Raw genomic sequence first — 43,655 nt, forward strand, 5'->3', positions numbered from 1 at the left:
CCGGGCCTCCGTACGCCGGCGCAGCCGGAAGAAGACGATGACCGCGAGCAGTACAGCCACATTGATCGTCAGCAACCGCCGGACCTCCCACCAGTCCACGACCGTCCTTACAAGAGGGCAGCGGATGCCCACCCCAGCCCTCTTGTGTAGCCCGGACTCAGTGACGCTGTGGCCGAGTTGCCGGTGAATGGCAGTAAAGCGATCTGTCTGGCCGGATTCTGCAGGCGAACGGCGCGCGGCACGGCGCCAATGCTCCCCGAAGTCCGTCTCCGGGAGGAAAGGACATACCTACTGGGCCCGGTGGACGTACAAGAAACCGGCGCACGGAACGAAGACCAGCGCGTGGAAGCGCTCCTCCTGGACTGGCGACAACGGACGGGCGCGCGGCGTCGCGGTGGAAACACTGTGGGGGCATCGTGGCCAGTCCGGTGGACCGAAGCTGCCCAAGGGGACTGTGGTCTGTACTCAGTTCAAGGGATCGAATCAGAAAGCCTGCTACCGCCTCGGCTGACCGGCCTGGACTCCGCGCTCCGCCTTGGCGCGAGCAGCGGCACCCGGCGGCCCGCCTGGGCACCTGGGCACCTGGGCCGGCGGACTCCGCCTCCTGCGCGTGGTCCTTGTACAGGTGGTAGCCGTAGCTTCACGCCACGCGTGGCCGTACACGGTCCGCCGCCGGTGCGTGTACCGCTTCACACACGACGCGTTCTCGGTCCCCAACTGCCCCCTGGCCGAAGCCGCCGGTGATGGGGATCTCTGGAATCGGCCAGGGCTGCTCGTCGCCCCCCTTGCTCCCTTCCTGAACCGAGTGGGGAGCGGAAGTGAGCGCCTCTCAGGTTGGCATGCCGGGGTCGCCACCTTGGGCGAGCCGTTGTCTGCGCATGTGGACCGGCCACGCCAAGCTCAGCGAGCGCGATGTCAGTCGGTGGCCTGGTAGAGCGTGGTCCAGAAGTCGTGGATGAGGCGCGCCGAGTCCGGGGTGGACATCCCGACCTGGGTGAGCAGGATTCCGGTGAGTTGGTTGCCCGGGTCGGCGTAGGCGGTGGTGCCGGTACCGCCGTCCCAGCCGAACTGGCCGATGGGCGCGTAGTCGCCGCGCCTGGTGCGCGCTGCCATCCCGAAGCCCCAGCCGCCCTGCTGGCCTTGGCCGACCGTGATGTGGGCGATGTTCCTGTACATGGTGTCCCGGGCGGCTTGTTGCGCGGGTGTGAGGCGGTTGGTGGTCATCAGCTCGACGGCGGGCCGGGACAGGATTCGTTCGCTGCCGTGCATGCCGTGGTTCAGTAGCATCTGGAAGTAGGCGTGGTAGTCGTCGGCGGTGGAGACCAGCCCGCCGCCGGCGCCCTGGAACGCCGGAGGCCGACTAGTCCTTCCGCCTTCGGCCTCGTCCCACACGAGGAACTCTCCGGTCTGCGGGTCGGGCCCGTAGAGGGGCGGCAGCCGGTCGATCTTGTCGGCGGGCACGTGGAAGGCGGTGTCCTTCATCCCCAGCGGATCGAGGATGCGTTCGCGCAGGAACGTCTCCAACGGCCGACCCGTGACCCTGGCGACCAGCACGCCGAGTACTTCGTTGCTGAGGTCGTACTGCCACCGCTCTCCGGGCTGGTACGACAGCGGCAGCTCGCTGAGGCGGCGCATCCACTCGTCCGGGTCGGGCGCCGGGCCGGATGCCACGCTGTAGTCGAGACGCTCGAACGTCGCGGCCCTGATCGGGGAGTCCAGCAGATCGAAATCCACTCCGAGCCCGAACGTGGAGGTCAGCAGGTCCCGTACGGTGATCGGCCGCCGCGCCGGCACGGTCTCCTCCAGCGGGCCGTCGGGCCGCTTCAGTACCCGCCGGTCGGCGAGTTCGGGCAGCCATGGGTCCACCGGCTCGTCCAGCCGCAGCCTGCACTCGTCGAGCAGGACCATCGCCGCCGCCATCGTGACCGGCTTGGAGCTGGATGCCATCCGGAAGATCGTGTCCCGGCGCATCGGCGCGCCACCGTCATGACGCATCGTCCCGATCGCTTCGACGTGCGTCCGACCGCCGCGGCTGACCAGGGCGACGAGTCCGGGAATCTTCTTGGACTCGACATGCCGTGCCAGCACGTCGCGCAGTCTTGCTTCGGAGAAGCCGCTGTTGTTCGTTCCCATGATGAATCTCCTTGTCCACAGTGTTGGACCTCGCGGCGGCCCTGGTGGCTACCTGGCCACTTCGGGCGGCCATGCGAAGAGCCTGCACCCTTGACCCAAGGTCAAGGTCAACCTGTATCGAGATGACGGGGTGACCGGCACCGATCGCAAGCACCCCGGTCTGGACCAGGCGTTGGCCGCGGTCCGCGCCGGCCGGCACGCCGAGATCGCCATCGATGCCCATGTAATCCACGCCGCCCCCGGCCCGGTCCTCGACACGTTGACCGTCCCGGTGCGGTATGTGGTCGCCTCAGCTGCCGGCCCCGGCAGCAGGGGGATGGGCCGGAACAGACGCGCGCTATCCTCGCCCGTGTGATCGTCCGCAACCCCTGCCTCAAGGAGAGCGCGAAGGTCGCCGGCGCCCGCGGCTCGATCCTGCGCAAGGACTCCGACCGTCGCCGACGCGGCTCGCGAGACCGCAGCCGCCCACGATCTGGAGGTGCCCCGAACCGATGACAGACGGGCTCACCATCGGTCAGGCAGCCGCGTTCGTCGGCGTCACGATCAAGACCGTGCGGCACTATCACCGGCTCGGCCTGGTCGCCGAGCCGGAACGCGACGGTTCCGGCTACCGGCGTTACCGATCGGCCGGCCTGTTCCGGCTGGTCCAGGTCCGGACCCTGGCCGGGGCAGGCGTGCCGCTGGCCGAGATCGGTGACCTGCTCGACGCCGATCCCGAACGGTTCGCCGCCACCCTGGACGACGTCCATCGTCAGCTCACCGAACAGATCGAGGACCTGACCGCGCGCCGCGACAGGCTGCACCGTCTCGACCATGGTGACCGGGCCCTGCTGCCCGACCGGGCCTGCGCGGTCCTGGACCGACTCCCCGATCTCGGCTTCAGTCCCGACTACGTGGCTGGTCAACGGGAGGCTCTGGTGCTGGCACGGGCGCTGGTTCCGGAGATCTTCGACAGCTTCCTGACCCGGCTCGAACATTCGCTGGACGATCCCGAGTCCGTCGAGCTGACCAAGCGCGGCTTGGATGCGAGGTACTGGGATCCGGACGACCCGCGGATCGAGGAGCTGGCGCACACGCTGGCCGACAAGCTGCTGGCCAACCGCGCGCTGCTGGCGATGCCGACCGGGTTTGAGAACCAGTCCGACGCCGCCTCCCGGTACGGACTGGTCAACCACCACCGGGAAGACCAGTCACCGTCCATCGCCCGATTGAACACGCTGGTCGAGGCGAACCTGCGCGCAGCCGGCATCGACATCCCGCATCAGTGACGGCCACCCAGCAGAACCGGTGTTGCGGCGGGACGCCCGCCCGGTCCCGCCGCGTCCGGACCGGGCCGTCTGTCGGGCGGCCCCTTCGCTGCGGCATCCGACCGCAAGTCAGCGCGCCGTCGATGGGGAGGCAAGGTGAGCAGGTCCGGGGAGACCCTGAGTACGAGGTGGGGAGATTCAAGGAGCCCCATCACGTGCGGGAGTTCGGCGAGCCGGTGCCGGCGGTGCGCGGAAACAAGCAGCGCGCACGCATGACGCCCTGCTCGCCGCTTGGACCGAGCTGACCGCGATACACCCGCCGGCCCGCCCGCTCGCCGACTTCCTCAGTGCCGTTCGTAAAACTGCCAGCCGCCGTCGGCGTTACGACGATGCTCGTGTACGTAGGGATCCGGCTGCAAGGACAGCTCATCCCAGTCGACCTTCTCGACTTCTGCCCAGCTGATCGAGGTTGCGCTGTGCCCCTCGTGGTCCTCGTACAGATCACGGACGCGTTTCGACACATCGTGTGGAAGGCCGCGGGCGGCTGCGAGCGGTTCGAAGGCTTCATCGTTGAGGATCCCGAAATCGTTGCGGACCCCGAAGAGGCATGCGAAGGCGTCGTAGTCCCGCACATCGTTCAGGTGATCCAGGTTGATGGCGGCGTGCCAGTACGAGTCGTTCTCGTAGTCGCGATAGCTGCGGCGGCATTCGATGAAGCCGTGTATGTCACACCCCATGCAGACCATCTTCGTGATCCAGGACAGGCGCCCGCCACCCAAAATTGAGCGGACGGCAGCCGGTCGCCACGATGGCGGGATCGCCCGCTGTTTTCGACAGGGTGAACGGGAGCCACTTGGGCAACGGGAATGGGAGCCACGTTGCTCTGTTCGTGGCGGAGTTGGACCGCAACACAGGTCCGTGATCGGCAACGAGATTGGGAGCCACCCTATCGGGTGACACACGACGCTGCCGGGATGGGTGCCGGAGTGTCTGTGAGAGCGGTCCACGCGCGGACCGATGGCTGGGGTCCCGACTTCTCCCAGCCCGCACATCCGATGGGAAGGACGCCGACCCCTCCGTCGTTTCCCGGCAGTCAACTGTGTTGAGGATCAGCCATGCCGTAGCCGTGCCGCGGCTACCTCTTGGTGTACCTCGTCGACTGTCGGCTGGAGAGGTTCACGACGTGGGAGGTCCCAAGGACTTTGCCCTGCGCATTCAGCGCCTTTACCTGGAAGTACGGTCCGGGGGCGTTCGTGGTGACGGCTGTCTCGAATCCGGACCGTGGGGCGTGTCTGACAACGACCGACAGGGCGTGGGGGTCGGACCCGGCGAGTACCCGCCATGCTCTGGTCTGTGTCGAGCCGTTCCAGGAGGCGTAGACGACGCTGTGCCCGCCGTCGGACCGTGCCGCGGCACTCGGTGGGTAGTACGGTGTGCCGATCCATTCGTTCCGGAACGCTCGGTACGAGATGTTGGAGCCCGGCAGCTTCGCGTCGTAGAGCAGGTTCTGCGAGCCGTTGCCCTGGGTGTTCCCCGCGCCCGCGTACTCCGAGTAGTACGGGGACTGGCCCCATCCGATGAATTCGTTGCCGTTGGAAAGGGCCTGGGTGTTTCCCTGGGTCGGCGACTCCAGCGCTGGCTGGTGGTAGTAGGTCCTGTCCACGGTCGCCTTCCGGCTGCGGAAGTCGAGGTTGAGGATCAGGCCGTGCGACACCTGTTCAGGGGCGCCGTCGGGCAGGTCGCAGCAGCCGTCGTCGAACATGCTGATCCGGTTTCCCGGCCGGAATCGGGCATCGTGCTGCCAGAAGAAGTCCGCGTTCGGGCCGAAGGTGAAGTCGGTTTTCTTCCCTCCGAGTTGCCAGCGGACCTTCCCGGATCTCTTGGCGACGTCGTAAACCGCCCACATGTTCCGGGCCGAGATCAGCAGCCGGCCGTCAGGACCCTCGTCGACCGAGTTGATGTGAAAGGCGTCCCACACCCCGTCGGACGACGACGCACTGGAGACTGGCTCCTCGGAATCGGCGGGGTCGAGGTGGTCCAGCGCGTTCCACGAGAAGAGGAGTCTGCCCGAAGCGAGGTCTACCTCCTGGATCTCGCTGTTCTCGATCGCTCCGTTCTTCGGGCCTCCGTAGGGCGTGAGATCCACGGGCACGGGTTTGGAGGCGATGAACAGCGCGGTGCCCCTGCGCGTCAGGGTGAATTCGTGCTCGTCCGGGTAGTAGCCGTGATGCGCGAAGACCGTCTTGAGCAGGCGGTAGTGGGTGTCGTAGATGTAGTAGCACCCGCCCGGTTCGGGCGCACCGGCCGGGAGGTTCGTATAGGCCGGGGGGAGCGCGAGGGTGCCCTGCCACCAGGTCAGCACCGGTTGTCCCCAGCCTCTGCGGCCGTCGTAATAAGTCTGGACCTTGAAGTCGGCATTCTGGAGGTTCGTGGAGGGCAGTGGGCGGAACCAGACCGGATCACCGGAGTTGTCGTTGATCAGTGCCCCGGTCTGGCCGACCATCTGGTCCGCGCTGAACGGCGCGACAAAGATGTCCCCGCGAGCCGTCCCCGGTTTGTTCGCCGTCACGGTCACCCGCATGGGGTGAAGGCCCGGCTCGGAGACGAAACTCCACACGTCGCTGCCCGACAGGATTGGTGGCGGAGTACTTTCCGACGGAGGGAAGGGCGTCGTCGCGCACAGGCGGGGCGCGCCCTCTTGCGAACTCGCCGCGGCCGAGGGCACGCAGCTTGCGACGACACACCCCGCAGCGAGCACACAGGCACCGACCGTGCGACGCGTCCTTCCTCGTGTCCGGCGAGCCCATGGCTCTCGCGTCGCCATTGCCGACCTCCTTGGCACCCGGAACCCTTCTCCGATGGTGGTGCCGCTCGTCTTCGAACGTCTTGTTCGGTTCGCCCCTCCGACCCGGAATGGTCAAGACCGGGAGGAGTTGTTCCCCGGGTAACGGTAAGCAGCAAGGACCGCCTGCGACTGCTCAAAGCCACGCCGGTAGGCCATTCGGCAGGCGTGGTCTCACCCGGACACACGACAGAGCCATCGCAGGATGAGGGGGTGGCCTGTCAATCCCCTTCGATCGTGGAGTCCTTCCTATGCAGCCAACCCCACGGTGAGGCCGGCCCAGTACTCGCGTTCGTAGTCGATCGGACTCTTGAAGTCGCACACGCTGTGTAGTCGGCGGGTGTTGTAGAAGCTGGTGATCCAGGTGGCGATTCGGATCCTGGCCTCGGCGCGGGTGCGGAATGTGTGCCGGTGGACGTACTCGACCTTGAGGGCGCTGTTGAACGCCTCGCTGACGGCGTTGTCGAAGCACGACCCCACTCGCCCCATAGACCTCGTGATTGCCAGCCTGCGGCAGGCGCGGGTGAACTTTCGCGAGCCGTACTCCGACCCGCGATCCGAACGGAAGATCACGCCGCGGACGTCGCCGCCTCGGGCTGCCGCGGCCATGTGCAGTGCCGCGATGACCAGGTCGGCATCGTGACGCTCGCCCATCGCGTATCCGAGCAGGCGCCGGGAGAACAGGTCGATGACCGTGGCGAGGTAGAGCTTGCCCTTAGCGACGGTGTTCACCGAGACGCGCCAACCCCGTCGGATCAGCAGGACGAAGATCTTCGGAGATCCGTAGGCGCCACCGGACTCGCTGAAGATCTCCGTGATCTCGTTGGCCAGCCGCTGCCTGCGCAGCTCACGAGCGGTGGGCCGCCTCTCACGCCACTTGTAGAACCACGACTCGCTCACGCCCAGGGCGCGGCACGAGACGGTGTGCGAGATGCCGTGCTCGGTCCTGTTGTCGCTGATCACCCGGCCACAGCGGCCGGGTCCGCCACGGCTACTTCACCCACAGGACCATGCAGCGTTTGAGGACATCACGCTCCATCCCAGTTCCTTGTTCTCCTTCTTCAACGCCGCGTTCTCCGCCGTCAGCCACGCGATCAACGCGTCCCTGTCCTCGACAGTCGCCTTCCCGGCCCGCTTCGCCCGCGAGACCCAGCTCGCCAGCGTCGTCTCGTTTATCCCCAGGTCCTCCGCGACCTCGGGGACTCTGCGCTACGGCGGATACGCCGGCACTTGGGGTTTCGCCCTCTGCCTCGCCAGGACCGACAAGTACGAGGGCACCATCCTGCCCACCGGCAGCTTCGTCGGCACCCCCGAGGACGCTCTGGACTGCGCCTGCGGCCTCTACCTCGCCACCCCGGACATCTGACCAACGCCACACGGCACCGGCTCCGGAGCCGCCCCCTAAGGACTTCCAAAGCCGACCAGTCAGTTTTCCAGGCGGACAGGCATCAGTATCGAAAACGTGTCCTCGGCGTCGGTCCGGCGGATCGCCAGGGGCGCCGTTGGGGCTCCGACCTCCAGAATCAGTTGGTCCCGGGCCCCAGCGGTGAGGGCATGCAGCAAGAACTCGCGATTGACGGCGATGTTGCCCTGGCCGTCGTCGCCGTCTTCGCAGACACGCACCGTGCCGTCGCCCGCCACCTTGAGCACGCTGAGGTCACAGGACACACCGTCCTGCTCGCGCACCTCGCTGACGCGGACCGGGCCGGATTCCACCGCCACCCGGAAAGCCGGGACATCGACGAGGGCACGGTGCCCTGCCGGCAGGCGGATGAGGCGACGGTAATCAGGGAAGTCGTGATCGAGACACTGGCCGGCCGCCTGACGGTCCCCTGCCTCCAAGTCCACGCGGTCACCGTCCACAGTGAGCTGGGCGGATGCGTCGTCACTCAGCAGGGCTCGCATCGCGTCGGCGAGCGGGGACGGCACGATGACCTGCATACGGGGCCCGCCATGCCCGGTGGTACCGGCTTGTGCGACTGCCATCCGGTACCGGTCGGTGGCCACGATATGGAGCGTCTCACCCTCGATGTCGAACAGGACACCGCCGAGCATCGGCAGCTCCGGGTCGGTACTGGCGGCGAAGCGGACCGCGTCCAACGCCGCGGCCAACTCAGGCGCGGAGACAGCCAACCGGACGGTGCTGGCGGAGCGGAGCAAAGTCATGGGATTCTCCCTGCATTCGAGTAGCGCTCGGACTGCGGAGAACTCAATGCGGGCATCGGACAGCCCCAGTTCAAGACGACGCAGATGCGCCTGAAGCAGCTGCCGCACCAGGTCGGTGTCCTCACTGGACCAGCCGGCCAGCACCAGCCGAATGTCCGCCAACGGCATACCGGCCCGGCGCAGCCGGGCCAGCAACCGGGCCTCTTCAAGCTGCTCGGGGCCGTACCCGCGGTAGCCGCTCACAGGATCCACCCAAGTCGGGACCAGCACGCCGGCACCGTCGTAGAACCGCAGGGCGCTCACGCTCAGTCCACTGTCCCGGGCCATCTCACCAATACTGCGCATCTCGCTCTCCACACCCAGAACCCTGAGCGCTCCACCAAGTCGAGGGTCAACCCCAGCCGACCGACTCGAATATGAACAGCATCCGGGTACAGAGGCAAGGCCGGCCGATGGAGGCCGAGGAGGACGAACGACCCGTACTGAACGTGGGCAGGCCGACAGCAGCGTGCCGCCGATGTCAACGGCCATTGGGACACCCACGTGGGCGGGGTTCTCCCGATCCGTTTGCCATCAGGGGGCTGCGCCTGCAGCCTCTACCTCGCCAGACATGACACCGGCTGCGGAGTCAACCCCCGAAGGACTTCCGGAGCCGGCCACTAAGCGTCCACCTGAGCCCCGAGGACCTCCGCGTCGCCTCGGGCCACCTCACTTCTCTACTCGGTTTCAGTGAGGGCGAAGCAGCCTGATGATCAAGACGTCTAGAGATTGCGAGATATCCGCCCTCAGCGAACAGCCAAAACAGCCTCTGACCTGGGACTTTTAGTGGATCAATAGGATCACGCCCCCACCATAACCTTCTGTACGTCCTGTACATTTTTTACAGGTGCTTGCGCAGACCCCGCGCACGCGAATCTCGTACAGATCCCGGAAGAGAGGCATCGTTCATGCTGTTCCGTCCTGCCGCCCGCTACGTGCTGCCCGAGTTCACCGAGCGCACGACCAACGGGACCCGCACCCTCGACCCGTACTCCAAGCTGCTAGCCGAACGCATCGTCTTCCTCGGCACCCCGGTCGACGACACCGCGGCCAATGATCTGGTCGCCCAGTTCATGTATCTGGAACACGCCGCCCCGGACCGGCCCATCTCCCTCTACATCAACTCCCCCGGCGGCTCGTTCGGGGCCATGTCGGCGATCTACGACACGATGGAGTACCTCACCTGCGAGGTGGAGACCTACTGCCTCGGCCAGGCAGGTTCCTGCGCGTCGGTACTGCTCGCGGCGGGCGCTCCCGGCAGGCGGCACGCACTGCCCGGGGCGCGGGTCGTCGTACAGCAGCCCGAGCTCACCGAGCCGGTGCAGGGCCAGCCGTCCGATCTGGAGATCGAGGCGAGGGAGTTGGAGCGGGTCCGCGAGATGCTCACCAGACTGCTGGCCCGTCATACCGGCCGCGGCGCCGAACAGATCGCCACCGACATCGAGCGCGATCTGATCCTCGACGCCCCGGGCGCCAAGGCGTACGGCCTGGTGGACCACATCATGGAGAACCGGAAGTCATCGCTCCCGCCGCACGGCGCGCGGTGAACGCCCGATGCGGCCACCGGAGTTGCCACCACTGCCCGCACTGACGTGCGCCGAGGGCGAGTTCATCGACCGCTATCTCGAAGTCCTCGACCAACTGGGCCGGATCAACCCGGCCCGCGGCAGCGACACCTACGGCGCGCTGCGGGCCGCACAGGCGCTGGCCTCACGGGCGGGCGCGCTGCGGGACGCCCTCGCCTTGATGCACGAGCGCGGCGAAGCACAGATCCACGCCGCCACCCTGGCCCGGGCGCTGCGGGTGCTGGACGGGGAACGGCGGGCCGGACGCGTCACCGTACCCCCTGCTCCGGCGAGTTGATCAACCGTTTCGTCGCCGGGCCGGCCGGGACCAGCCGGCTTCCCTGCGCCCCCCGACAGGAGGCAGCCAACTCCCCTTCGCGACACGCCCGGTGGTCACATCAAAATTCCTCGCTCTTTCGGCGTAGAAAGTCCCTCTCGCGAGAGATTTCTCCACTTGCGTTCTTCGGGTGGACAATGAGCGGAATCCGTGATTCCACCCCTGGTGCGGGACCGGTTCGAATGACCGTCGGCGCTCCCGAAAACGTCGGCTCCACCCGAACGGGTCAGCCGTGAGGAGCCTCACAATTCGTCGTTTCTCATCGGAAATCCGACAGTCGGTGAGTCAAGATCCCTGGGACGACAAGCCCCCGCCACAGCGACGGGGCGGTCCGGGCGGACGCCGAGTCCTGCCGCCGTCCGGATGTCTGGTCGACAGAAGTGGATCGGCAGGAGTGGAGGACCCGAGCACAACGGGTCGACCGGATCACCGGTCGACCCTCGGGGTGAAGCCGCCGAGCGCGGCCGGGCAACTTCGCCAGCCCGAACCCGACAGGTCATCCTTCACAGGCGGCTGACGAAGGGTTGCGCATGACTGCGCAGGTTCATGTCCCGTCTCTGCTCGCCCGGGCCGGTACGGCCTCGGTTCTGACTCTGGCCGCCGTCGGCGGCACCATGCTCGCCCCGGGCGCCGCAACGGAGGCCCAGGCGGCGACTCTCTCCATGAAGGCGCTCAAGATCGCCGCGTCCAAGAAAGGATCGCCGTACAGGTGGGGGGCCACCGGCCCCAACCGCTTCGACTGCTCGGGTCTGACGGCCTATTCGTTCAAGAAGGCGGGCAAGAAGCTCCCCCGCACGGCCCAGCAGCAGTACAACAAGACCCGCCACATCCCGGCCTCGCACAGGCAACGCGGCGATCTGGTCTTCTTCCATTTCGGTCGCAGCATCTACCACGTGGGGATCTACGCCGGTCACGGCAAGATCTGGCATTCGCCGAGGACCGGTGCGGTGGTCCGGCTGGAGAAGATCTGGACGAAGCGCGTCTATTACGGTCGGATCCGCTGACGCGGTCCCAGCGCAGCTGAGAACCTCAGTGCAGCAGGGGGCCGGACACCAGCACCAGCCCCAACGCCGTAAGCGCCGCGCCACTGCCGCCCTCGATGGCGCGGGCGGTACGCGGTCGGCGCAGCCACCGGCCCATCCGGTCCACCAGGAGCGCCACGGCGGGGAACCAGACCAGCGCGAGCAGCGCGACGATCGTCGCTAGCAGCAAGGTCCTCGGGAGCGGCGGCTGCCCGTCGGGAACGAACTGCGGCAACAGGCTCAGGAAGAGCACCGGCGCCTTGGGTTTCAGGGCATTGGTGCGGAAGCCCTGGCGCAGCGCGCGTACGGTTCCCCGCCCTGCGGGTTCGCCCGCCGTCCCGTCCGCCCCGTCCGTGGTGCGGCGCCGTGCCGCGTACAGGGCGCTGATGCCGAGGTGGAGGACGTAGGCCCCACCGAGCAGTTGGACGGTGCGGAACAGCACGGGCACCGTCACCAGCACGGCGGCGAGCCCGGCGACGGCCAGCGCGGTGTGCACGAGGAGTCCCCCGGCAACGCCCAGCGCGGTCGCCACGCCCGCCCACCGGGAGGCGAGCGCATTGCGTACGACGACGGTGAAGTCCGCGCCCGGCAGCGCGACCATGCCCGCGGCGACCCCGGTGAAGGCGATGAGTTGTGCGTCCAGGAGGCGGGCGCCGCGCTGCTTATCCGCCACCACCGAGGGGCCCGCCTCACAGCCGCGGGCGAGCTGCTGGTCGGACATGCACGGCGGATCCTCGACGAGATGGACCAGGCCCGCCATGAGCTGGCCCGCCTGTCCGGACTCTCCGGCGGACGCCTGCGCGTCGGTACGTTCACCACCGCGGGCATCCATCTGCTTCCGCCGGTCCTGAGCGCCTTCCGTCGCGCCCACCCGGAGGTGGAACTGGCGGTCACCGAGTACGAGCCGCCGGACGGTGTCGCGGCGGTGGCCGCGGGCGAGGTCGACCTCGCGCTGACCCATGTGTACGAGCCGGCCGCCGCGGCGGCCCGGCCCTCCGGAGTGTTCGCCGAGCCGCTGCTGGTCGAGGAACTGGTCCTGGTCACGGCAGTGGGGCAGATGCTGGCCGACGGCACCGGGAGGCTGCCGGTGACGGAGCTCGCCGGGCGGCCGCTGATCAGCAGCGCGCCGACGCATCCGCCGCGTCGCGGCGTGGAGCAGGCGTTGGCCGAGGCGGGGGCGACACCCGCCGTGGTCTGCGAGTCGCCCGGCTACGCGCTGGTGTGCGCGTTGGTCAGCGCGGGCATCGGGATGGCGGTCGTCCCGGAGATGGTGGCCGCGATGTCGCCGACGCCCCTGTCCGTGCGGCGACTTGAGCCCGCCTCGTTCCGGCGCACCATCTCGGTGGTGCATCGGGGCGACCGGGCGAGCGCCGCGGCGGCAACGCTCAAGGCGCTGTTGCGCAGTGGGTCCGGACGGGCGGCATCGGCCCAGCGGCAGGGCGGCGAGGGCGGGTGATCGGGCGACCGTCGTGCTCAGCTCACCGGGAGCGGAGGAACGTCCGCGTTCGGTCGAGGAGCAGCGCGGCTGCCTCGGCGTCGTAGGAGGGCAGCGAGCTGTCGGCGAACAGATGCTGGTCGCCCGGGTAGAGGTACAGCTCGGCGTCGGGGGCCTCGTCGACGAGTGCGCGGGCGGCGTCCGCGTCGCCCTCGGTGGTGAAGAGACGGTCCTCCTCCATGGCGTGGATGCGGACCGGTACCTGCGATGGCCACGTTCCGAACATGGAGCTCGGCACGCACGAGTGGACGAATACGGCTCCGCGTGCGCCGGGCCGCGTCTGCGCCAGCTTCTGCGCGGGCAGCACGCCGAGGGAGAATCCGATGCAGACCAGCTCGGCCGGTGAGTCGGCCACCGCCCGCGTGCCGCGATCGAGTATGTCCTCGACGCCGATCTGTTCCGCATATGCCAGTCCCGCCTCCAGGGTGTCGAAGGTGCGGCCGTCGTACAGGTCGGGCGTATGCACGGTGAACCGGTCACCGCGCAGTTCGTCGGCAAAGGCGGTCACGCCCGGGGTGAGGCCCTGAGCATGATGAAACAGCACCACTTCGGTCACCCTGGGTCTCCAACTGCCTTGGGACAAGGATCGATCCGTCAATCTAGCGCGCTGTCCCGGGTGTTCGGTCGGCGGGCGAGCCGTGGCCCTTGACCTGCCCGGGGAAACGGGGCTGGTCGGGAGGTTGGTCAGTTCTGCGCGGGGATGCTCCATGGGAGCGCGATCCAGACCGTCTTGCCGCCGTCGGCGGTGGGGGTGACGGTGAGCCGGCCTCCGCACTCCTTGGCCAGAGAGCGGATGATCACCATGCCCCGTCCGTTGTCCTGCTGAACGGCGGCGGGCAGCCGCCGGGGCCGGCGCGGGTGACTGTCCGTCACCCCCAGATGCAGCAGTTCCTCCCGCTCCAGCCTCAGGTCCACGGTGAAGGTGGGCGACTGTCCGAAGGTGTGCTGGACGGCGTTGGTCGCGAGCTCCGAGACGATGAGCCGGATGCCGTCGGCGAACTCCGTGGCGGCGGCCAGGCCCCATTCGGAGAGCACCCGGTCCACATATCTCCGGGCCGCCGCGACCGAGACCGGCTCGCTCGGCAGAGTGACGCTTGCTTCTTGGTGGTCTGCCATGGCGAGCCGTCCCTTTCCCACCCGAACCGACTCGCGACCGGTCCCGGTTGTGCTTCGCGCCAGATTTCCACGATGCTGCCCCCTCTGGCGGCGATCCACCAAGATATGCATATATCTGTCGCTCAATGCGGTGAACCCTGCCACGCGAAACCGTATGCAGGCGTCACACTGTCCGCTCGGCAGGAAGAGGAGCGGAAATGGGAGGGAGGCCGCAGATGCGGCACGGTCCTGTGGTACGACGCCGCAAGCTCGGGGAGGAGCTGCGGAGTCTGCGTCTGACGTCGGGAATGACCAGCCGGGACGCCGGGCAAATGCTCGGCTGGCACCAGTCGAAGGTGAGCCGGATCGAGACCGGTGTCAGTGGAGTGCGGCCGGCCGATGTGGCACGGTTGCTGGACGCGTACGGCGTGGACGACCCTCAATTGCGGACGCTCCTGGAGGGACTGGCGGGTTCGGCGGGCGGGGGCGGCACCGGCTGGTGGCATGCGTATCGCGGTCTGATTCCGCCCCAGTACCGCGACTTCATCAGTCTGGAGTCCCAGGCGCGGACCGCGCGCACCCTGGAGACCTCGGTGGTGCCCGGACTCCTGCAGACGGCGGACTACGCCCGTGCGGTGACCCGGGCGTCGCTGGACGGGTTACCCGCCGGCCAGCTGGACTCCCTGGTGGAGGTACGGCTCGCCCGGCAGGGGGTGCTGCGGACCGATCCGCCACTGCGGCTGAGCGCGGTGCTCGACGAGGCGGTACTGCGACGCCGGGTCGGCGGGCGCCGGGTGATGAGAAACCAGCTGCGCCATCTGACCCGTGTGGCTCAACTTCCCCACGTGCAGCTTCAGTTACTGCCGTTCTCGGTCGGTGAATATGCCGGCCTCACCGGACCTTTCGTTATCTTCTCATTTCCGAACACTTCTGATCTGGACGTGGTAGTTCTCGACCATTTGACGAGTAGCCTCTATCTGGAGCGGAAAGAAGACCTTGAGGCATACAGCTCGGCCTTCCGCACGATGCAGGCGCACGCGCTGTCGCCGCAGCACTCGTTGGACCTCATCGCCGCGATCGACCGCGACGATCAGTGACCCCGGACCGCCCGAGGGGGGCGTCATGTCGGATTGCTTCGCACAGCACTCGTTACGGTGGCGGCGCAGCAGCCGCAGCACGGGGATGAACAACTGCGTGGAGGCCGCGCCATTCGGTGACGGACGGCTGGCCGTGCGGGACTCCAAGGATGTGTCCAGGCCACCGCTGCGGTTCTCAGCGGCGGCCTGGACCTCTTTCGTCTCCGGCCTGCACCGGGGTTCGGTCAGCTGACGGGAGCGGTCCGCCGCACGATCGCCACCGCCTCGGCAATCTGCTCCTCGGTCAGATCGGCGCGCGCGGTGAGCCGCAGCCGGGAGACACCGTCCGGCACCGACGGCGGCCGGAAGCATCCCACCGCGATTCCCGCGGTACGGCAGTCGGCCGCCCAGCGCACCGCCGCGTCCGCCGAGGGCGCCCGTACCGAGACCACGGCGGCGTCGGGGCGTACGGCGGTCAGGCCGGCGGTGGTCAGCCGCTCGTACAGCGCGGTGGCGACGTCACGGACTCGTTCGGCGCGCTCCGGCTCGCGGCCGAGCAGCCGCAGGCTGCCCAGCGCGGCGCCCGCGGCGGCCGGCGCGAGACCCGTGTCGAAGATGAATGTCCTGGCCGTGTTGACCAGGTGTTCGATGACCCGGGCCGGACCGAGGACTGCTCCGCCCTGGCTGCCCAGGGACTTGGAGAGGGTGAGCGTGGTGACGATTCCGTCGCCGCCCGCGAGACCGGCGGCGGCGAGCGCGCCCCGGCCGCCGTCCCCGAGCACACCCAGACCGTGCGCGTCGTCGACGAGCAGTGCGGCGCCCTCCGTCCGGCAGGCGTCGGCCAGTTCGGACAGCGGCGCGGCGTCGCCGTCGACCGAGAAGACCGAGTCGGTGACCACCAGCGCACGGCCGTCGTGTGTCTGCAGGGCCTTGCGCACGGCGTCGGCGTCGGCATGCGGAACGACGGCGGTCTCGGCCCGGGAGAGCCGGCAACCGTCCACGATCGAGGCGTGGTTGCCCGCGTCGGAGACGATCAGCGAGCCGCGGCCGGTGAGCGCGGTGAGGGCGGCGAGATTGGCCGTGTACCCCGATGACAGGACCAGGGCCGCCTCGAACCCGCAGAATTCGGCCAGCTCATGTTCGAGTTCGGCGTGCAGGGCGGTGGAGCCGGTGACGAGCCGCGATCCGGTCGCACCCGCACCCCACCGGCGGGCGGCCTCGGCGGCGGCAGCGGTGACCTCGGGGTGCCGGGTCAGGCCCAGATAGTCGTTGCTCGCGAGGTCCAGGAGTTCTGGTTCGGCGGGCCGGGGGCGGAGCGTACGGACGAGTCCGGCGTCCGCGCGGCGGCGCGCCTCGTCGTCGATCCAGTCGAACGGGGCGAAGGACATGAGCGGTCCCTTTTGTAGGCAGCTCACAGACCCTAGCCGGGGGCGCAGCAGGTCATGGTGTGGCAATACACACACCCGAGGCGAACTCCGTTGTCCGGTTCCTCCTTGGCTGCGGGCCGTGTCGTAGGCCAGGATCAACGTCATGGACCTCCTGAACACGCTGGTGGACAAGGGGCTGCGGCGCGAGCTGCCGACCCGCGAAGAAGCACTCGCCGTACTGGCGACCCCGGACGACGATCTGCTCGACGTGGTGGCCGCGGCCGGAAAGGTGCGCCGTCAGTGGTTCGGGCGGCGCGTGAAACTGAACTATCTGGTCAATCTCAAGTCCGGACTCTGCCCGGAGGACTGCTCGTACTGCTCGCAGCGGCTCGGCTCGAAGGCCGAGATCCTCAAGTACACCTGGCTGAAACCGGATGAGGCGTCGAAGGCCGCCGCGGCCGGCGTGGCGGGTGGCGCCAAGCGGGTGTGTCTGGTGGCGAGCGGTCGCGGACCGACGGACCGTGATGTCGACCGGGTGTCGGAGACCATCGAGGCGATCAAGGAGCAGAACGAAGGCGTGGAGGTGTGCGCCTGTCTGGGTCTGCTCTCCGACGGACAGGCCGACCGGCTGCGTTCGGCGGGCGCCGACGCGTACAACCACAACCTCAACACGTCCGAGGGGACGTACGGGGACATCACCACCACCCACACCTACGCGGACCGGGTGGAGACCGTGCAGCAGGCGCAGGCCGCCGGGCTCTCGGCGTGCTCCGGGCTGATCGCCGGGATGGGCGAGAGCGACGCCGATCTGGTCGATGTCGTCTTCTCGCTGCGGGAGCTGGACCCCGACTCGGTGCCGGTGAACTTCCTGATCCCGTTCGAGGGAACCCCGCTGGCCAAGGAGTGGAACCTCACCCCGCAGCGGTGCCTGCGCATTCTGGCCATGGTCCGGTTCGTCTGCCCGGATGTGGAGGTCCGGCTCGCGGGCGGACGCGAGGTGCATCTGCGCTCGATGCAGCCGCTCGCCCTGCACCTGGTCAACTCGGTCTTCCTGGGCGACTACCTGACCAGTGAGGGGCAGGCGGGGCAGGCGGATCTGGACATGATCGCGGACGCCGGTTTCGAGGTGGAGGGAGCGGGGACGACGACACTGCCCGCGCACCGTGCGCCGGCGGGTGCCGGCTGCGGTTCGCACGACGGCGGGTGCGCGCCGTGCGGCGACGCGCCCGGGGATGCCGTGGCCGAACCCGGCGAGGTCCCGGCAGCGCGCACGGATCTGGTGGCGGTGCGCCGTCGCGGTGCGGGCACGGATCTCGCCCCCAATGCCTGAGGCCCTGGCCCCGGCCGAGCTGCGGTCCCTGGACCGGGCCCACGTCTGGCATCCGTACGGCCCCATGCCGGGACGTCAGGAGCCGCTGGTCGTGGAGTCCGCGTCCGGGGTACGACTCCGGCTCGCCGAACCGGCCCACGGGCAGCACGAGCTGGTCGACGGCATGTCGTCGTGGTGGTCGGCGGTGCACGGCTACAACCACCCGGTGCTCAACGAGGCGGCACGCGATCAGCTGGACCGGATGAGCCATGTGATGTTCGGCGGGCTCACCCATGAGCCCGCCGTGCGGCTGGCCACCCGGCTGGTCGAGATCACCCCGGAGCCGCTGCGGCATGTCTTCCTCGCCGACTCGGGTTCGGTGTCGGTCGAGGTCGCGGTGAAGATGTGTCTGCAGTACTGGCGCTCGGCCGGGCGGCCGGCCAAGCAGCGGCTGCTGACCTGGCGCGGCGGCTACCACGGGGACACCTGGCAGCCCATGTCGGTGTGCGACCCCGAGGGCGGCATGCACGAGCTGTGGTCGGGCGTGCTGCCCCGGCAGATCTTCGCGGACGAGCCACCGGCCGGTTTCGACGCGGAGCCGGATGCCGCGTACGCCCGCCATCTGCGAGAACTGATCGCGGAGCACGCCGACCGGCTGGCCGCGGTGATCGTGGAGCCGGTGGTGCAGGGAGCGGGCGGCATGCGGTTCCACTCCCCCGCCTATCTGCGGGTGCTGCGCGAGGCGTGCGACGCGCATGACGTGCTGCTGGTGTTCGACGAGATCGCCACCGGTTTCGGCCGTACGGGGAAGCTGTTCGCCGCCGGGCACGCGGGGGTCTCGCCCGATGTCATGTGCGTGGGCAAGGCGCTGACCGGCGGCTATCTGACGATGGCGGCGACGCTGTGCACCTCTCGGGTGGCGGAGGGCATCTCGCGCGGCGACGTGCCGGTGCTGGCACACGGACCGACGTTCATGGGCAATCCGCTCGCCTCCGCCGTGGCGTGCGCCTCGATCGACCTGCTGCTCGGCCAGGACTGGGAGCGGGAGGTCCGGCGGATCGGTACGGGGCTGCGGGAAGGTCTCGCCCCGGCGGCGGAGCTGCCCGGCGTGCGAGAGGTGCGGGTGCTGGGCGCGATCGGCGTCGTACAGCTCGACCACGAGGTGGACATGGCGGCCGCGACCCGGGCGGCGGTACGGGAGGGTGTGTGGCTGCGGCCGTTCCGCGATCTCGTCTACACGATGCCGCCGTATGTGACCGATGACGACGATGTGGCGCGGATCTGCCGCGCGGTGTCCGCGGCTGCGCGGGAGGGCTGAGATGACGGTTCTGATGGTGTCGGGTACGGGCACGGAGATCGGCAAGACGGTGGTGACCGCGGCCGTGGCGGCGGCGTACCGGGATCGCCGCGTCGCGGTGCTCAAGCCCGCGCAGACAGGGCTGGCCCCCGGCGAGCACGGGGATGCCGCCGAGGTCGTACGGCTGGCGGGCGGCCATGTGACCGCGGTCGAACTGGCCCGGTTCCCGGAGCCGTTGGCCCCGGCCACGGCCGCCCGCAGGGCCGGTCTCCCACCGGTACGGACGTACGAGATCGCCGAGGCGGCCGAGAAGCTGGCGGCCGAATACGATCTGGTGCTGGTCGAGGGTGCGGGCGGGCTGCTCGTGCGGTTCGACGACGAGGGCGCGACCCTCGCCGACGCGGCCCGGCTGCTGGCCGCACCGGTTCTGGTCGTGACGCAGGCGGGACTGGGCACGCTCAATGTCACCGCGCTGACCTCGGAGGCCCTGCGGGCCCGGGGGCTGGAGTGCCTCGGCGTGGTGGTGGGCAGCATGCCCGCCGAGCCGGACCTCGCGGCGCGGTGCAATCTGTCGGACCTTCCGGTGGCGGCGGGTGCCCCGCTGCTGGGCGCCGTGCCGGCGGGTGCGGGGGCGCTGGAGCCGGCCGTTTTCCGTGCGCGGGCCGGGAGTTGGCTGGCTGCGGAGCTGGGCGGGAACCGGCCCCCGGATGAGCGGCTGAGCCGTGCGTGACGGGGGAGAATCGAAGTAGCCGTACCTTGCGGGTCGAGTGCCGTGTCGAGGAGGTCCGTCATGCGCGTCATGCGTCTTCGCAGCACGAAAATCCCGGAGGACGCGGTGCACCACCCCGTCTTCGCCCGGATCTACGCCCGGATGAGCGTGGCGGCGGAGACCGGGGCGGGGCTGGCCGCGGTGCGCTCGGAGCTGTTGGCCGGTCTGTCGGGCCGGGTCATCGACATAGGCGCGGGCAACGGCCTGAACTTCGCGCACTACCCGCCCGCGGTATCGGAGGTGGTGGCCATCGAACCCGAGCGCAGCCTGCGGCAGTTGGCGGTGGCGTCGGCACTGCGTGCCGGAATGCCGGTGGATGTGGTGCCGGGCACGGCGGAGGCCCTGCCGGTGAAGAGCGAGGCGTTCGACGGGGCGGTCACCTCGCTGGTGCTGTGCACCGTACGGAATGTGGAGCGATCGCTCACGGAGATCGTGCGGGTGCTGCGGCCCGGCGCCGAGCTGCGCTTCTTCGAGCATGTGCGAGCCGATGACCGGGTGATGGCAGCGACCCAGCGGGCACTGGACCGTACGGTCTGGCCGCTGCTGACGGGCGGGTGTCACACGGCGCGCGACACCCTGGCCGCCATCGAGAGGGCCGGGTTCACGGTGGAGACCTACCGGCGGGTCAGGATGCCGGACTGGGGAATCCGGCTGCCCACGTCCGACTGCGTGCTGGGCGTGGCCCGGCGGCCGACCGTGGTGGACTGACCCTTCGGTTCACCGCCGCGCAGCCCACCGCGCGCACCGGAAACGTCCCGCGGGCCGGAGACCTCACAGACTCCACTGGCGCAGTTCGTCGGCGATGGCCCGGACGTCCGCCTTGCCCTCCTTCACCAGTCGGGCCAGGTCACGCACCTGCTCGGGCGAGGTGATGACCTTCAGCCCGGAGGCGACGAGATAGCCGTACGCGACAGCCGAGGAGAACATCGCGTTGGAGTGTTCGAGCGCGGGGACATGGAGCAGCAACTGCAGAAGGGCCGCGGCCCTGGAGTGCGGGTCGCTGTAGACAGGGCTGCCGAAGATCTCGGCCTCATGGCGGGCCACCGCGGCCACGAGCGCACCCCAGTCGACGACCTGCGGATCGCCGGGGGTCTTGTGCTCGGCCACCATGAGCAGCCAGGAAAGGTCGATCTGGAGATTCAACGCGTGCCTTTGCGCTCCGGGCCGAACTCCTCGGCGAACACCGACTCGTACTGCTTCATGAAGTCGGCCGCAGCTTCGACAAAGGTGTGTCCGACCTCGCCGGCATCCTGCTTCACGAGTTCCTCTATGTAGCGGTTCACGCTCATCCCCCTCTGCAGCGCGCGCTGTCGCGCGGCCTCGGCGGTAGCCTCGTCCACTCTCACGTTCAGCTGAGTCTTGGGCACGGCAACACGCTAGCGCGGGCGTGCTAGCACCAGCAAGAGGAGCCTTACGATGCCCCGTACACCGGTCGTGCGTGACCGCACCGGTCGCCGTTGACCGCACCGGTCGTCCGTGCCTACGCGGTCGTGTGTGCTGACCCGGCCGTCCGTGACCACATGGTGGAATTCGTTCGTCGCTCCCGCCGTCCCGGTGATGGGATCCCGGCATGAACGACCTCGATGCCGACATGCACGACCTCGTCGTACGGGCCGCGACACCCGCCCGACCTCGACTCCGTCCTCGCCTTCTGGAAGGTGGCGGCCGAGGGAACCAGCATCAGCGACGACCGGGACGGGGTCGAGCGGCTCGTCGCCCGTGATCCGCAGGCGCTGATCCTCGCCGAGTCCGACGGCGTACTCGCCGGAACGGTGATCGCCGGGTTCGACGGCTGGCGGTGCCACCTGTACCGGCTCGCGGTCCATCCCGACCGACGGCGCCGAGGTGTCGGCAGCGCACTGCTCGCCGCCGCGGAGGAACGCTTCGTACGGTTGGGCGGGCGACGTGGCGACGCGATGGTGCTCGACCGCAATGAACTGGCGCAGCACGCCTGGCGCGCCGCGGGCTATGGGCCCGAGCCGCAGTGGAGCCGTTGGGTGAAACCCCTCACGGACTGAAGCGATGATCACCCGAAAAGAGCAACCTTCTTTGCCGATCCTTTACGATGGACGGACTCCTGACCGATCCCTCCGAAAGGTGTGAGCGTCCGCCCATGGGCGAGCCCCCCAGTAGTCAACAGCTCCGGCATCGAGCAATCCTCCCGCCCCTGTCCGATCATGGGACGGAGGTGAACCGATGACCGAAGTGCTTCTGCTGCTCGTGGCGGTGCTGCTCTCGCTCGCCTGCGGCGCCTTCGTCGCGGCCGAATTCTCTCTGACGACCGTCGAGCGCGGCCAGCTCGAACGGGCCGTGGAGCGGGGTGAGCGCGGCGCGGCGAGCGCGATGAAGGCGGTACGCAGCCTCACCTTCCAGCTCTCCGGCGCACAGCTCGGCATCACCGTCACCAACCTGGTGGTCGGCATGCTCTCCGAATCGTCCATCGCGAAGCTGATCCGCGGTCCGGTGGAGGCCGTGGGCCTGTCCCCGAGCGTGGCGTCCTCCGTCGCCCTCGTCCTGGGAACCGCCCTGTCCACCGTGTTCCTGATGGTCGTCGGCGAACTCGTCCCGAAGAACTGGGCCATCTCCTCCCCGCTCGCCATGGCGAAGGCCGTGGCGACCCCGCAACGGGCCTTCACCGCCGTATTCCGGCCGTTCATCAGCCACCTCAACAACACCGCGAACCGGATCCTGCGCCGCCTCGGCCTGGAGCCCACCGAGGAACTGGCCTCCGCGCGCAGCCCGCAGGAGCTGGTGGCGCTGGCCCGGCACTCGGCGAAGGCAGGCGCACTGGAGGCGGACACCGCGGAGCTGTTCGTCCGCACGCTCAACCTCGCGGAGCTGACGGCGGAGAACGTCATGACGCCGCGGGTGCAGGTCACCGCGCTGGAGGTGCAGGCGACCGCCGAGGACGTCGCGAACGCCACCCGGGCGACCGGCCTGTCCCGCTTCCCCGTCTACCGCGGCAGCCTCGACACCGTCGTCGGTGTGGCCCACATCAAGGACGTGCTGGCCGTTCCGGCCGAGCAGCGGCCCCGGACCCGCGTCTCGGAGATGCTGCGCGAACCCCTGCTCGTACCGGAAACCCTCACCGTGGACCGGCTCCTGGACCGGCTGTCCGGCAAGCTCGCCATGGCCGTCGTCATCGACGAGTACGGCGGCACGGCCGGCGTCGTCACTCTGGAGGACATCGTCGAGGAGGTGGTCGGCGAGGTGCGCGACGAGCACGACCCGCACGAGACACCGGACCTGGCACCGGCCGGCGAGGACGCCGACGGCCGGACCCTGTGGTCGGCCGACGGCGCCGCCCGCATCGACCAGCTGAAGAGGATCGGACTGCGGGTGCCGGACGGACCGTACGAGACGCTCGCCGGACTCGTCGCCACCGAGGTCGGCCGCATACCTGCCGTGGGTGATTCGTTCGAGCTGGCCGGCTGGCGGGTCGATGTGGTGGACGCCTCCGGGCGCCGTGCCGCGCGGGCCCTGCTGCATGCGCCGCTGCCCGGCGACTGCGACGAGCGGACGGAGGACGCACGATGATCGCCGTCCAGCTCTTCATCGGAGCGATGACCCTGGTCGTCAACGCCTTCTTCGTCGGCGCGGAGTTCGCGCTGATCTCCGTACGCCGCAGCCAGGTCGAGCCCGAGGCCGAGGCCGGGAACCGGCGGGCGCGCAGCGTCGTCTGGGGCCTCGAACACGTATCGGCGCTGCTCGCGGCGGCGCAGCTGGGCATCACCCTGTGCACGCTGGTCCTCGGCATCGTCGCCGAACCGGCCATCGCACATCTGCTGGAGCCCGTCTTCGACGCGGTGGGCATGCCACACGGACTGATCCACCCGATCTCATTCGTGATCGCACTGTCCTTGGCGACGTATCTGCACATGCTGCTCGGCGAAATGGTGCCGAAGAACATCGCGTTGGCCGAGCCGGTACGGACCGCGCTGCTGCTCGGACCGCCGCTGGTGACTCTCGCCAGGGCGCTGCGTCCGGTGATCTTCGCGATCAACGCCTTCGCCAACGCGCTGCTGAAGCTCCTGCGGGTCGAAACGAAGGACGAGGTGTCCGCCACGTTCTCCGACGACGAACTGGCCCGGCTGGTGAAGGACGCCGGGGACGCGGGGCTGGTCGACGACCGCGCGGCCGAACGACTGCACCACGCTCTTGAGCTGGGCCGGCGCCCCGTGCAGGATGTGGTGCTGCCGGTGGAGCGGGTGGTGTACGCGCGGATCGGGACGACGCCGGAGCAGTTGGAACAGCTCTCGTACGAGACCGGTTTCTCGCGCTTTCCGGTGATGGACAGCGAGGAGCGGATCCTGGGCTACCTCCATGTGAAGGACGCCTTGGACGCCACACCGCGCGATGTGCCGTTCCCGGTCACGGCGATGCGGCCGATCGCCCGGGTGCGGGCCGCCACGCCGCTCGACGACGTACTGACCGCGCTGCGGCGCAGCCGTACGCACCTTGCGGCGGTGCTCGACGAGGACGGTCGACTGGCCGGGCTGGTCACGATGGAGGACGTGCTGCGGGAACTGGTGGGCCGGCCGCAGGCACGCTGACCGGTGAACGGGGGCGGTGGGGGCGAGCCGGGCGGGGTTCCGCGCGGGCCCGGCCGCGCCCCGTCCCGCGGAAGGACCCCAGCTCACGGGAGGGGCCGCCGGTCGCGGGAGAGCCGTCTCTCATGGAGCGGGCGTCTCGCATGGAAGTCTCCGCGGTCATCCGACTCGGTCAGGCTGACGGTCCCGAAGGCGGGTGTGTGCTACGTCACCGTCCTGCCCCTGAGCGGCTGAGGACGCGGCCCCTCGCAGCTCACTGTCCATGTCTCGTGCCCGGCCCACGTCGCCCGGAAGCGTTTGAGGGCACCGCGATACGATCGCACCGTCATGGAAATGAATGCCTCCTACACCAGTCTTGTCGCGGTCGGCGACTCGTTCACCGAGGGCATGTCGGACCTGCTGCCCGACGGCTCGTACCGGGGCTGGGCCGATGTTCTCGCCGGACGGCTCGCGGACCGTACGCCAGGATTCCGCTACGCGAATCTCGCCGTAAGGGGCAAGCTGATAGGCCAGATCGTCGACGAGCAGGTCGATGCGGCGGCCGCCATGCGGGCGGATGTCGTCACGCTCGTCGGCGGTCTCAACGACACGCTGCGACCCAAGTGCGACATGGGCATGGTCCGCGGACGGCTCGAAGAGGCCGTGGAACGTCTCGCGCCCTCGTGCAAGAAGCTTGTGCTGATGCGCAGCCCCGGTCGCAACGGCCCGGTGATGGAACGCTTCCGGCCGCGGATGGAGGAGTTGCTCTCCCTGGTCGACGAGTTGGCGGTCCGCCACGGTGCATTGGTCGTCGATCTGTACGGGGCACCGGCCCTGGGCGATCCCCGGCTGTGGGACGTCGACCGGCTCCATCTGACGGCCGACGGGCACCACAGGGTGGCGGAGGCGGTCTGGCAGACGCTGGGGCTGCCGCCCGAGAGCGACTGGCGGACGCCGCTCCCGACCTCCGTGCCCCCGGGATGGGCGATACGACGCGTCGAAGACCTCCGCTTCGCCCGCCGGCACCTGATGCCGTGGATCGGCCGCCGTCTGACCGGCCGCTCGTCCGGGGACTGGCGGACAGGCGCGCAGTACAGCGCGGAACTGGGGAGGGCATTCTGGGTCACCCCCGAGGACGTCCGCGACCCCGGCCCCGTGGCGACCTGGCGCCGGGTGGACACGCCTCCGCTCTCGTAGCAACCCACAATCCGGACCGCGGCACCGGCCTGCACAAACTGCCAGCAGAATTGGACACTGTTCTACACGCGAACGGATAGACCCGGGTCAAAGCGCTTTCAGTAGATCAATTACTGATCGTCTCGCACAGATTCTCACTGCCGGTCGGCTCGGCCCCATGGAAAGCGTCCCACGCGGCCGCGGCCGTCCGCAGGTCTTCGACTTCCACGTGGACGTACTCGGCCTTCGTGAAGACCGCGTTCGGGTGCCCCGCCCAGGCGGCCAGGACGACGTCCGGCACACCGTTCACGGCGAGGTAGCCGAGGCACGAGTGCCGCGCGTCGTAGAGCCGCACCCGTCGCATCTCCGGCTCACGCATGAGCCGGTAGGCGTGCTCGCGGGGGTGCCGTGTGTTCAGCGGCTCGCCCAGCTCGTCCACCGCCGCGCTCACCCGCCAATGCCTTACTCCGCATCCATGAACGCCCTCTGCGCGACTCACCGGACAGGACCTAGCCGTCCCGCACCCACGGCCGCAACTTCTCCGGATTGCGGACCGCCCAGATCCGGGTGACGCGGCCGTCGGCGACATCGAACGAGGCTACGGTCATGACGGCGCCGGCACGCTGGGCCACCAGGCCCGGCACACCGTTGACCGACCGCTCCAGGAGTTCGAGCCCCGGAGCCTTGTCGGCGATGGCGACCATGTACTGGGCGATGCGCGCACCGCCTTCGAGCGGCTGCACAGTGTCGGAGCCCGCGTGATGTACGGGGCGTCGATGCTGTATGTGCTCGCGGCGGTGCTGGCGTGGAAGCCGGGCGGCGGCTCGCCCCGGCCCGTCTGGCACGCGTCCGGCTTCCTTGTCCTCGCCTCGGTCCAGGTCGTGCTCGGCATCGCGCACATACCGTCGGTCCATCTCCCCCTGGGCGTCCTGATGTTCGGACTGAGCGTGCTGGCGCTGGCGCGGCGCTGAAGTCCGATACGGGGGGCATACCGGGATCAGCTGGGGCCTGTCTGGCGGATCAGGCCGCGTCAGGGGGCCCGCTCGCCTTTTCTGCTGGTGAGCGGGGGCCGGCGCGTCGAGATGCATGCGGAGGAGGGCGACAAAGCGGAGCGTGGGCAGCGCCAGGTGAGCGGGGAGTTGACGCGGTACACGAGGGTGTCGTATGCGCGCAGGAACGAGCGCGTGTACAGCGCCTGACCCGCGTGGACGGGGGGGACGGGGGGTTCTACCGGGACGGGCACCTCAGTCGTGCTCCGGTTGCGGGGACAGCCGCACCAGGGGGATTTCCCGTGTGGTGCGACGTTGGTACTCCGCGTAGCCCTTGAAGCTGCGCACGACGTGCCGCCACGACGCGGCCCGCTCGTCCGCGTCCAGCACGCGCGCCCGCACCGCCCGCACCCGGTCGCCGACGCGCAGGACCGCGTCCGGGTTGGCCAGCAGATTGCGATACCACCTGGGGTGGCCGACCAGTTGGCACTCCTCAGGGAGCGGCCCGCACTGCTCCCCAACGCCGTCGAGGAACTGCTCAGGTTCACCCCGCTGACCGTCTCGGCCGCCTACCCGCGCTACGCCACGGCCGACGTCGAGCTCGGCGGTGGCACCGTACCTGCAGGCCGGCCCGTGCTGACCTCCACCAACGCCGCCAACCGCGACCCGGACGTCTTCGACGAACCCGACCGCCTCGACCTCACCCGCCCCGCTGCCCGCCACCTGGCCTTCGGCCACGGCCCGCACCACTGCACCGGCGCGCCCCTTGCCCGCATGGAACTCCAGGTAGCACTTGGCCTGTTGCTGAAACGGATGCCCGACATCCGGCTCGCCTGCGAGCCCGACACCGTGGAATGGACGACCGGTCTGCTCTTCCGCGGGCCCGAACATCTTCCCGTCATCTGGTGAACCGCCGCTCCCGGATCCGATGAGCCACCGGACCCGGAACACCGGCCGGGAGCGCGGACCCGGGGCCCTCGCCCGCGCGCTCTCCGCCGCCCCTTGCCGTGCCGCGTCCGGTACGCGGTCCGGACGTACGACGACCGTTCCGAACGGTCCGCCCAGCGCCATACACGCCCCGGCGCCGTGACTGTCCCCGCACCCCACGAGACCACTTCCGCACACAACGAACAGGGAGGCCGCCCGACTGTGGACGCCGCCACCGAAGACACCGCGACCCACCGTGTCACCGTCGACGCACCACCCGCGCACGCCCCGGCGGCCCCGCGGGTCGCCGCCCCCCACCTCGACGAACCGTGCTTCCGCCGGAAGCCCGCCCTCCCCCGGACGACACCCGCGTCCGTGACGAAACACCTGCAGGCCGCAGGCCCGGTGGTACACGGCGGGAAGAACCACGGCATACCGAACGGCGGCGACCGATGACGGGGAGGCGGACGGACCCGGGCGAGGGCGAACGGAGCGTGCACGCGGCCCTCGCCGCCGCACGCACCGCCCAGCACGACAAGGAGGGCGGCTGGACCGGGGTCGTCGCGGCGGGCACCACCCGGTGGGAGGCCATTGACGTCCTCGTGCACCACCTCCTCGACGCCGTCGATCCGGTCCGGGTCGCGGAGCAGCACGACTGGATCGTCGGACGGCAGAACGACGACGGAGGTTTCCCCCTCCGCGCGGACGGGCCCTCCGACCTCTCCTGCACCGTGCTCACCCACGTCGCGCTGCAGCTCATCGGTCACGCCGAGGACCGCGAACGTCTCGACCACGCCGCACGGTTCACCCGGCGGCACGGCGGCATCGACGCCGCCGGCACGGAACCCGCACGCTTCTGGCTGGCGTTCACCGGAGCCGTCGGCTGGGACAGGACCGTGCCCATGCCCCCGGAACTGCTCCTCCTGCCCTCCTGGGCCACCGGCGCCGTCGACGGCTTCGACTCCCCGGCCCGCGCGCTCGCCGCCGCCGTCGGCGTCCTGGGCTCCGTGCGCCCCGTACGCAAACTCCCCATCGACACCGCCCCGCTGCACGTCGGGAGGAGCACGCGCCCCGCCCTCCGTGAGGCCGCGGCCACCGCCGTGCTCCGCACCGCCCACGCCCTCGGCCGGCACTCCCCGCGCCCGCTGCGCCGCAAGGCGTTGCGTGAGGCGGAGCACCGGCTTCTCGACGGGCAGGAAAGCGACGGGAGGTGGGGCGGCGGCCGGCCCGGTACGGCCGTCTGCGTGCTGGCCCTGTGGGCCGCCAGCAGCAGAACCCAGAGGGCGGCTGGGGCGACGACGCCTTGTCCGCCCCGGGCACAACCGAACGGGTGAGCGGCCCGAGCACGGTGGTGCAGACGGCCCGGTGCGTCGTCGCCGCCCACACCACCGGGGTCCTCGACACGCCGCGCATCGACGCGGCCGTCGCCTTCCTGCTGCGCCACCAGAGCAAGGACGGCGGCTGGACCGACCCGGTGGAGCACCCGGCCTCCGCCCACCCCCTCACGGACGTCCGCACCGACGCGTACGCGCTCTGGGCGATCGCCCTGCACGCACGCCGCACCGAGTCCGTACGCCCTGAGGAGCCCATATTCGGAAGCGACCTACTGGGCGCCACCGGGCCCACGGACCGCACCCGGGCCGTGCCGCCCACAGCCGTACCGGAGGAACAGGAGGGACGACGGTGACCACCACCCCCGAGACCCGTACGACCACCGGGGCCCCAAATGTGCCCGAGCCCGCCGAATACGACACCTGGTCGTCCCTGTGGTGGCAGCGCCGGGGCTCGCTCGCCATCCTGCACTGGGGCGCGCGTGCCGGCGCCGAGCACGTCCCCCCGGCGAGCCGCCCCGGCGCCGTGCTCCTCGACGTGGCCTGCGGCGGAGGGCTGCTCCACTCGCACATCAGGGACAAGGGCTACCGCCACATCGGCGTGGACGTGTCCACCAGGAGCGCGGAGGTGGCCCTGCGGCACGGCATCGACGAGGTCCTCATCCACGACATCCACGACATTCCGCTGCCCGACGGCTGTGCGGACGTCGTGGTGGCCGGATACTGCCTGGAACACGTCGCGCGCCCCTTCGACGTGGTGGCCGAGTGCTGCCGGCTGCTCAAGCCCGGCGGCACCCTCGTGATGGACACCATCTCGAACACCTTCCTGGCGCGGCTCTCCGTCATCACCCTGGGCGAGGGCCTTCCCCTGACCTGGGCCGCACCCAAGGGCACCCACGACCACCGCTTCTTCATCGCCCCCCACCGGCTCGTCGAGGCGTGCGCGGCCCACGGTGTACCTGTCGACGTCTTCGGGGTCGTGCCCCACGTCCGCGACCTCGTCCCCTGATCCCTGGGACGCGGGTACGACGTGCGCATGCGCAGCGGCACGTTCACGAAGATCCTGTACGGGGTGTCCGGCGTGAAACCGCGGGAGGGCGCCGCGCCGTGAAGCCCCGCCGACCGGCTGCCGGAGCACGCCACCGACCGCTACCGGGGCGACGAAGGCCTCGCCCTCGCCAGGCAGGTCCCCGCCGCCACGCACTTCCGGATGCTGGTGGCGCAAGGAAGGGCTGGGTGGTTTCGCCCAGGAAGTACGGCTTGAACTGGTTCATCCCGGCGTTGACGAGCAGCAGGGTCGGGTCGTCGGGCACGGGGGGGGCTTGAGGGGACCCCGCACCCGCCACCGCGGCGCCCCGCGCGAGGACTTCGTGCCGGAGACCGTGTTCTGGGACGCCGGCACCGCCCGCCTGCTCCCCAGGCTGATCAAGGGCCGTGCCCGGGGGCCGGTGTTCACCACCCACCGCAAGCCGGGGCCCGGCAAAGTCGCCAGCCCGCGCGACGTCTGCCCGGACACCGGGCTCGCCCGGCTGTCGTACGGCCGAGCCCGCGCCCTGCTCGATGAGCACACGGTCGTCGGCGGAGTGCCGGGCACGGGCTGGGACCTCGCTGAATCGGCAGTTCCCAGCCTTGATCACCGTCAAGGCATATGAGGCACACGGAGGGGGAGAGCCGGAGTGTGCCGATGGCCACGCCTGCCCCCGAGCCACCGTCCGTCGATCCGGCCACGGTGATCGCAGACGCGGCGGCTTTCAGCGCGGAATCACCCAGCCCGGCACCCAGGTCCCGGCGGCGTCGCGGCCGGCCGCTGTGCCCGCGAGGTGGGCGCGGAGCGTGGCCAGCGCTGGGTGGGGGTTGTCGCGGTGCCAGAGGAGCGAGTGCGGGTAGACGGGCATCGGGTCGGTCACCGGGATGCGGCGCAGGCCGTGGCCGGCGGGCCAGATGAGGCGGGTCTGCCCGCCCATGAAGGTGGCCAGGGCCGGGGTGTCGGCGATGGTGTCGAGGAGCGCGTCGGAGCCGAAGTTGGGGCCGGTCGCCTCGATGGTGAGGCCGAACTCGGCGACGAGGTCGTCATAGTAGGCGGCCCATTCGGTACCGGGGACGATGCCGGGCATCCAGATCCGGTGCCCGGCGAGCTGAGCGAGGGGCACCGACCGGGCGCCCGCCAGCGCGTGGGCGGGTCCGGTGAGGAGCTGGAGCGGCTCGTCGAGCACCCGGGCGGACTCGATGTCCTCGGGAAGGGGCCGGCCGGGCGCGGCGACGGCGCGGAAGGACGCGTCGATCGCACCGGAGCGGATGGCGGCGATGGCCGTCTCGATGTCGAACAGCATCACCACGTCGAGCTCGATGTCGGGGTGCGCGCGATGGAAGCCGCGCATCAGGCCCGACTGCGCGCTGCGCGAGGCGATCACGTCGACGCGCAGCGGGCGGCGGCCGGTGCGCACGGACGCGACCGCGCGCTCGGCGACACGCAGCAGCTCGCGCGCGTGGGGCAGGAACGCCTGCCCGTCGATGGTGAGCTCGGCGCCGCGCGCGGTGCGGGTGAACAGCCGCACGCCGAGGTTGCGCTCCAGCGCGGCGATGCGCTTGGAGACGGCCTGCTGGGTGACCGCGAGCTCGGCGGCGGCCTCCTGGAACTGCCCCGCGTCGGCGGCGGCGACGAAGGTCCGGACGGTGTGGAGGTCCATGCCGACACCCTATGGGTACAACCGTTGGTTGTGGCCAGGTGGTCCTGTGGTTGTTTGATCCCCGGGTGTGGTGCTCGCTTTGATACTTCCGATCGCGGATCGGTTGTACGGGTGAGTGACGAGGGGCGGCGGGCATGCGGAGCGGGCACTGGCTGGGACATCTGCTCGGACATCGGCTGGGGCGGCAGTTCGGGTGGCTCTGGGGAGCGTACGGGACCAGCGCGCTCGGCACGTGGCTCGCCTTCGGCGCGTTCCCGCTGATCGCCATCCAGGTGCTGCACGCCGGACCGGCCGAGGTCGCCGCGCTCTCCTCCGTGGGGGCTGCCGTGGGCGCGGCCGTGGCGGTGCCGCTCGGCCCGTGGGTGGAGTTCCGCCGCAAGCGGCCGGTGCTGATCGCGACGGACCTGGTGCGGTTCGCGGCGCTGCTGACGATCCCCGTCGCGTTCGCACTCGGCGTACTCACCTTCCTTCAGCTCCTGCTGGTCTCGGTCGTCGTCGCGGCGGCCGACATCACCTTCCGCGCCGCCTCCGGCGCGTACCTGAAGACGCTGCTGCCGCCCGAGGACCTGCTCGTCGCCAACGCCCGATTCGAGTCCACGGCCTGGACGACCACGATCATCGGACCGCCGCTGGGCGGCGCGGCGATCGGGCTCCTGGGTCCGGTGGCGACGCTGGTGGCCGACGCGGTCAGCTACCTGCTCTCGGCCCTGGGCATCCGCGCGACGGGCGGGCACGAACCGCGGCCCGAGCGCCGGGAGGCCGCACGCATCCGGGCCGGGGACCTGCTCGACGGTTGGCGGTACATCCTCGCCGACGCGACGCTGCGACCGCTGTTCTTCAACACCGCCTTGTTCAACGGCCTGGTGATGGCCGCCCAGCCGCTGCTGGCCGTCCTGATGCTCGACCGACTCGGGTTCGCACCGTGGCAGTACGGCCTCGCCTTCGCCGCGCCCTCGATCGGCGGGCTGCTCGGTTCGCGGCTGGCCCGACCGCTCGTCACCAGGTTCGGACAGCACCAGGTCCTCGTCACGGCCGGGGCGCTGCGCGCGATCTGGCCCGTCGGCCTGGCCTTCCTGGGGCCGGGCACCGGAGGGCTGCTGCTGGTGATCGGCGTCGAGCTCGGGCTCATCTTCTGCTGCGGGGTCTTCAACCCCGTCTACACCACCTACCGCCTCGAGCGCACCGCGACCGACCGGGTCGTCCGCACGCTGTCCGCATGGGCGGTGACGACCAAGGCCACGACCGCGCTCCTGACAGCCGTCTGGGGCGTGCTGGGCAGCCTGCTCGGCCCGCGTACGGCCATCGGCCTGGCCGGCGTGCTCCTGCTGGCGACCCCGCTGCTGCTCCCCCGACACGACCACACGCCACAGCACGAGCCGCAACCGGCCCGTAGCCACACATGACACACCGCAACTCGCCAATGAAGCCCCGCCGGCCGCAGCTGGTCCGCCGATTCGTGTCCGCGCCGACCAGGCACCACCGAGCAAGGAGAACACTCACGTGAGCACTGCCCCCGCACTCGACCCCGCGCACACTGCTCTTCTCGTCATGGACTACCAGCCCGGGATCCTGGCCCTTTTGCCCGAAGGCGGGGACTGCGAAGCCCTGATCGGCCGCGTGGAAGGGGCCATCGCCGACGTTCGTGCCAACGGCGGCACCATCGCCTACGTCCGCGTCGGCTTCACCGAGGCCGACTGGGACGCGATCCCTGCCACCAACAAGTCCTTCGCCCCGGTGGCCCAGCACCGTGTCATGCACCACGAGGACCCTGCCGCTGCCATCCACGATCGCCTGGCCCCCCAGGACGGCGACATCACGGTGCGCAAGATCCGCTACGGCGGCATATCCACCACCGACCTCGACCAGCAGCTACGCGAGCGCGGCATCACCACTCTGGTCGTCTCCGGCATCAGTACCAGCGGCGTCGTCCTGTCCACCGCCATCGACGCGGCCGACCGCGACTACCAGCTCTACGTCCTGTCCGACTGCGTCGCCGACCCCGACACCGAAGTCCACGACGTCCTGCTCCATCAAGTCTTCCCCTCACGGGCCCACGTCATCGACGCCGCCGAGCTGCACAGCCTGCTCCGGGCCGACTGACTCGAACCGCCGAGCCGATCCCACCCACGGCCGCCGCACCCGCCCGGTGTGGCGGCCGCCCGCACCCCAGTACCCGGCCCAGCAGCAGCCCAGAGCTCTCACCGGCCCCCTACCGCGCCCGCCGCCGCGCGAAGCGGGTACGCGAAGCCGTCACGCCCTCCGCCGGTGTTTCGGCTCCCGGCACCCTGCGAGCCGGTGACCAGCGCAAACGTCACGCCGAGACAGCCCGAGCGGTGACGGCCACCCGCACGGGGGCCACCCCGTCTCACGCATGTCTCACACGCTGTGTGTGAGACGGTGATCCAGGAGCCTCTGACCTGGACCTTATGGAATTTGTGGACGCTCACGAACCGCTGAAAACGACAGGTAAACTCTGGACACGTGACTGCTGTGTCTGCGAAGCCTCGCATCCCCAATGTCCTGGCCGGCCGCTACGCCTCCACGGAGCTGGCCGTCCTCTGGTCCCCCGAGCAGAAGGTGAAGCTGGAACGCCGGCTGTGGCTGGCGGTGCTGCGCGCTCAGAAGGACCTCGGGATCGAGGTGCCGGACGCCGCCCTCACCGATTACGAACGTGTCATCGACCAGGTCGACCTGGCCTCGATCGCCGAGCGCGAAAAGGTCACCCGCCACGATGTCAAGGCGCGTATCGAGGAGTTCAACGCCCTCGCCGGCCACGAGCAGGTCCACAAGGGAATGACCTCCCGGGACCTCACCGAGAACGTCGAACAGCTTCAGATCCGGCTCTCCCTGGAGCTGATGCGCGACCGCACGGTGGCGGTCCTGGCCCGGCTCGGCAAGCTGGCCGGCGAGTACCGCGAGCTGGTCATGGCCGGCCGCTCCCACAACGTCGCCGCCCAGGCGACCACACTCGGCAAGCGTTTCGCTACCGCGGCGGACGAGCTCCTGGTGGCCTACGGGAGGCTCGAGGACCTGCTGGACCGCTACCCGCTGCGGGGCATCAAGGGGCCCGTGGGCACGGCCCAGGACATGCTCGACCTGCTGGGCGGCGACGCCGGAAAGCTCGCCGACCTCGAGCAGCGCATCGCCGCGCACCTCGGATTCGCCCAGGCCTTCACGTCGGTCGGCCAAGTCTACCCCCGTTCACTCGACTACGACGTGGTGACCGCCCTCGTACAGCTGGCCGCGGCGCCCTCGTCGGTCGCGAAGACGATCCGTCTGATGGCCGGGCACGAGCTGGTGACCGAGGGCTTCAAGCCGGGCCAGGTCGGCTCGTCCGCGATGCCGCACAAGATGAACACCCGCTCGTGCGAGCGCGTCAACGGCCTGATGGTGATCCTGCGCGGCTACGCGTCGATGACCGGTGAACTGGCGGGCGACCAGTGGAACGAGGGCGATGTGTCCTGCTCCGTGGTCCGCCGCGTGGCGCTCCCCGATGCGTTCTTCGCATTCGATGGTCTGCTGGAGACCTTCTTGACGGTGCTCGACGAGTTCGGCGCGTTCCCGGCCGTTGTCGCCCGTGAACTCGACCGCTATCTGCCGTTCCTCGCCACGACCAAGGTCCTGATGGGTGCGGTGCGCGCCGGTGTCGGCCGTGAGGTCGCCCACGAGGCGATCAAGGAGAACGCGGTCGCCTCGGCCCTGGCCATGCGCGAGCAGGGCGCAGAGCGCAACGAACTGCTCGACAAGCTGGCCGCCGACGACCGCATCCCGCTGGACCGCGCACAGCTGGACGCACTGATGGCCGACAAGCTCTCCTTCACGGGGGCGGCGGGCGACCAGGTCAGCGCACTGATCTCGCGCATCGAAGAGATCACCAAGCAGCATCCCGAGGCCGCAGGTTACACGCCGGGCTCCATCCTCTGACGGCCGCTACCGCACCCGGATGACACCCGAAGAGCTCCAGGCCGCCCGCGACCACACCGTTCCCGACGTGGTCGCGGGCGGCCTGCGTGTGCTGTTCTGCGGGATCAATCCGAGCCTGATGACAGGAGCGACGGGCCACCACTTCGCCCATCCCGGCAACCGCTTCTGGCCGGTGCTCCATCGATCGGGTTTCACCCCTCGGCAGCTGAAGCTGGCGGAACAGGCCGAGCTGCTGCGTTACGGCCTGGGCATCACCAATGTGGTGGCCCGGGCCACCACACGGGCGGACGAGCTGTCCACCGAGGAGTTCCGGGAAGGTGGGCAGATTCTCGCGGCCAAGGTCGAGCAACTGCGACCGCAGTGGCTGGCCGTCGTGGGGGTCACCGCGTACCGCGCGGCCTTCGGCAGACGGACCGCCCGGATCGGTCCGCAGGACCACACGATCGGCGGCGCCCGCGTCTGGGCCCTGCCCAACCCCAGCGGCCTGAACGCCCACTGGACCGCTCGGACGATGGCGGAGGAGTACGGGCGTCTCCGCGCCTTCGTCGAGCCCAACACCCTCACCACCGAAGAACCCCGACAGCCTCGGCAACTCCACAAAGACTCGACACCGATGGCCACATAGCTGTGGCTGCGACGGTGCTCGTGGCTATGCATGACTGCGGCTGTCGCTGTGGCTGTGGCTGCCCTTGTGACTACGACCCGCGACGCTGACCGCGCCTGCGCCTGCGCCTGCGCCTGCGCCTACGCCTACGCCTACGCCTACGCCTACGCCTACGACCGTCATCGTGCTGTGGAGGTATCCGTGCCGGACCACAGCAAGGGGGCCGGAGGAGCAACCTGCCCGGCCTTCGACCAGCCAGTCCGTAGGACGGTCGAGCCCCCAACTGGCCGATTCTGCCACCGAGGCCTGCCGCGGGGCGCGGCGCGGCCGTCACGGACAGCGGGTCCCGATCCCACCCACGCATGCCTGCCGGACGCAGCGGCGGTTGCCGCGTTCTGTCTCAGTGGGCAGCGGCCCGGGCACGTCGCGGCGGATAGAGCTCCGTCACCACAACGCTCGGCTCCCATCGATGAGGCGGGGTGATGTACGGACGCGGACGCGGCCATGACTATGGACGTGAACGCGGGGCGCGGGAGCGGACTATGCGTCTCTGCGCCGGATCGCCCACCAGCCCGCCAGCAGTGCGGCCGCTGCCCACGCGGCAGTCACGGCAAGGCCGCTCCAGGGTCCGAGACTGCCGGTGGGGTTCTGGTGGAGCACCAACTGTCCTGCCCGGTCGGGCAGATACTGCGCCGCCCCACCCGCGACATCTCCGACCACGAAGGAGACGATGAGAATGAACGGGATGAGAAGGCTGAGGACAGCCACAGCGCTGCGCAGCAGTATCGTCAACCCGGCCGCGAACAGAGCCATCAGGGCCAGATATACCCCGCCACCGAAGGCTGCCCGCAGGGCACCCGACTCCCCCAGGCCGATCGCGTACTTGCCCATGAACATCTGTCCCACCAGAAAGGCGCTGAAGCTGGTGACAAGGCCGACGACGAGAGCCGGCACACCGACGAGGGCCATCTTGGCCGCGTAGAAGACGCTGCGGCGCGGCACGGCGGCGAGTGATATCCGCAAAGCGCCGTTGAGATACTCGGACGCGATCGCGGTCGCCCCGAAACTGATGGCCGCGATCTGGCCGAAGTTCAATGCGTAAAAGGCGCCGAAGAGCAGCTCTGTGTCAGCGTTGTCGGCCTCGGACTGGCCGACGCTGGCGAATACGAGCACGGTGATGGCGAGCGTCACGAGAAGGACTGCTATCAGGGATCCGATGACGGAACGCACCGATCTGATCTTGATCCATTCAGAGCGCAGCACTGCTGTGGTCGACACGGTCAGGCCTCCTGTCGGTTCGTGGACGAGGTCGCCGCGGCGGCGAAGTCCATCGCGTCAGCGGTGAGGTCGAGGTAGGCCTGTTCCAACGTGGCCTGCTCGTCCATGAGTTCAAGCACGGCGATACCTTCTGAGGCGGCTATCGCACCGATTTCCCCGGCCTTGGCACCCTCGACGGTCCAACGCCCGTCGCCATCGTGCGCAGGCATATATCCCTTACGGATCAGGACATCGCGCAGGCGAGTGGATTCGGTCGTGCGCACTCGCACCCGGGGCCGGCTGCGGGAGTCCAGGAAATCCTGCATCGGCAGGTCGGCAAGGAGCCGGCCCCGGCCGAGGACCACCAAGTGGTCGGCAAACGAGGACGTCTCGTTCATGAGATGGCTTGAGACCAAGACTGTGCGGCCCTCTCGGGCGAGCCGCTTCATCAGCTCACGGATCCAGATGATGCCTTCCGGATCCAGTCCGTTGGACGGTTCGTCGAGCATCACGACCTCCGGGTCACCGAGCAGCGCGGCCGCTATGCCCAGCCGCTGCCGCATGCCGAGTGAGAATTTCTTGATGCGTTTTCCGCCGACCTGGCCGAGGCCTGCCTCCTCCAGGACTTCGTCCACTCTCCGCGCCCCCATGCCGTTACTGACCGCGAGGGCCAGCAGATGATTCCGCGCGGTACGCGAAGCATGGGCGGCCTGCGCGTCGAGCAGGGCGCCCACCCGGCGCAGCGGATCGTCGAGCGTGGCGTAGGGCTGCCCGTCGAACGTGGCCGTGCCGCTGGTGGGCCGGTCGAGGCCGAGAACGAGTCGCATGGTGGTGGACTTACCAGCACCGTTGGGGCCGAGAAAGCCGGTGACGCGACCGGGGCGCACGCTGAACGTGAGGCTGTCCACGGCGCGGGTCTTGCCGTATTCCTTTGTGAGCTCATGGACGTCGATGCTGGTCATGTCCTCAGACTCGCGGCCGCGCCGGGTTCCTTGCCTCCCCCGGAGGCGGGGATCATCTCCCTCGCTCGGGGGAGCCGTCGCACCCGTGCGGGCTGACACGATGGCAGCATGTTCCGTCTTCTCCGCCCGCTGGCCGTCTCTGCCACCTACTCCCGATGGTTGCATCTCCTCATCCCGGGGGCGGCCTGCAGCGTGTGGCTCTTCATCTCCATGGACACGCCGTGGGCGCCCATGGTCTTCGCTGTGCCGGTGGGGTTGTTGCCCGGCATGCGGCTGGCCGAGGGCGTTCAGGCACAGCTCCTGCTCACGCCTGCGGAGCGGGGCGAGCCCGACGCCACGATTTCCGCAACCGCTGCAACCTCTTGGTCGGATCGCTGGCGAACCGTGTTGTGGCTCGAGATACGACTGCTGCTCGCCGTCGTCGTGGGGTACACGACGGTGTGGCTGTCGGCGACCGCGGTCGATCTCGTCCTCACCGCCTCGGGCACCGGTCCGAGCGGCCAGTGGCTGGTCCGCGAAGTGGAGCCGCACTGGTGGTACGCCCTGCTCGCGCCCCTGCCCATCCTGGTGCTGCTGGCCGTGGTCGTGGCGAGCGGCGAGCTCGTCACCGCCACCGCACGTCGGCTCCTCGGCCCCTCGCCGGTGCAGCGACTGACCGCCCTGGAGGAGCGCACCGAGCAGTTGCTGGAGCGCAACCGCATCGCCCGGGAGCTGCACGATTCGATCGGGCACGCGTTGACGGTCGCGGTCGTGCAGGCAGGTGCGGCACGTGCGGCTCGCGACCCGGAGTTCACCGAGCGGGCACTTGCCGCGATCGAGGAGACCGGCCGGGACGCGCTCGACGACCTGGAGCGGGTTCTGCGGGTGCTGCGCGAATCGGGGGCTCCTGTGGGACAGCAGCCGACGCTCGCGGAAGCGGACCGGCTCCTGGACTCCGCTCGTGGTTCGGGGGCGAAGATCGATGCGGATGTGTCCGGTCCACTGGAGCAGGTTCCGGGGGCGGTATCCCGTGAGGGATATCGCATCCTTCAGGAGTCCCTCACCAATGTGCTGCGTCACTCCGGGACGGTTCCCGTCCGGGTGCGGATCAGCGTCACCAACGGCCGGCTGGAGTTGGAGGTGACCAATCCACTCACCGCGTCGGCGGGTACGCCTGGAGGTGGGAGCGGCTTGCGGGGCATCCGTGAGCGGGCCGCGTTGCTGGGCGGAATAGCCAAGACAGGTGCGCACGGCGGCGAATGGAGGGTGCACGCAAGCCTTCCGTTGAACGGCCTAGGCTGACCTGATGCCGGTTACCGTTCTTCTGGTCGACGACGAACCCCTCGTCCGCGCGGGGCTGCGCGCGGTGCTTGAGGCTCAGCCCGATATCGAAGTGGTGGGCGAGGCGGGTGACGGCGCCGCGGTGATCCCGTTGCTGCGTCAGCTGCGCCCCGATGTGGTGGCCATGGACGTCAGGATGCCGCTGATGGACGGCATCGAGGCGACGCGGGTGGTGCTGCGCACCGTGCCGGATCCGCCGAAGATCCTGGTGGTCACCACATTCGAGAACGACGAGTACGTGTACGAGGCGCTGCGTGCCGGAGCGGACGGTTTTCTCCTCAAGCGTGCCCGGCCCGCCGAGATCGTGCATGCGGTGCGCCTGGTCGCAGAGGGCGAGTCACTGTTGTTCCCGGCGGCGGTCCGGCAGCTCGCCGCCGAGTACGGCACGAGCAAGGCGCGGGCGGCCATGGACCGGGCATCGCTGACCGAGCGGGAGGCCGCGGTCCTCCGGCTGATGGCCCGTGGTCTGTCGAACGCGGAGATCGCAGCCAAGCTCGTGGTCGGTGTCGAGACGGTGAAGACCCATGTCAGCGCCGTACTGGCCAAGTTGGGTGCGAGGGATCGCACCCAGGCGGTGATCGCTGCGTACGAGTCCGGGTTCGTCGCTCCGAGCTGAGGGCCGCCGCCTCCGGATGTCCGTTCCGGCCCACGGTCGCCCTGTACCCGGGCAGCGAGTACCATCCGCCTGACATGCGCACAAGCTGGGAGGACACACCGTGGGCCGGCTGACCGGTGGGGATCCATCGCTGCTGCGACGTATTAATTCCGCGGTGGTTCTGCATGCCCTCCGGGGCGCCGACTCCCCCACCCTCACGGACCTTACCCGGATCACAGGTCTGTCCCGGCCGACGGTCGAGGGCGTCATGGAGGGGCTCTTCGAGGCCGGGCTGGTCGTCGAGTCGGTGCCCGACGGCGGCGAGACCCGGCGTCAGGGGCGGCCGGCCCGCCGGTTCCGGTTCCGCGCCGAGGCTGGGCATCTGCTCGGTATCGAGATCGGCCCGCATCGGATCTCCGCTCTGCTGTCGGGGCTCGACGGCCGGATCATCGGGGCGGGCTCACGCGAGGTGTCGGAGACGGCCTGCGCCGACGACCGGCTCGACAAGGTCAGGGCCGTGGTCGCCGATGTTCTCCGGCGGACGGGTGTGGCCCGGAGCAGTCTGCGTGCGGTCGGCGTCGGCAGCCCGGGCATCGTGGAGGCCGACGGGACCGTTCGGCTGGGCACCGCACTGCCGGACTGGACGGGTCTGGCGCTGGGCGAGCGGCTGAGGCGCTCCTTCCGCTGCCCCGTCCTCGTGGAGAACGACGCCAATGCCGCGGCGGTCGCGGAGCACTGGAAGGGTGCGGCCACCGAAACGGACGACATCGTGTTCGTCCTGGCCGGGCTGAGCCCGGGCGCCGGTTCGCTGATCGGCGGAAGGCTTCACCGGGGTTTCGGCGGTGCGGCGGGGGAGATCGGCGCGCTGCATCTACTCGGCCGCGAGGCGACGCCGGAGAGGCTTCTGTCGACGACGGACACGCCGTTGGACCCGTTGGACGAGCCTGCGGTCGCCGCCGTGTTCGCGGAGGCACGGCATGGCGATATCCGGGCGCAGGCGGCGGTGGAGCGGTTCATTCAGCGTCTGGTGCACGATGTCGCGGCGCTGGTGCTGGCCCTGGACCCTGAGCTGGTGGTGATCGGCGGTTGGGCCGCGGGACTGGACGGTGTGCTGGACCCGCTCCGCCGTGAGCTGGCCCGCTACTGTCTCAGGCCGCCGCGGGTCACACTGTCGCTGCTCGGCGAAGCGGCGGTGGCCACGGGCGCTCTGCGGCTCGCTCTCGACCATGTCGAGGAGCAGCTCTTTGCTGTGGAGGCAACGGTGACGGCCCGCCGCTGAGTGCGACGGGCCGTACGCGAACTGAACGCCTCGGGCGGGCGGGGCCGGCCGTGTCAGGAGGCCTGGCGCTCCTGGCCGTGATGGCTGATCTCCAGGTCGCCCGAGTCGCCGAAGGTGAGCCGGCAGGTGTCGGCCCGGTAAGTGGCGACGGAGAGCGCAGCGGTGCCGCCCGCCGCGAGGTAGCGGGTGGTGACGACGAGAACGGGGGCGCCGGGAAGCCGGTCGAGCTCCTTGGCATCGTCCACTCGCGCCGAGCCGAGCTCCACCGAACGGTCCTGGCCGTCGAGGCCGAGCCGGTGCAGTTCGCGCAGGACACTGCGGGCCCGGGCAGGGCCGGACGGCGCGTCGATCCCGGAGAGTTCGGGCACGGAGGACGACGGGACGTACAGGAGTTCCGCCGCGACCGCCTGTCCGTGGGTGACCCGGATCCGGCGGACGATGTGCACCGGCTCGTCGCTCTCCACGTCGAGCACGGCCACCACTGATGCCGGTGCGATCGCCGTCGTGCAGTCCACGGGCTGCCATGCCTCGTCGGCACCGCCGCCGGCCCAGTCACGCTGTGCCGTGGAGACGGCGACCCCGACGCGCGGCGGGGCGACGGTGGTCCCGACGCCACGACGACGTTGCAGCCTGCCTTCGAGTTCGAGCTGTTCCAGAGCTTGCCGGAGTGTCGCCCTGGCGACTCCGAACCGGGCGGCGAGTTCACGCTCGTTGGGCAGGATCTCGCCCACCGCAAAGTCCGAGTCGAGTGCCTCACTGAGCACGGTCTTGAGGTGCCAGTACTTCGGCTCCTGCACCGTTTCCAGCTGCGTGGTCCCCACCCTGTCCTCCGCAATCGCCCAGCGGCTATTCCGCGACGTTATTTATTAAAGGTTCCTGTCTTAACGTTGAGACCATAGGACGGGACACACCCTTGGTCAAGACCAATCCTCCTTCGGTCACGCAGCGAAACGGACCTCTGCCGCAGAGCGTTCACAGGACGTTCTTGGTGTCGTGAGCCGCCCGCAGCACAAGGCCCCACGGCCAGGCCGTGGGGCATCGGGGAACCGTGGGGCTTCGAGCAGGGGCGACAGAGGAGTTCCTGTGCAAAACGGAGGTGCTTGCGACAGCAGGAAGCGCGCGTCCCGGCGGCCGGAATGTGCGGCTACTCTCCAGCCAGGTTGGCGAGCTTATCGGGATTGCGAACGATATATACGCACTGAATGAGCCCGTCCCTGACGTCCACCTGGAAGACGGAGTCGGGCCTTCCGCCCGAGAGCACCAGCAGGCCCGGCCCGCCGTTGAGCTCCAGGAACCGGATGTCGAGGTCCGGGATCTGATCGTGAACGACCGCGAAGAGGAAACGGCCGACCTTGTCGGCGCTCTCGATGACCCGTAGCGGCGCCTTGGACTTTCCACCGCTGTCACCGACGAGCCGCACATCGGGTGCGAGAAGGGCCATCAGCTCCTCGATGTCGCCGCCTGCCGCCGCGACGAGGAACCGCTCCGTAAGGTCACGGCGGTGGGCCGGGTCGACGTCGTAGCGCGGCTTGCGTTCCTCGACATGGCGCCGCGCGCGTCCCGCGAGCTGGCGTACCGCGGCCTCGGACCGGTCCAGCGTGGCGGCGATCTCCGCGTACGGGAAACCGAAGGCCTCACGCAGAACGAAGACGGCGCGTTCCAGAGGTGACAGCGATTCGAGGACGACAAGCACGGCGACCGACACGGAATCGGCGAGAACGGCCAGTTCCGCGGTATCGGGCACGGCCGGCCCGAAGTCGGTGACCAGGGGCTCCGGCAGCCACGGCCCGACGTACGCCTCGCGCCGCGACTTCGCCTGCCGCAGTCGGTCGATGGCCAGTCGGGTGGTGATCCTTACGAGAAAGGCGCGCGGCTCCCGCACATCCTCGCGCGATGCCGGCGACCAGCGCAGCCACGCTTCCTGCACGACGTCCTCGGCGTCGGCGATCCTGCCCAGCATGCGGTAGGCAACCCCGGTGAGCATGGGGCGGTGCTCCTCGAAGACGTCGGTCGCGGTGTCAGCTGTCACCCCTTCATCCCAGCCGACCCACCGCCCCCTGTCCAGCACGAATCGCCCAGCCCTCTCGAACTGCAAGCCACCGAGCGGTAATTGTTATTGACAAGACGTCTAGGCCCAATACCGGTGACTTTGAGGGTGTCGGTTCGTTGTGTTGAGTGTGCCAAGGCCGGGACAGGTGAAGTCGGTCGGGGGCGAGCGGTCTTCGGATCGCATCGCTCTCGGAGTGTTAACGCGTGCGTTTACGCCTGATCTGGTGGACGAGGTGGTGGCGGGGTGCGGGCGTGTTGAGCAGCGCC

The 43,655-nt window shown here is 69.6% G+C and carries 46 protein-coding genes, 6 pseudogenes and 1 riboswitch (1 of these 53 only partly in view); of the genes and pseudogenes, 30 read left to right on the forward strand and 22 right to left on the reverse strand.

Going from position 1 to position 43,655, the window contains the following annotated elements; translation table 11 throughout:
* Positions 1-75, reverse strand: the beginning of a protein-coding gene (locus ACFVV1_RS27950; RefSeq protein WP_389994609.1) for a hypothetical protein. The gene continues 135 nt to the left of window position 1, outside the view; 75 of the gene's 210 nt are visible here — the first part of the coding sequence; it begins with the start codon at positions 73-75; its stop codon lies beyond the left edge, outside the window.
* Positions 76-915: 840 nt separating this feature from the next.
* The gene (locus ACFVV1_RS27955) at positions 916-2,133 is read right to left on the reverse strand and encodes a serine hydrolase domain-containing protein (RefSeq protein WP_389994502.1); all 1,218 of its coding nucleotides are present in this window, start codon (positions 2,131-2,133) and stop codon (positions 916-918) included.
* A gap of 130 nt (positions 2,134-2,263) precedes the next feature.
* Between ACFVV1_RS27955 and ACFVV1_RS27960 the strand changes: the two genes are divergently transcribed.
* On the forward strand, positions 2,264-2,488 hold the full coding sequence (locus ACFVV1_RS27960) for a hypothetical protein (protein ID WP_389994505.1): 225 nt from the start codon (positions 2,264-2,266) through the stop codon (positions 2,486-2,488).
* Positions 2,489-2,624: 136 nt separating this feature from the next.
* Positions 2,625-3,401 carry a MerR family transcriptional regulator gene (locus ACFVV1_RS27965; protein ID WP_389994507.1) on the forward strand — a complete coding sequence of 259 codons (777 nt, stop codon included), beginning with the start codon at positions 2,625-2,627 and terminating at the stop codon, positions 3,399-3,401.
* A 323-nt stretch (positions 3,402-3,724) separates the two neighbouring features.
* Here ACFVV1_RS27965 and ACFVV1_RS27970 read toward each other — a convergent pair whose 3' ends face one another.
* From ACFVV1_RS27970 to ACFVV1_RS27990, 5 genes are all read right to left on the reverse strand, one after another.
* Positions 3,725-4,117 carry a hypothetical protein gene (locus tag ACFVV1_RS27970; RefSeq protein ID WP_389994510.1) on the reverse strand — a complete coding sequence of 131 codons (393 nt, stop codon included), beginning with the start codon at positions 4,115-4,117 and terminating at the stop codon, positions 3,725-3,727.
* A 398-nt stretch (positions 4,118-4,515) separates the two neighbouring features.
* On the reverse strand, positions 4,516-5,949 hold the full coding sequence (locus tag ACFVV1_RS27975) for an arylsulfotransferase family protein (protein WP_389994514.1): 1,434 nt from the start codon (positions 5,947-5,949) through the stop codon (positions 4,516-4,518).
* Between the two features lie 522 nt (positions 5,950-6,471).
* Positions 6,472-7,185 carry an IS3 family transposase gene (locus tag ACFVV1_RS27980; RefSeq protein ID WP_389994517.1) on the reverse strand — a complete coding sequence of 238 codons (714 nt, stop codon included), beginning with the start codon at positions 7,183-7,185 and terminating at the stop codon, positions 6,472-6,474.
* Positions 7,186-7,218: 33 nt separating this feature from the next.
* Entirely contained in the window at positions 7,219-7,404 is a 186-nt protein-coding gene (locus tag ACFVV1_RS27985) for a hypothetical protein (protein ID WP_389994612.1), read from the reverse strand.
* Positions 7,405-7,647: 243 nt separating this feature from the next.
* Entirely contained in the window at positions 7,648-8,745 is a 1,098-nt protein-coding gene (locus ACFVV1_RS27990; protein WP_389994519.1) for a MerR family transcriptional regulator, read from the reverse strand.
* A 593-nt stretch (positions 8,746-9,338) separates the two neighbouring features.
* On the opposite strand from ACFVV1_RS27990, the gene ACFVV1_RS27995 reads away from it, so the two are divergent.
* The 3 genes from ACFVV1_RS27995 (at position 9,339) to ACFVV1_RS28005 (ending at position 11,333) form a co-directional block, all read left to right on the forward strand.
* Positions 9,339-9,974, forward strand: coding sequence for an ATP-dependent Clp protease proteolytic subunit (locus tag ACFVV1_RS27995; RefSeq protein ID WP_389994615.1), 636 nt, complete (start codon positions 9,339-9,341; stop codon positions 9,972-9,974).
* A 7-nt stretch (positions 9,975-9,981) separates the two neighbouring features.
* Positions 9,982-10,290: a hypothetical protein gene (locus ACFVV1_RS28000; protein WP_389994522.1), complete on the forward strand. Its 309-nt coding sequence runs from the start codon at positions 9,982-9,984 to the stop codon at positions 10,288-10,290.
* Between the two features lie 382 nt (positions 10,291-10,672).
* Positions 10,673-10,856, forward strand: a riboswitch (cyclic di-AMP (ydaO/yuaA leader).
* A gap of 3 nt (positions 10,857-10,859) precedes the next feature.
* Complete coding sequence (locus tag ACFVV1_RS28005; protein ID WP_389994525.1) at positions 10,860-11,333, forward strand: C40 family peptidase; 474 nt, start codon at positions 10,860-10,862, stop codon at positions 11,331-11,333.
* Positions 11,334-11,358: 25 nt separating this feature from the next.
* Here ACFVV1_RS28005 and ACFVV1_RS28010 read toward each other — a convergent pair whose 3' ends face one another.
* On the reverse strand, positions 11,359-11,994 hold the full coding sequence (locus tag ACFVV1_RS28010) for a LysE family translocator (protein ID WP_389994618.1): 636 nt from the start codon (positions 11,992-11,994) through the stop codon (positions 11,359-11,361).
* Between ACFVV1_RS28010 and ACFVV1_RS28015 the strand changes: the two are divergent.
* Positions 11,992-12,807, forward strand: a pseudogene (locus tag ACFVV1_RS28015) (LysR family transcriptional regulator substrate-binding protein); the annotation flags it as partial. The gene ACFVV1_RS28010 and the pseudogene ACFVV1_RS28015 sit on opposite strands and share 3 nt — an antisense overlap.
* A gap of 22 nt (positions 12,808-12,829) precedes the next feature.
* On the opposite strand, the gene ACFVV1_RS28020 reads toward ACFVV1_RS28015, so the two are convergent.
* The gene (locus ACFVV1_RS28020) at positions 12,830-13,402 is read right to left on the reverse strand and encodes a dienelactone hydrolase family protein (protein ID WP_389994528.1); all 573 of its coding nucleotides are present in this window, start codon (positions 13,400-13,402) and stop codon (positions 12,830-12,832) included.
* Positions 13,403-13,530: 128 nt separating this feature from the next.
* A complete protein-coding gene (locus tag ACFVV1_RS28025) occupies positions 13,531-13,962 on the reverse strand; it encodes an ATP-binding protein (protein ID WP_389994531.1) in 432 nt (143 codons plus the stop codon).
* 215 nt (positions 13,963-14,177) lie between these two features.
* Between ACFVV1_RS28025 and ACFVV1_RS28030 the strand changes: the two genes are divergently transcribed.
* Together ACFVV1_RS28030 and ACFVV1_RS28035 are read left to right on the forward strand one after the other, a co-directional pair.
* Positions 14,178-15,038: a helix-turn-helix domain-containing protein gene (locus tag ACFVV1_RS28030; protein WP_389994534.1), complete on the forward strand. Its 861-nt coding sequence runs from the start codon at positions 14,178-14,180 to the stop codon at positions 15,036-15,038.
* A gap of 25 nt (positions 15,039-15,063) precedes the next feature.
* Positions 15,064-15,270 (forward strand): DUF397 domain-containing protein, encoded by a 207-nt coding sequence (locus tag ACFVV1_RS28035; protein WP_389994537.1) that lies wholly within the window; start codon positions 15,064-15,066, stop codon positions 15,268-15,270.
* On the opposite strand, the gene ACFVV1_RS28040 is transcribed toward ACFVV1_RS28035, so the two are convergent.
* Positions 15,263-16,405 carry an 8-amino-7-oxononanoate synthase gene (locus ACFVV1_RS28040; protein ID WP_389994540.1) on the reverse strand — a complete coding sequence of 381 codons (1,143 nt, stop codon included), beginning with the start codon at positions 16,403-16,405 and terminating at the stop codon, positions 15,263-15,265. The two genes, ACFVV1_RS28035 and ACFVV1_RS28040, sit on opposite strands and share 8 nt — an antisense overlap.
* Before the next feature lie 142 nt (positions 16,406-16,547).
* On the opposite strand from ACFVV1_RS28040, the gene bioB reads away from it, so the two are divergent.
* The 4 genes from bioB (at position 16,548) to ACFVV1_RS28060 (ending at position 20,467) form a co-directional block, all read left to right on the forward strand.
* Entirely contained in the window at positions 16,548-17,714 is a 1,167-nt protein-coding gene (gene bioB, locus ACFVV1_RS28045; protein WP_389994543.1) for a biotin synthase BioB, read from the forward strand.
* The gene (locus ACFVV1_RS28050; protein WP_389994546.1) at positions 17,707-19,011 is read left to right on the forward strand and encodes an adenosylmethionine--8-amino-7-oxononanoate transaminase; all 1,305 of its coding nucleotides are present in this window, start codon (positions 17,707-17,709) and stop codon (positions 19,009-19,011) included. The genes bioB and ACFVV1_RS28050 overlap by 8 nt, the downstream gene beginning before the upstream one ends.
* A gap of 1 nt (position 19,012) precedes the next feature.
* Entirely contained in the window at positions 19,013-19,720 is a 708-nt protein-coding gene (gene bioD / locus ACFVV1_RS28055) for a dethiobiotin synthase (protein WP_389994549.1), read from the forward strand.
* Positions 19,721-19,789: 69 nt separating this feature from the next.
* A complete protein-coding gene (locus tag ACFVV1_RS28060) occupies positions 19,790-20,467 on the forward strand; it encodes a class I SAM-dependent methyltransferase (RefSeq protein ID WP_389994621.1) in 678 nt (225 codons plus the stop codon).
* Positions 20,468-20,530: 63 nt separating this feature from the next.
* On the opposite strand, the gene ACFVV1_RS28065 is transcribed toward ACFVV1_RS28060, so the two are convergent.
* Positions 20,531-20,902 carry a fic family toxin-antitoxin system, toxin component gene (locus ACFVV1_RS28065; protein ID WP_093551070.1) on the reverse strand — a complete coding sequence of 124 codons (372 nt, stop codon included), beginning with the start codon at positions 20,900-20,902 and terminating at the stop codon, positions 20,531-20,533.
* Positions 20,899-21,126: a hypothetical protein gene (locus tag ACFVV1_RS28070; RefSeq protein WP_030921856.1), complete on the reverse strand. Its 228-nt coding sequence runs from the start codon at positions 21,124-21,126 to the stop codon at positions 20,899-20,901. Before ACFVV1_RS28070 ends, ACFVV1_RS28065 begins: the two co-directional genes overlap by 4 nt.
* Before the next feature lie 224 nt (positions 21,127-21,350).
* Between ACFVV1_RS28070 and ACFVV1_RS28075 the strand changes: the two are divergent.
* The 4 genes and pseudogenes from ACFVV1_RS28075 (at position 21,351) to ACFVV1_RS28090 (ending at position 25,485) form a co-directional block, all read left to right on the forward strand.
* A pseudogene (locus ACFVV1_RS28075) lies at positions 21,351-21,777 on the forward strand (GNAT family N-acetyltransferase).
* 178 nt (positions 21,778-21,955) lie between these two features.
* A complete protein-coding gene (locus tag ACFVV1_RS28080) occupies positions 21,956-23,296 on the forward strand; it encodes a hemolysin family protein (RefSeq protein WP_389994552.1) in 1,341 nt (446 codons plus the stop codon).
* Positions 23,293-24,312: a hemolysin family protein gene (locus ACFVV1_RS28085; protein ID WP_389994555.1), complete on the forward strand. Its 1,020-nt coding sequence runs from the start codon at positions 23,293-23,295 to the stop codon at positions 24,310-24,312. The genes ACFVV1_RS28080 and ACFVV1_RS28085 overlap by 4 nt, the downstream gene beginning before the upstream one ends.
* A gap of 324 nt (positions 24,313-24,636) precedes the next feature.
* Positions 24,637-25,485: an SGNH/GDSL hydrolase family protein gene (locus ACFVV1_RS28090; RefSeq protein WP_389994557.1), complete on the forward strand. Its 849-nt coding sequence runs from the start codon at positions 24,637-24,639 to the stop codon at positions 25,483-25,485.
* A 106-nt stretch (positions 25,486-25,591) separates the two neighbouring features.
* On the opposite strand, the gene ACFVV1_RS28095 is transcribed toward ACFVV1_RS28090, so the two are convergent.
* The gene (locus tag ACFVV1_RS28095; RefSeq protein WP_389994560.1) at positions 25,592-25,915 is read right to left on the reverse strand and encodes a hypothetical protein; all 324 of its coding nucleotides are present in this window, start codon (positions 25,913-25,915) and stop codon (positions 25,592-25,594) included.
* A 58-nt stretch (positions 25,916-25,973) separates the two neighbouring features.
* A pseudogene (locus ACFVV1_RS28100) lies at positions 25,974-26,207 on the reverse strand (RNA polymerase subunit sigma-24); the annotation flags it as partial.
* Here ACFVV1_RS28100 and ACFVV1_RS28105 point away from each other — a divergent pair.
* Positions 26,196-26,435: pseudogene (locus tag ACFVV1_RS28105) on the forward strand (hypothetical protein); the annotation flags it as partial. The pseudogenes ACFVV1_RS28100 and ACFVV1_RS28105 sit on opposite strands and share 12 nt — an antisense overlap.
* A 273-nt stretch (positions 26,436-26,708) precedes the next feature.
* Here ACFVV1_RS28105 and ACFVV1_RS28110 read toward each other — a convergent pair.
* Positions 26,709-26,936, reverse strand: a complete 228-nt coding sequence (locus ACFVV1_RS28110) for a nitroreductase family deazaflavin-dependent oxidoreductase (protein ID WP_389994624.1) — start codon at positions 26,934-26,936, stop codon at positions 26,709-26,711.
* Here ACFVV1_RS28110 and ACFVV1_RS28115 point away from each other — a divergent pair.
* From ACFVV1_RS28115 to ACFVV1_RS28135, 5 genes are all read left to right on the forward strand, one after another.
* Positions 26,925-27,362, forward strand: a complete 438-nt coding sequence (locus ACFVV1_RS28115; protein ID WP_389994563.1) for a cytochrome P450 — start codon at positions 26,925-26,927, stop codon at positions 27,360-27,362. The genes ACFVV1_RS28110 and ACFVV1_RS28115 overlap by 12 nt on opposite strands.
* Positions 27,363-27,602: 240 nt before the next feature.
* Complete coding sequence (locus tag ACFVV1_RS28120) at positions 27,603-27,836, forward strand: hypothetical protein (protein WP_389994566.1); 234 nt, start codon at positions 27,603-27,605, stop codon at positions 27,834-27,836.
* Positions 27,833-28,714, forward strand: a complete 882-nt coding sequence (locus tag ACFVV1_RS28125) for a hypothetical protein (RefSeq protein WP_389994569.1) — start codon at positions 27,833-27,835, stop codon at positions 28,712-28,714. Before ACFVV1_RS28120 ends, ACFVV1_RS28125 begins: the two co-directional genes overlap by 4 nt.
* Positions 28,636-29,067: a prenyltransferase/squalene oxidase repeat-containing protein gene (locus tag ACFVV1_RS28130; RefSeq protein WP_389994572.1), complete on the forward strand. Its 432-nt coding sequence runs from the start codon at positions 28,636-28,638 to the stop codon at positions 29,065-29,067. The genes ACFVV1_RS28125 and ACFVV1_RS28130 overlap by 79 nt, the downstream gene beginning before the upstream one ends.
* A complete protein-coding gene (locus tag ACFVV1_RS28135; protein ID WP_389994574.1) occupies positions 29,064-29,720 on the forward strand; it encodes a methyltransferase domain-containing protein in 657 nt (218 codons plus the stop codon). Before ACFVV1_RS28130 ends, ACFVV1_RS28135 begins: the two co-directional genes overlap by 4 nt.
* 188 nt (positions 29,721-29,908) lie before the next feature.
* Here the strand turns inward: ACFVV1_RS28135 and ACFVV1_RS28140 are convergent.
* A pseudogene (locus ACFVV1_RS28140) lies at positions 29,909-30,057 on the reverse strand (alanine--tRNA ligase-related protein); the annotation flags it as partial.
* On the opposite strand from ACFVV1_RS28140, the pseudogene ACFVV1_RS28145 reads away from it, so the two are divergent.
* A pseudogene (locus tag ACFVV1_RS28145) lies at positions 30,046-30,324 on the forward strand (site-specific integrase); the annotation flags it as partial. The pseudogenes ACFVV1_RS28140 and ACFVV1_RS28145 overlap by 12 nt on opposite strands.
* 138 nt (positions 30,325-30,462) lie before the next feature.
* Here ACFVV1_RS28145 and ACFVV1_RS28150 read toward each other — a convergent pair.
* Entirely contained in the window at positions 30,463-31,398 is a 936-nt protein-coding gene (locus ACFVV1_RS28150; RefSeq protein ID WP_389994575.1) for a LysR family transcriptional regulator, read from the reverse strand.
* Positions 31,399-31,532: 134 nt separating this feature from the next.
* On the opposite strand from ACFVV1_RS28150, the gene ACFVV1_RS28155 reads away from it, so the two are divergent.
* From ACFVV1_RS28155 to mug, 4 genes are all read left to right on the forward strand, one after another.
* On the forward strand, positions 31,533-32,801 hold the full coding sequence (locus ACFVV1_RS28155) for an MFS transporter (RefSeq protein WP_389994578.1): 1,269 nt from the start codon (positions 31,533-31,535) through the stop codon (positions 32,799-32,801).
* Positions 32,802-32,898: 97 nt separating this feature from the next.
* Positions 32,899-33,498: a cysteine hydrolase family protein gene (locus ACFVV1_RS28160; RefSeq protein WP_389994581.1), complete on the forward strand. Its 600-nt coding sequence runs from the start codon at positions 32,899-32,901 to the stop codon at positions 33,496-33,498.
* Positions 33,499-33,879: 381 nt separating this feature from the next.
* Entirely contained in the window at positions 33,880-35,322 is a 1,443-nt protein-coding gene (purB, locus tag ACFVV1_RS28165; RefSeq protein ID WP_389994583.1) for an adenylosuccinate lyase, read from the forward strand.
* A gap of 19 nt (positions 35,323-35,341) precedes the next feature.
* A complete protein-coding gene (mug, locus tag ACFVV1_RS28170) occupies positions 35,342-35,947 on the forward strand; it encodes a G/U mismatch-specific DNA glycosylase (protein WP_389994586.1) in 606 nt (201 codons plus the stop codon).
* A gap of 519 nt (positions 35,948-36,466) precedes the next feature.
* Here the strand turns inward: mug and ACFVV1_RS28175 are convergent.
* Together ACFVV1_RS28175 and ACFVV1_RS28180 are read right to left on the reverse strand one after the other, a co-directional pair.
* Positions 36,467-37,210: an ABC transporter permease gene (locus tag ACFVV1_RS28175; RefSeq protein WP_389994627.1), complete on the reverse strand. Its 744-nt coding sequence runs from the start codon at positions 37,208-37,210 to the stop codon at positions 36,467-36,469.
* A complete protein-coding gene (locus ACFVV1_RS28180) occupies positions 37,207-38,145 on the reverse strand; it encodes an ATP-binding cassette domain-containing protein (RefSeq protein WP_389994588.1) in 939 nt (312 codons plus the stop codon). The genes ACFVV1_RS28175 and ACFVV1_RS28180 overlap by 4 nt, the downstream gene beginning before the upstream one ends.
* 108 nt (positions 38,146-38,253) lie before the next feature.
* On the opposite strand from ACFVV1_RS28180, the gene ACFVV1_RS28185 reads away from it, so the two are divergent.
* The 3 genes from ACFVV1_RS28185 (at position 38,254) to ACFVV1_RS28195 (ending at position 41,339) form a co-directional block, all read left to right on the forward strand.
* Positions 38,254-39,426, forward strand: a complete 1,173-nt coding sequence (locus ACFVV1_RS28185) for a histidine kinase (protein WP_389994591.1) — start codon at positions 38,254-38,256, stop codon at positions 39,424-39,426.
* A gap of 4 nt (positions 39,427-39,430) precedes the next feature.
* Positions 39,431-40,081, forward strand: coding sequence for a response regulator (locus ACFVV1_RS28190; protein ID WP_384449854.1), 651 nt, complete (start codon positions 39,431-39,433; stop codon positions 40,079-40,081).
* A 100-nt stretch (positions 40,082-40,181) separates the two neighbouring features.
* Positions 40,182-41,339 carry an ROK family protein gene (locus ACFVV1_RS28195; protein WP_389994594.1) on the forward strand — a complete coding sequence of 386 codons (1,158 nt, stop codon included), beginning with the start codon at positions 40,182-40,184 and terminating at the stop codon, positions 41,337-41,339.
* 53 nt (positions 41,340-41,392) lie between these two features.
* On the opposite strand, the gene ACFVV1_RS28200 is transcribed toward ACFVV1_RS28195, so the two are convergent.
* Together ACFVV1_RS28200 and ACFVV1_RS28205 are read right to left on the reverse strand one after the other, a co-directional pair.
* On the reverse strand, positions 41,393-42,160 hold the full coding sequence (locus tag ACFVV1_RS28200) for a GntR family transcriptional regulator (protein WP_389994597.1): 768 nt from the start codon (positions 42,158-42,160) through the stop codon (positions 41,393-41,395).
* 323 nt (positions 42,161-42,483) lie between these two features.
* Positions 42,484-43,368, reverse strand: coding sequence for an RNA polymerase sigma-70 factor (locus ACFVV1_RS28205; protein WP_389994600.1), 885 nt, complete (start codon positions 43,366-43,368; stop codon positions 42,484-42,486).
* Positions 43,369-43,655 lie beyond the last annotated feature (287 nt).

Origin of the sequence: Streptomyces sp. NPDC058092 (assembly GCF_042884935.1) — a bacterium.
GTDB lineage: Bacteria > Actinomycetota > Actinomycetes > Streptomycetales > Streptomycetaceae > Streptomyces.

What these genes read in the sequence shown, in the direction of transcription:
- ACFVV1_RS27955 (WP_389994502.1), bottom strand. Translation starts at nt 2,133, where the DNA reads ATGGGAACGAACAACAGCGGCTTCTCCGAAGCAAGACTGCGCGACGTG.
- ACFVV1_RS27965 (WP_389994507.1), top strand. Translation starts at nt 2,625, where the DNA reads ATGACAGACGGGCTCACCATCGGTCAGGCAGCCGCGTTCGTCGGCGTC.
- ACFVV1_RS27970 (WP_389994510.1), bottom strand. Translation starts at nt 4,117, where the DNA reads ATGGGGTGTGACATACACGGCTTCATCGAATGCCGCCGCAGCTATCGC.
- ACFVV1_RS28000 (WP_389994522.1), top strand. Translation starts at nt 9,982, where the DNA reads ATGCGGCCACCGGAGTTGCCACCACTGCCCGCACTGACGTGCGCCGAG.
- ACFVV1_RS28005 (WP_389994525.1), top strand. Translation starts at nt 10,860, where the DNA reads ATGACTGCGCAGGTTCATGTCCCGTCTCTGCTCGCCCGGGCCGGTACG.
- ACFVV1_RS28025 (WP_389994531.1), bottom strand. Translation starts at nt 13,962, where the DNA reads ATGGCAGACCACCAAGAAGCAAGCGTCACTCTGCCGAGCGAGCCGGTC.
- ACFVV1_RS28030 (WP_389994534.1), top strand. Translation starts at nt 14,178, where the DNA reads ATGCGGCACGGTCCTGTGGTACGACGCCGCAAGCTCGGGGAGGAGCTG.
- ACFVV1_RS28035 (WP_389994537.1), top strand. Translation starts at nt 15,064, where the DNA reads ATGTCGGATTGCTTCGCACAGCACTCGTTACGGTGGCGGCGCAGCAGC.
- ACFVV1_RS28040 (WP_389994540.1), bottom strand. Translation starts at nt 16,405, where the DNA reads ATGTCCTTCGCCCCGTTCGACTGGATCGACGACGAGGCGCGCCGCCGC.
- bioB (WP_389994543.1), top strand. Translation starts at nt 16,548, where the DNA reads ATGGACCTCCTGAACACGCTGGTGGACAAGGGGCTGCGGCGCGAGCTG.
- ACFVV1_RS28050 (WP_389994546.1), top strand. Translation starts at nt 17,707, where the DNA reads ATGCCTGAGGCCCTGGCCCCGGCCGAGCTGCGGTCCCTGGACCGGGCC.
- bioD (WP_389994549.1), top strand. Translation starts at nt 19,013, where the DNA reads ATGACGGTTCTGATGGTGTCGGGTACGGGCACGGAGATCGGCAAGACG.
- ACFVV1_RS28060 (WP_389994621.1), top strand. Translation starts at nt 19,790, where the DNA reads ATGCGTCTTCGCAGCACGAAAATCCCGGAGGACGCGGTGCACCACCCC.
- ACFVV1_RS28080 (WP_389994552.1), top strand. Translation starts at nt 21,956, where the DNA reads ATGACCGAAGTGCTTCTGCTGCTCGTGGCGGTGCTGCTCTCGCTCGCC.
- ACFVV1_RS28085 (WP_389994555.1), top strand. Translation starts at nt 23,293, where the DNA reads ATGATCGCCGTCCAGCTCTTCATCGGAGCGATGACCCTGGTCGTCAAC.
- ACFVV1_RS28090 (WP_389994557.1), top strand. Translation starts at nt 24,637, where the DNA reads ATGGAAATGAATGCCTCCTACACCAGTCTTGTCGCGGTCGGCGACTCG.
- ACFVV1_RS28125 (WP_389994569.1), top strand. Translation starts at nt 27,833, where the DNA reads ATGACGGGGAGGCGGACGGACCCGGGCGAGGGCGAACGGAGCGTGCAC.
- ACFVV1_RS28150 (WP_389994575.1), bottom strand. Translation starts at nt 31,398, where the DNA reads ATGGACCTCCACACCGTCCGGACCTTCGTCGCCGCCGCCGACGCGGGG.
- ACFVV1_RS28155 (WP_389994578.1), top strand. Translation starts at nt 31,533, where the DNA reads ATGCGGAGCGGGCACTGGCTGGGACATCTGCTCGGACATCGGCTGGGG.
- mug (WP_389994586.1), top strand. Translation starts at nt 35,342, where the DNA reads ATGACACCCGAAGAGCTCCAGGCCGCCCGCGACCACACCGTTCCCGAC.
- ACFVV1_RS28180 (WP_389994588.1), bottom strand. Translation starts at nt 38,145, where the DNA reads ATGACCAGCATCGACGTCCATGAGCTCACAAAGGAATACGGCAAGACC.
- ACFVV1_RS28185 (WP_389994591.1), top strand. Translation starts at nt 38,254, where the DNA reads ATGTTCCGTCTTCTCCGCCCGCTGGCCGTCTCTGCCACCTACTCCCGA.
- ACFVV1_RS28190 (WP_384449854.1), top strand. Translation starts at nt 39,431, where the DNA reads ATGCCGGTTACCGTTCTTCTGGTCGACGACGAACCCCTCGTCCGCGCG.